This window comes from Pseudomonas sp. 9.1(2019) (genome assembly GCF_009910445.1).
Classification (GTDB): domain Bacteria; phylum Pseudomonadota; class Gammaproteobacteria; order Pseudomonadales; family Pseudomonadaceae; genus Aquipseudomonas; species Aquipseudomonas paraversuta.
The window spans coordinates 510,627-567,127 of the sequence record NZ_VBWF01000005.1; the positions used below are offsets into that span (position 1 = coordinate 510,627).

54 protein-coding genes (2 of these 54 cut by a window edge) are annotated in these 56,501 nt (G+C 58.1%); 23 read left to right on the plus strand and 31 right to left on the minus strand.

The genetic code is table 11. From position 1 onward, the window contains the following. Positions 1 to 3: the 5' portion of a cold-shock protein gene (locus FEZ21_RS08380; protein ID WP_002554837.1), read on the minus strand. Its footprint begins 207 nt before the window's first position; 3 of the gene's 210 nt are visible here — the first part of the coding sequence; its start codon is at positions 1 to 3; its stop codon lies beyond the left edge, outside the window. Positions 4 to 356: 353 nt separating this feature from the next. Here FEZ21_RS08380 and dcd point away from each other — a divergent pair, with 353 nt between their 5' ends. Then, a complete protein-coding gene (dcd, locus tag FEZ21_RS08385) occupies positions 357 to 923 on the plus strand; it encodes a dCTP deaminase (RefSeq protein WP_003443164.1) in 567 nt (188 codons plus the stop codon). Between the two features lie 94 nt (positions 924 to 1,017). After that, a complete protein-coding gene (locus FEZ21_RS08390; protein ID WP_003443163.1) occupies positions 1,018 to 1,218 on the plus strand; it encodes a hypothetical protein in 201 nt (66 codons plus the stop codon). Between the two features lie 99 nt (positions 1,219 to 1,317). On the opposite strand, the gene FEZ21_RS08395 is transcribed toward FEZ21_RS08390, so the two are convergent. The 10 genes from FEZ21_RS08395 to FEZ21_RS08440 all read right to left on the minus strand — a co-directional run bounded on the left by FEZ21_RS08395 (position 1,318) and on the right by FEZ21_RS08440 (position 10,196). Then, a complete protein-coding gene (locus FEZ21_RS08395) occupies positions 1,318 to 2,082 on the minus strand; it encodes an ABC transporter ATP-binding protein (RefSeq protein ID WP_003443162.1) in 765 nt (254 codons plus the stop codon). A 7-nt stretch (positions 2,083 to 2,089) separates the two neighbouring features. Continuing rightward, a complete protein-coding gene (locus FEZ21_RS08400; protein ID WP_127196126.1) occupies positions 2,090 to 3,211 on the minus strand; it encodes a succinylglutamate desuccinylase/aspartoacylase family protein in 1,122 nt (373 codons plus the stop codon). A 9-nt stretch (positions 3,212 to 3,220) separates the two neighbouring features. After that, the gene (locus FEZ21_RS08405) at positions 3,221 to 3,931 is read right to left on the minus strand and encodes an ABC transporter permease (RefSeq protein ID WP_003443160.1); all 711 of its coding nucleotides are present in this window, start codon (positions 3,929 to 3,931) and stop codon (positions 3,221 to 3,223) included. After that, positions 3,928 to 4,656 (minus strand): ABC transporter permease, encoded by a 729-nt coding sequence (locus FEZ21_RS08410; RefSeq protein ID WP_003443159.1) that lies wholly within the window; start codon positions 4,654 to 4,656, stop codon positions 3,928 to 3,930. The genes FEZ21_RS08405 and FEZ21_RS08410 overlap by 4 nt, the downstream gene beginning before the upstream one ends. Positions 4,657 to 4,713: 57 nt before the next feature. Beyond that, positions 4,714 to 5,496, minus strand: coding sequence for a transporter substrate-binding domain-containing protein (locus FEZ21_RS08415; RefSeq protein ID WP_003443157.1), 783 nt, complete (start codon positions 5,494 to 5,496; stop codon positions 4,714 to 4,716). 299 nt (positions 5,497 to 5,795) lie between these two features. Next, positions 5,796 to 8,258 (minus strand): penicillin acylase family protein, encoded by a 2,463-nt coding sequence (locus FEZ21_RS08420; protein ID WP_160626857.1) that lies wholly within the window; start codon positions 8,256 to 8,258, stop codon positions 5,796 to 5,798. Positions 8,259 to 8,488: 230 nt separating this feature from the next. Beyond that, on the minus strand, positions 8,489 to 8,704 hold the full coding sequence (locus FEZ21_RS08425) for an SEC-C metal-binding domain-containing protein (RefSeq protein WP_003443155.1): 216 nt from the start codon (positions 8,702 to 8,704) through the stop codon (positions 8,489 to 8,491). A 7-nt stretch (positions 8,705 to 8,711) separates the two neighbouring features. Beyond that, entirely contained in the window at positions 8,712 to 9,197 is a 486-nt protein-coding gene (locus tag FEZ21_RS08430) for an LEA type 2 family protein (protein ID WP_029612260.1), read from the minus strand. 20 nt (positions 9,198 to 9,217) lie between these two features. After that, positions 9,218 to 9,694: a YchJ family protein gene (locus FEZ21_RS08435; RefSeq protein ID WP_003443153.1), complete on the minus strand. Its 477-nt coding sequence runs from the start codon at positions 9,692 to 9,694 to the stop codon at positions 9,218 to 9,220. 4 nt (positions 9,695 to 9,698) lie between these two features. After that, positions 9,699 to 10,196: a DUF6231 family protein gene (locus FEZ21_RS08440; protein ID WP_003443152.1), complete on the minus strand. Its 498-nt coding sequence runs from the start codon at positions 10,194 to 10,196 to the stop codon at positions 9,699 to 9,701. A gap of 154 nt (positions 10,197 to 10,350) precedes the next feature. Here FEZ21_RS08440 and FEZ21_RS08445 point away from each other — a divergent pair, with 154 nt between their 5' ends. From FEZ21_RS08445 to FEZ21_RS08455, 3 genes are all read left to right on the plus strand, one after another. Next, on the plus strand, positions 10,351 to 11,043 hold the full coding sequence (locus FEZ21_RS08445; RefSeq protein WP_010655670.1) for an OmpA family protein: 693 nt from the start codon (positions 10,351 to 10,353) through the stop codon (positions 11,041 to 11,043). 177 nt (positions 11,044 to 11,220) lie between these two features. Continuing rightward, positions 11,221 to 11,499 carry a DUF1145 domain-containing protein gene (locus FEZ21_RS08450; protein ID WP_029612262.1) on the plus strand — a complete coding sequence of 93 codons (279 nt, stop codon included), beginning with the start codon at positions 11,221 to 11,223 and terminating at the stop codon, positions 11,497 to 11,499. Next, positions 11,492 to 12,250, plus strand: a complete 759-nt coding sequence (locus tag FEZ21_RS08455; RefSeq protein ID WP_003443149.1) for a hypothetical protein — start codon at positions 11,492 to 11,494, stop codon at positions 12,248 to 12,250. The genes FEZ21_RS08450 and FEZ21_RS08455 overlap by 8 nt, the downstream gene beginning before the upstream one ends. A gap of 69 nt (positions 12,251 to 12,319) precedes the next feature. Here FEZ21_RS08455 and FEZ21_RS08460 read toward each other — a convergent pair whose 3' ends face one another. Next, positions 12,320 to 12,784 carry a CopD family protein gene (locus FEZ21_RS08460; RefSeq protein ID WP_003443148.1) on the minus strand — a complete coding sequence of 155 codons (465 nt, stop codon included), beginning with the start codon at positions 12,782 to 12,784 and terminating at the stop codon, positions 12,320 to 12,322. A 98-nt stretch (positions 12,785 to 12,882) separates the two neighbouring features. Here FEZ21_RS08460 and dinG point away from each other — a divergent pair, with 98 nt between their 5' ends. The 6 genes from dinG to FEZ21_RS08490 all read left to right on the plus strand — a co-directional run bounded on the left by dinG (position 12,883) and on the right by FEZ21_RS08490 (position 21,521). Continuing rightward, a complete protein-coding gene (gene dinG, locus FEZ21_RS08465) occupies positions 12,883 to 15,027 on the plus strand; it encodes an ATP-dependent DNA helicase DinG (RefSeq protein WP_003443147.1) in 2,145 nt (714 codons plus the stop codon). Between the two features lie 93 nt (positions 15,028 to 15,120). Beyond that, positions 15,121 to 17,472, plus strand: a complete 2,352-nt coding sequence (locus FEZ21_RS08470; RefSeq protein ID WP_160626859.1) for a beta-galactosidase — start codon at positions 15,121 to 15,123, stop codon at positions 17,470 to 17,472. Between the two features lie 352 nt (positions 17,473 to 17,824). After that, a complete protein-coding gene (locus tag FEZ21_RS08475; RefSeq protein ID WP_003443145.1) occupies positions 17,825 to 18,970 on the plus strand; it encodes an EstA family serine hydrolase in 1,146 nt (381 codons plus the stop codon). Between the two features lie 109 nt (positions 18,971 to 19,079). Continuing rightward, on the plus strand, positions 19,080 to 20,198 hold the full coding sequence (locus FEZ21_RS08480; protein ID WP_160626860.1) for an OmpA family protein: 1,119 nt from the start codon (positions 19,080 to 19,082) through the stop codon (positions 20,196 to 20,198). Positions 20,199 to 20,221: 23 nt separating this feature from the next. Beyond that, positions 20,222 to 20,869, plus strand: a complete 648-nt coding sequence (gene pdxH, locus FEZ21_RS08485) for a pyridoxamine 5'-phosphate oxidase (protein ID WP_003443143.1) — start codon at positions 20,222 to 20,224, stop codon at positions 20,867 to 20,869. A gap of 187 nt (positions 20,870 to 21,056) precedes the next feature. Next, entirely contained in the window at positions 21,057 to 21,521 is a 465-nt protein-coding gene (locus FEZ21_RS08490) for a glycine zipper 2TM domain-containing protein (RefSeq protein WP_003443142.1), read from the plus strand. A 100-nt stretch (positions 21,522 to 21,621) separates the two neighbouring features. Here the strand turns inward: FEZ21_RS08490 and nhaA are convergent, their stop codons facing one another. From nhaA to FEZ21_RS08510, 4 genes are all read right to left on the minus strand, one after another. Then, positions 21,622 to 22,803, minus strand: a complete 1,182-nt coding sequence (gene nhaA / locus FEZ21_RS08495) for a Na+/H+ antiporter NhaA (RefSeq protein ID WP_160626862.1) — start codon at positions 22,801 to 22,803, stop codon at positions 21,622 to 21,624. A gap of 263 nt (positions 22,804 to 23,066) precedes the next feature. After that, positions 23,067 to 24,677, minus strand: coding sequence for an NAD(P)/FAD-dependent oxidoreductase (locus tag FEZ21_RS08500; RefSeq protein WP_003443140.1), 1,611 nt, complete (start codon positions 24,675 to 24,677; stop codon positions 23,067 to 23,069). Positions 24,678 to 24,777: 100 nt separating this feature from the next. Continuing rightward, positions 24,778 to 25,449 (minus strand): COG3650 family protein, encoded by a 672-nt coding sequence (locus FEZ21_RS08505; RefSeq protein WP_003443139.1) that lies wholly within the window; start codon positions 25,447 to 25,449, stop codon positions 24,778 to 24,780. 152 nt (positions 25,450 to 25,601) lie between these two features. Continuing rightward, positions 25,602 to 26,201: a short chain dehydrogenase gene (locus tag FEZ21_RS08510; RefSeq protein WP_160626864.1), complete on the minus strand. Its 600-nt coding sequence runs from the start codon at positions 26,199 to 26,201 to the stop codon at positions 25,602 to 25,604. Between the two features lie 105 nt (positions 26,202 to 26,306). Between FEZ21_RS08510 and FEZ21_RS08515 the strand changes: the two genes are divergently transcribed. After that, positions 26,307 to 27,221, plus strand: coding sequence for a LysR family transcriptional regulator (locus tag FEZ21_RS08515; RefSeq protein ID WP_010655675.1), 915 nt, complete (start codon positions 26,307 to 26,309; stop codon positions 27,219 to 27,221). On the opposite strand, the gene FEZ21_RS08520 is transcribed toward FEZ21_RS08515, so the two are convergent. The 9 genes from FEZ21_RS08520 to FEZ21_RS08560 all read right to left on the minus strand — a co-directional run bounded on the left by FEZ21_RS08520 (position 27,212) and on the right by FEZ21_RS08560 (position 34,901). After that, positions 27,212 to 27,715, minus strand: a complete 504-nt coding sequence (locus FEZ21_RS08520; RefSeq protein ID WP_127196131.1) for a DoxX family protein — start codon at positions 27,713 to 27,715, stop codon at positions 27,212 to 27,214. The genes FEZ21_RS08515 and FEZ21_RS08520 overlap by 10 nt on opposite strands. Next, positions 27,712 to 28,485, minus strand: a complete 774-nt coding sequence (locus FEZ21_RS08525; protein WP_160626866.1) for a DNA-binding domain-containing protein — start codon at positions 28,483 to 28,485, stop codon at positions 27,712 to 27,714. The genes FEZ21_RS08520 and FEZ21_RS08525 overlap by 4 nt, the downstream gene beginning before the upstream one ends. Then, positions 28,482 to 29,360 carry a DUF692 domain-containing protein gene (locus tag FEZ21_RS08530; protein ID WP_003443134.1) on the minus strand — a complete coding sequence of 293 codons (879 nt, stop codon included), beginning with the start codon at positions 29,358 to 29,360 and terminating at the stop codon, positions 28,482 to 28,484. Before FEZ21_RS08530 ends, FEZ21_RS08525 begins: the two co-directional genes overlap by 4 nt. 22 nt (positions 29,361 to 29,382) lie before the next feature. Then, positions 29,383 to 29,685 carry a DUF2282 domain-containing protein gene (locus FEZ21_RS08535; RefSeq protein WP_003443123.1) on the minus strand — a complete coding sequence of 101 codons (303 nt, stop codon included), beginning with the start codon at positions 29,683 to 29,685 and terminating at the stop codon, positions 29,383 to 29,385. Positions 29,686 to 29,869: 184 nt separating this feature from the next. Next, positions 29,870 to 30,571, minus strand: coding sequence for an ABC transporter ATP-binding protein (locus FEZ21_RS08540; RefSeq protein WP_003443115.1), 702 nt, complete (start codon positions 30,569 to 30,571; stop codon positions 29,870 to 29,872). Continuing rightward, on the minus strand, positions 30,572 to 31,339 hold the full coding sequence (gene livG / locus FEZ21_RS08545) for a high-affinity branched-chain amino acid ABC transporter ATP-binding protein LivG (RefSeq protein WP_003443113.1): 768 nt from the start codon (positions 31,337 to 31,339) through the stop codon (positions 30,572 to 30,574). Further along, positions 31,336 to 32,592, minus strand: a complete 1,257-nt coding sequence (locus FEZ21_RS08550) for a high-affinity branched-chain amino acid ABC transporter permease LivM (RefSeq protein ID WP_003443111.1) — start codon at positions 32,590 to 32,592, stop codon at positions 31,336 to 31,338. Before FEZ21_RS08550 ends, livG begins: the two co-directional genes overlap by 4 nt. After that, positions 32,589 to 33,512, minus strand: a complete 924-nt coding sequence (gene livH / locus FEZ21_RS08555; protein ID WP_003443109.1) for a high-affinity branched-chain amino acid ABC transporter permease LivH — start codon at positions 33,510 to 33,512, stop codon at positions 32,589 to 32,591. Before livH ends, FEZ21_RS08550 begins: the two co-directional genes overlap by 4 nt. 249 nt (positions 33,513 to 33,761) lie before the next feature. Next, the gene (locus FEZ21_RS08560) at positions 33,762 to 34,901 is read right to left on the minus strand and encodes a branched-chain amino acid ABC transporter substrate-binding protein (protein ID WP_269465423.1); all 1,140 of its coding nucleotides are present in this window, start codon (positions 34,899 to 34,901) and stop codon (positions 33,762 to 33,764) included. Positions 34,902 to 35,256: 355 nt separating this feature from the next. Between FEZ21_RS08560 and FEZ21_RS08565 the strand changes: the two genes are divergently transcribed. Continuing rightward, the gene (locus FEZ21_RS08565; RefSeq protein ID WP_003443105.1) at positions 35,257 to 35,562 is read left to right on the plus strand and encodes a DUF2288 domain-containing protein; all 306 of its coding nucleotides are present in this window, start codon (positions 35,257 to 35,259) and stop codon (positions 35,560 to 35,562) included. Between the two features lie 155 nt (positions 35,563 to 35,717). Here FEZ21_RS08565 and FEZ21_RS08570 read toward each other — a convergent pair whose 3' ends face one another. Then, positions 35,718 to 37,922, minus strand: a complete 2,205-nt coding sequence (locus tag FEZ21_RS08570) for a bifunctional diguanylate cyclase/phosphodiesterase (protein WP_127196135.1) — start codon at positions 37,920 to 37,922, stop codon at positions 35,718 to 35,720. A 275-nt stretch (positions 37,923 to 38,197) separates the two neighbouring features. After that, positions 38,198 to 41,044: an RNA polymerase-associated protein RapA gene (gene rapA, locus FEZ21_RS08575; protein WP_003443101.1), complete on the minus strand. Its 2,847-nt coding sequence runs from the start codon at positions 41,042 to 41,044 to the stop codon at positions 38,198 to 38,200. A gap of 161 nt (positions 41,045 to 41,205) precedes the next feature. Here rapA and FEZ21_RS08580 point away from each other — a divergent pair, with 161 nt between their 5' ends. The 3 genes from FEZ21_RS08580 to ccoM all read left to right on the plus strand — a co-directional run bounded on the left by FEZ21_RS08580 (position 41,206) and on the right by ccoM (position 42,050). Next, positions 41,206 to 41,523, plus strand: coding sequence for an aspartate-semialdehyde dehydrogenase (locus FEZ21_RS08580; protein WP_160626868.1), 318 nt, complete (start codon positions 41,206 to 41,208; stop codon positions 41,521 to 41,523). A gap of 112 nt (positions 41,524 to 41,635) precedes the next feature. Further along, positions 41,636 to 41,797: a hypothetical protein gene (locus FEZ21_RS22460; RefSeq protein ID WP_003443098.1), complete on the plus strand. Its 162-nt coding sequence runs from the start codon at positions 41,636 to 41,638 to the stop codon at positions 41,795 to 41,797. A 142-nt stretch (positions 41,798 to 41,939) separates the two neighbouring features. Further along, positions 41,940 to 42,050: a cytochrome c oxidase subunit CcoM gene (gene ccoM / locus FEZ21_RS22795; protein ID WP_003443097.1), complete on the plus strand. Its 111-nt coding sequence runs from the start codon at positions 41,940 to 41,942 to the stop codon at positions 42,048 to 42,050. 144 nt (positions 42,051 to 42,194) lie between these two features. Here ccoM and FEZ21_RS08585 read toward each other — a convergent pair whose 3' ends face one another. Beyond that, entirely contained in the window at positions 42,195 to 43,667 is a 1,473-nt protein-coding gene (locus FEZ21_RS08585) for an inorganic phosphate transporter (RefSeq protein ID WP_003443096.1), read from the minus strand. A 352-nt stretch (positions 43,668 to 44,019) separates the two neighbouring features. Beyond that, on the minus strand, positions 44,020 to 44,220 hold the full coding sequence (locus FEZ21_RS08590; protein WP_160626870.1) for a hypothetical protein: 201 nt from the start codon (positions 44,218 to 44,220) through the stop codon (positions 44,020 to 44,022). Positions 44,221 to 44,992: 772 nt separating this feature from the next. On the opposite strand from FEZ21_RS08590, the gene pcaR reads away from it, so the two are divergent. From pcaR to pcaC, 7 genes are all read left to right on the plus strand, one after another. After that, positions 44,993 to 45,835 (plus strand): pca regulon transcriptional regulator PcaR, encoded by an 843-nt coding sequence (gene pcaR / locus FEZ21_RS08595; RefSeq protein WP_003443092.1) that lies wholly within the window; start codon positions 44,993 to 44,995, stop codon positions 45,833 to 45,835. Between the two features lie 299 nt (positions 45,836 to 46,134). Further along, entirely contained in the window at positions 46,135 to 47,481 is a 1,347-nt protein-coding gene (locus FEZ21_RS08600) for an MFS transporter (RefSeq protein ID WP_003443090.1), read from the plus strand. 227 nt (positions 47,482 to 47,708) lie between these two features. Continuing rightward, positions 47,709 to 48,914 (plus strand): 3-oxoadipyl-CoA thiolase, encoded by a 1,206-nt coding sequence (gene pcaF, locus FEZ21_RS08605; RefSeq protein ID WP_177412971.1) that lies wholly within the window; start codon positions 47,709 to 47,711, stop codon positions 48,912 to 48,914. Between the two features lie 118 nt (positions 48,915 to 49,032). Further along, on the plus strand, positions 49,033 to 50,325 hold the full coding sequence (locus FEZ21_RS08610) for an MFS family transporter (protein ID WP_003443087.1): 1,293 nt from the start codon (positions 49,033 to 49,035) through the stop codon (positions 50,323 to 50,325). 47 nt (positions 50,326 to 50,372) lie between these two features. Then, a complete protein-coding gene (locus FEZ21_RS08615) occupies positions 50,373 to 51,737 on the plus strand; it encodes a 3-carboxy-cis,cis-muconate cycloisomerase (protein ID WP_010655681.1) in 1,365 nt (454 codons plus the stop codon). Between the two features lie 12 nt (positions 51,738 to 51,749). After that, a complete protein-coding gene (pcaD, locus tag FEZ21_RS08620) occupies positions 51,750 to 52,535 on the plus strand; it encodes a 3-oxoadipate enol-lactonase (RefSeq protein WP_003443079.1) in 786 nt (261 codons plus the stop codon). An 11-nt stretch (positions 52,536 to 52,546) separates the two neighbouring features. After that, the gene (gene pcaC / locus FEZ21_RS08625; RefSeq protein WP_003443064.1) at positions 52,547 to 52,939 is read left to right on the plus strand and encodes a 4-carboxymuconolactone decarboxylase; all 393 of its coding nucleotides are present in this window, start codon (positions 52,547 to 52,549) and stop codon (positions 52,937 to 52,939) included. Between the two features lie 130 nt (positions 52,940 to 53,069). Here pcaC and adeC read toward each other — a convergent pair whose 3' ends face one another. Both adeC and FEZ21_RS08635 read right to left on the minus strand, forming a co-directional pair. Next, positions 53,070 to 54,521 (minus strand): AdeC/AdeK/OprM family multidrug efflux complex outer membrane factor, encoded by a 1,452-nt coding sequence (gene adeC / locus FEZ21_RS08630; RefSeq protein WP_003443061.1) that lies wholly within the window; start codon positions 54,519 to 54,521, stop codon positions 53,070 to 53,072. Next, positions 54,518 to 56,501 carry the 3' portion of an efflux RND transporter permease subunit gene (locus FEZ21_RS08635; RefSeq protein WP_003443058.1) on the minus strand. The gene runs 1,172 nt beyond the window's last position, so only the last 1,984 of its 3,156 coding nucleotides appear in the window; its start codon lies beyond the right edge, outside the window — the gene reads right to left on this strand; the stop codon is at positions 54,518 to 54,520. Before FEZ21_RS08635 ends, adeC begins: the two co-directional genes overlap by 4 nt.

Sequence of the window (56,501 nt, forward strand, 5' to 3'; positions counted from 1 at the left end):
CATGGTGTAACTCCTTGAACAAAGAAAACTGCGACGCAGGAAAAGCCCTGGCCGAGACTGAGTGCAAAGAGCAGGAAAAATTCTTGGAGATGGTTGGATCGAAATTCAACATATCGTGTAGAGATTCTCAGTGACACAAGCAGCACAGTGGCGCCACCTTAACCCTTTTTGCCGAACGTGCAAAGGGTCTTTGCAAAGGTTTCTCTAAAAACGTGACTGGCGGTTGTCCGTGCAGCCTGTATTCAGGGGTTGTGCAGCTATTTTCGATATTTTTGTCCCAGACTTTTGAACCGGGCCTTAGGGGGCGGTAAGATGCCCGACAGAATTTTTCTACCTCGCTATTCAGGACTCCCGCCATGAGCATCAAACCAGACAAGTGGATTCGCCGCATGGCGCAAGAACACGGCATGATCGAACCTTTCGTCGAGCGTCAGGTGCGTGGCGAAGGCGAAAACCGCCTGATTTCCTACGGTGTGTCGAGCTACGGCTACGACGTTCGTTGCGCAAACGAATTCAAGGTGTTCACCAACATCAATTCGGCCACCGTTGATCCAAAGAACTTCGATGAAGGCAGCTTTGTCGATGTCACCAGCGATGTGTGCATCATTCCGCCGAACTCCTTTGCCCTTGCCCGTACGGTTGAATACTTCCGTATCCCGCGCAACGTGCTGACCATCTGCCTGGGTAAAAGCACCTACGCCCGTTGCGGGATCATCGTTAACGTGACGCCGCTTGAGCCGGAGTGGGAAGGCCACGTCACGCTGGAGTTCTCCAACACCACCACGCTGCCCGCCAAAATCTACGCCAACGAAGGCGTGGCGCAGATGCTGTTCTTCGAGTCGGATGAAGAGTGTGAAGTGTCGTACAAGGACCGTGGCGGCAAATATCAGGGTCAGCGCGGCGTAACCTTGCCCCGCACCTGACGAGCTGAGGGAATTCCTGGGCGAATTGATACTCTATTGAGTGTATTTCCGGTCACGCACCCAGCGGGCCGGTTTATCGCTCAGGAGTTGCCCTATGAAGATCGATCCGAGTATCCGCGCCCAGCTGGCCAGTCTTGAGCCTAACCAGGTGGGCTTGCTGGCCTGGTCGCTGCTTGCTCAGCCCCAGGTGCAGGCAGGTGGCATTCCCGGTCAGCCAGACCCTGATACCCCGCTACCGACCGAGCCGGGCGTACCTACCATTCCGGATGAGCCTCCACCCGCGCCAGTAGCCTGATCGCGCGCAGGTTACCTTGCGCCCCCGCTAGCCCTTTGCCGTGCAATGGCCAGGCGCAGAGCCTGGCTGGCAGGGCATGAATGCCAATCAAGGGATGGCCTATTTCAGATTTCCGCTGAGGAACTGACGCAAGCGCTCGCTTTTGGGATTATCCAGCACCTCCTGTGGTGTGCCCTGTTCTTCCACCAGGCCTTGATGCAAGAACATCACCTGGCTCGCCACTTTGCGTGCGAAGTTCATCTCGTGGGTCACCATGATCATGGTGCGGCCTTCCTCGGCCAGGCCCTGAATCACCCGCAAGACTTCCCCAACCAGCTCAGGATCCAGCGCCGAAGTGGGTTCGTCGAACAGCATGACTTCCGGTTCCATCGCCAGTGCCCGGGCAATAGCCACGCGCTGTTGCTGGCCGCCGGACAGAAATGCAGGGTATTGATCGGCAACACGGGCAGGCAGGCCGACCTTGTCCAGATAGCGGTGAGCCCGCTCTTCAGCGTCTTTTTTGCTGACCCCCAGCACCCGGCGCGGCGCGAGGGTGATGTTTTCCAGCACCGTCATGTGGCTCCACAGGTTGAAGTGCTGAAACACCATGGCCAGGCGGGTGCGCAAGCGTTGCAACTGGTCATCATCGGCCACTCGCATACCTTGTTTGTCGCTGACCATACGAATCAACTGACCATCAAGGGTCATGGTTCCGTCATTGGGGGTTTCAAGAAAGTTGATGCAGCGTAAAAAGGTGCTTTTGCCGGAGCCGCTGGCCCCGATCAGGCAGATGACATCCCCGGTTTTGGCCTTGAGTGACACGCCCTTGAGCACTTCGTTGGTGCCATATTTTTTATGCAGGCCTTCGACGGTAAGTTTGAACATGCTGACCTCAAGGGGAAAGAAGATAGCCGCTGCGATAGGCTTGCTGCCCGGCAACATGGGCGATGACCATCCCGGCGGTGGCCATGCGCCGCAATGAGCGGGCATAGAGCAGGCCTGCAGTGGTGCAATAAACCGGGGTCAGCCGGTCGCTGACAGGGTCAATGACCTCGGCAATCAATTGGCCCGCCTGCAGGTAATCTCCGGGGCTGGCACAAAACACCAGAATTCCCCCGGCCGGCGTCATGACGGGTTCGACACCTGCCAGCGGGGTCGCGGGGTAGAGCAGCGGGGGAAGCACTCCGGTGGTTCCCTCGATGGCGCCAAACCCGATCAGATAATCGAGCAGCGCCTGGCAGTCCTGCTCGGCCAGGGCATGGCTGACATCGCCCTGGCCGCGCAATTCGACGGTGACGGAAACACTGCCCTGTGGCATGGCGAAGTCATGTCCAAAGCGTTGTTGTAACTGCCACCACAGCAGCGTGAAACACTCATCGAATGACAAACCGCCGGAATCGGTCGCCAGCAGGCTGGCCTGGGCGCCGAGATAGCGTGCCAGCGGCTCGACCTGTGGCCAGGCCTCGGGCGTGGTGTACAGGTGCGCCACGGCCTCGAAATCACAGTGCAGGTCCAGCACCAGATCGGCGTCGCAGGCCAGTGTCTGGAGGGTCAGCCGTTGCGACTGCAGTTGCGTTGTCGCGGTTTGTGCCCCCAGCGCTTCACGCAGGTGCCGACGGATCAGTTGCCGGTTGTACAAGGGGTCCTGGTTTAACAAACCCTCAAGTTCATCACCGATCTGTGTACTTAGATCCAGAAAGTTGCGATTGAAATTTTGCCCGCTTTCCAGTTCATACCGGCCCAGCGGGATGTCCATCAAGACTTGCTCCAGTCCCGCCGGATTGGCCACTGGCACCAGCACGATTTCGCTGCGCAACCGGCCAGCACTTTCCAGGGCCGCCAGATGTTGCTTCAGGTGCCAGGCCACCAGCATGCCGGGCAACTCGTCGGCATGCAGCGAGGCCTGAATGTAGACCTTGCCCTGTGGCTTCGAGGGGCCGTAGTGGAAGCTGTGAATATGCCGTTCGGTGCCCGGGACGGGGGCCAGCAAGGGATGGGTTTGATGTCGCTGCATGGAAAAATCCTAGTGTGCAGGGCCGAGAAAGGCTAACCAGCGGCGCTCCGCCAGGCGGAATAAACCGACCAACAAAAAGGTAACGCACAAGTAGATGATGGCCGCGATCCCGAAGGACTGGAACGTCAGAAAGGTCGCCGAGTTTGCGTCCCGCGCAACTTTCAGTACATCGGGGATAGTTGCGGTAAAGGCCACGGTGGTCGAGTGCAACATCAGAATCACCTCATTGCTGTAATACGGCAATGAGCGGCGCAAGGCCGAAGGCAGAATGATGTAGGCATAGAGTTTCCAGCCGTCAAGTCCATAGGCCTTGGCCGCTTCCACTTCGCCATGGGCCATGCTGCGAATGGAACCGGCAAAGATTTCCGTGGTGTAGGCACAGGTATTGAGGGCAAACGCCAGAATCGTGCAGTTCATGGCGTCCCGAAAGAATGCATTGAGTTCGGGCTGAGCACGGACTGCCTCGATGCTGTAGATCCCGGTGTAACAAATAAGCAACTGGATATACAGCGGGGTGCCACGAAACAGCCAGGTGTAGAACTGCACCGGCCAGCGCACCCAGCGTCTGGATGAAACCCGTGCCACGGACAGCGGAATAGACAGTACAAAGCCAATCACCAGGGATGCGCTCAGTAGCCACAATGTCATCGCCAGGCCGGTGATGTGGTAGCCGTCGCTGTAGAGGAACGGTCGCCAGTACTCTTGTAGTAACTCAATCATCGCACTGCCTCTCGGGCGCCCGCGCCATAGTGGCGTTCAAGGCGGCGTAAAACAAAGTTCGAGGCGCTGGTGATCGCCAGATAAATAAGTGCGGCGATGACCAGAAACAGAAACAACTGGTAGGTACTTTTGCCCGCATCCTGAGCCGCCTTGACTAGGTCGGCCAGGCCGATGATCGACACCAGCGCAGTGGCCTTGAGCATCACCATCCAATTGTTGCCAATGCCCGGAAGGGCGAAGCGCATCATCTGCGGGAAGACCACAAATCGGAACCGCTGGCCGCGTTTGAGGCCATAGGCGGTAGCTGCTTCGATCTGGCCGCGGGGGACTGAGAGGATCGCGCCGCGAAAGGTTTCTGTGAAATAAGCGCCGTAGATAAAACCCAGGGTTATGACACCAGCACTGAACGGATTGATTTCGATGTATTCCCAGTCCATAGCATCCGTAAAGTTGGTGAGCCAGGTTTGCAGGCTGTAAAAAATCAGCAGCATCAGTACCAGGTCAGGTACCCCGCGAATCAGGGTGGTGTAGAGCTGGGCAGGCACACGCAGCAGCCTGTGGCTGGAGAGTTTGGCGCTGGCGCCGAGCAGTCCGAGCAGTACGCTCACTGCCAGTGACAGCACTGCCAGTTTGAGAGTCATCCACGTGCCTTGCAGCAGCAGCGGACCGAAACCCTGCAGGCTGAAATTCGCAAGCCCAAGGTTCTGTAAAAGGTTTTCAAACATCTGAATTGAACCTATGGCAGTCAAAAAAGCGCCCACCCAAGTGTGGGCGCCAGGGCGTTATTTGCCGCTGTACAGATTCAAATCGCCAAAGTGTTTTTTCTGGATCGTGGCGTAGCTGCCATCGTCGTGTAACGCTTTGATACCTTTGTTCAAAAGGTCTTGTAGATCTTTGTTACCTTTTTTCAGGCCGATCGCAGTTTTGGCCGGTAGCAACTCGCTGTCCACGGGCTTGCTGACTTCGTAATCAGCGCCTTGCGGGGTTTTCAAAAAGCCCAGTTCGGCTTGCAGCATGTCCTGGATCGATGCATCCAGACGGCCTGAAGTCAGGTCGGCATACACTTGATCCTGGTTGGCATAGGCCTGAGTGGTAACCCCGGCCTTGTCCAGCACTGCCTTGGCATAGGCCTCCTGGATGGTGCCTTGCTCATAACCGACCTTTTTGCCCTTCAGCGATTCAGGTGTGGCGTCCAGCCCCGCGCCCTTTTTGAACACCAGCGCGGTTGGGCCGGAGAACAGTTCGTTAGAGAAATCGATGACCTTTTCCCGGGCCGGGGTCACAGTCATGGACGAGATCACACCATCGAATTTGTTGGCTTTAAGCCCGGGAATGGTGCCGTCGAAATCGGTTTCGACCCATTTGCATTTCACTTTCAGCTCGGCGCAGATGGCATTCCCCAGATCGATATCGAAGCCCACCAGGCTGCCATCGGCGGCCTTGGATTCAAACGGTGCATAAGACGGATCGACCCCGAAACGCAGCTCTTTATAGTCTTTGGCCAATGCGGTGCCTGCTGCCATGGATAAAGTCAGTGCAGAGAGGACCAGAAATGCTTTTTTCATTATTCAATCCCTAAAACCAATGGGCGCTTGTGGCGCGTGATGACTGCTACTGGAGTGCTACGTCAGGTCAGAAGTAGCAAGTTCCGAACCACAGTGGGACAGGGGGTGGATTTAAGGGTGAGGCAGGCCAGTCAAGCGACGGCCAGTGCCCGAAAAAAGCGCGTGATAAAACGTGCGCACACAAACAGTGCGCGGCCAGTTTTATCTGTGGGAGTTGGCAGGTTTGCTCCCACAGACCGGATTGTGCGGTGGCACTCAGTCTGTGGGAGCCGGCAATGGCATTAACCGCTTACAGCGTTTTATTTGCCGGGAACCAGGGTCAAGCGGGTCTTGCCGTACACCTTGTCGAAGTTCTGCGGTTGCATCGGGAAGCTGATGTACTGGCCCTTGAGCCAGGGATCGATGCCATCGGTGTAATGTGGACTGGCGGGGTTGCTGGACTGTCCGGTGCTGTTTTGGCCCATCATCGGTTCAATCTGACCGAAGTCGACGATCATGCGCATGGCCGGGATCAGCGTGGTCTCGAAGCCGCTACCGCCAACGTTGTAAGCCGCGATATTCAGCGTGCTCTGGTCGCCGCCAGCCGCAACGGGGCCACGCACAGTCTGGCCATCGGCATTGCGCCACAGGTAGTAATGCAATTTTCCCCACTGCCAGGCCTTGTGATCAGCGCCCATCAAGCTGTCGCCGGCGTTGATGGCGGCTGCCAGGCTGCGGGCCAGAATGGTTGGTTTATCTTCTTTTTGCGGGGTGCGAATGTCGTCCCAGAACGGGCTGTCCTCGCGCCCCAGCAAGTGATCGGCCTGTGCCGAGTACGACAGCCCGCCGTTGGCGATAAAGGCCTTCCAGCTGGCACTGGTTTCTGGCCCGAGCTCATCCAGGAAGATCTGCTTGGTGCTTTCTTGCAAGAACAGTTCGTACAGCGCGGCATCCGCCGAGGCCGGGCCGAGTTTGCCGTCAAACGCCATTAACCGGCCAAGGGCCTCGCGGGCCTTGCCCTGATCAGCCGCAGGCAAGGCGGCGATCGCCTGCTTCAGCGGCTGCGCCATGCCGGGAGCAGTAAACAGGGTTTTTAATTTGGCAGCGAACAGGGTGGTCTGGTCGTACTGCATCGCGATCATGCTGCGAGCGTCCTGTTTGCCACTGCCGGCCAACTGCGCAAGGCGCTCGCTGCGTTCCGGGGATAACCACGAGTTGGACAGCTGCATGCCGTAGCCATAGGCAGCGGTGCGCTGGTTGGCCGTCCCCAGCCAGCCTTGTGCCGGGTCCTGGTCATAGGGATGCAGCATCGGATCGGCGTAGCCGTCCCAGTCGTAGCGGCCGTCCCAGCCCGGCGAGGGGAACAGGCCAAGGCCTTCGCGGCGGTTGGGATACAGCCCGGTCACTTGCCAGCCAATGTGGTTCGCGTCTGCGTACAACAAATTCAGCGCCACAGCGCGGATCTCGCGGCTGGCATCAGAGGCTTTCTCACTGTCCTGGGCGCGGGACAGGTCGAAAAAGGCATCAAGGGTTTTGTCGCCCTTCAAGTCGGGGGTTTGTAACGCCAGGCCCAGGCTGGCGTTTAAATCGGCCGCAGTGCTCCAGGAACTGTTGAGCAACGGTCCGTGGCGCGTTTCGTAAATGGTTTGACGAATAGGGCGCTGACCTTTGACGAAAAAGGTCTCGTTACGCACGGTTGCGGGCAGCCATTTGCCGTCAGCCAGGTAATACAGGCTGTTGCCCTGACGCTTGAGTTTTTCCAGGAATACATCCTGGTTATCACCCATGGCCATGCTCATGCCCCAGGCTACCTTGCCGTTGAACCCGGAAAACAGGGTTGGCAAGCCGGCGATGGAAGCACCTGCGGCCTGATATTTAGGTGCGCGTATTTGCACATAGCTCCAGGCCGAAGGCACACCGATGGGCTGGTGGATGTCGTTGGCCAGCAGGCTTTTGCCGCTGCGGCTGCGCTGCGGGCCAATCGCCCAGTCGCTCGACGCCGTGACTCCGGGCAGACTCAAGCGAGTGACTTGTTCAAGGGCCTGGGTCACAGCGCTTAATCCAGGCAGCTGGCTGCCCGGGATCAATCCTTTGAGTTTGTCTGCTTCGCCTGTGGCCAGGGCTTCATTGGGGTAGGTCGGCGTCAGCCAGGGCAGCTTGGCGTTACCGGCTTTTTGCGCCAGGACCAACGAATTGAGCTCTTCCTGCAAATTGACCGACATGGAGAAGTTCAACAGGCTGAAAATCAGCGCTGAATCTTCAGGCTTCCAGTACTCGATTTTATAGCCGGCTTGCGCCAGATCGGCCGGGAGCTTGTCGCGATAACGGAACAGGTAGGCGTTGACCCCGCGGGCGTACACCTCAAAGAATTTCTTTAGCCGTGGCGAAGCGCTTTTATAGAGCTCGCCAGCGTTCTTTTTCAGGTTAACGCTGCGCATCAACCGGTCGCTGTCCAGTGCATCGACGCCGTTCAACTCAGCCAGCCGGCCCTGGGCCAGCAAGCGTAAACGGACCATCTGGCTGATGCGGTCGCTGGCGTGCACGTAACCAAGGGTGAACAGGGCGTCATGAAAGCTGCTGCTTTCGATCAGCGGCATGCCCTGACTGTTACGGCGTACAGACACATTCTGCGCCAGGCCTTTAAGCGGCTGTACACCGGAGGTCGGGACCAGGCTTTCTGATGAGTGGTTGTTTATCTGGCAACCAGTCAGGCCCAGCAGGCCGACCACTGCCGCGGCAACGCCGAACCGGGGTAAGAAATGTGTAAGGGCTGGCGAGGCCATGGCAAAGCTCCTGCGGGGGGAATGTCATCGAAAGGCGCTACGTTAGTGAGGCCGATGACGCCGCGCAAGCGCTATCTCAAAGGGTTCCAGAGGGGCTGTGTTCAGTGCGCCCGGCCAGTTTTACCTGCGGATGAAAGTTTTGCCGGGACAGGGCAACTTTGCAGGGCCACAAACAAACACGCCGCACGTGCCCAAGGCAGGTGCGGCGTGTACAAGCAGCCTGGAAACTATCAGGCGCCGTGGCACTTCTTGAATTTTTTGCTGCTGCCGCATGGGCACGGATCGTTGCGGCCAACGTCTTTCAGTTCGTTGCGCACGGGCTCTTGGGGCGCGTGGCCGCAATGAGGGCCATGCACGTGACCGTGGTCGTGGTGGTCATGGGCGTGATCATGCTGCTCATGATCGTGGTTGCAGTCCGGGCCATGAACGTGGGGTTGTTGGGTCATTACTCAATCACTCTGGAATAAAATCGGCAGGGATTATCTCGCCTTTGCGGGTCAGGTGCACGTCGTTACCGTAGAAAAGGCCGGTCTCCAATGTGCCATCCAGCCGATAGGGGATGGGTTGGTCAGGAGATTCAAGCAATTTGATCAGCGGGCGCACCTGCGGCCACAGGTTGGTGCGCACCGGCACCACGAGCACGGCGTGGCTTTTTGCCTCGACGCTGAACCACTGGCTGTACTCCCCCTCGGCCAGTTTTATGGCGTCCAGCTGAATCCTGTAGGTCAGGCCGCGTACGGTCAGCGTCGAGTCGTTGGGGTTGTCGATCCGAAAGTACAGTTTGAAGCGCTGCTCCAGCATTTTGGCCTTGACCAGCTCTACGCGCATCAGATGTACGTCCGGGTCTTTTTCACCCGAGTCAAACCAGGAGGCGCAACCCGACAGCGCCAGAATCATCATCAGGGCAATTGTTCTTGTTATTCGAGCCCGAGAATCCATTCCTTAATTCCTCTTTTGTCTCAGTTGCCCAGATAGCTGGCGCAGCACTTTTTGAACTTGAATCCGCTGGCGCAAGGGCAGGCATCATTTCGCCCGACCTTAAGCGGCACTGTGGGATCAATGAAGTACCAGCGTCCAGCACTTTGTACAAATGATGACTGCTCGCGATGACTATGTTCGCCATTGGCATCGTGCCAGCGTGCAGTAAAGGTCACAAAGGCATGTTCGGGTTGACCGCCGAAAACTTCGCTGCTTTCAACTTCCAGTCCCAGCCAGGTGCTTTGCGCGCTCCAGTCGCCAATGGACTGACAATCGAGGCCGGCCTGCTGTATTGGCAGCGTGGTACTGACCAGATAATCAATCAGGCCCAGGACATAGGCGCTGTAACGCGAACGCATCAGCGTTTCTGCGCTTGGGGCCGGGTGTCCGGCGTGATAGTGCCCGCAGCAGGCGTCGAGCAAGTTGCCGCTGCCACAAGGGCAAATGGATGTACTCATCGGCTTACCACCAATATTTGCCAAAATTTTCCGGATTGGCCCAGAATCTGGCATTCAGCCAGTCGGGTACTTGTTTGTACTCGCGCAAATCGTAAGTGAACAGGGTCAGTACCTGTTCATCGCGCTGAAAACGCTCACTGCTTTGCAGGGCAAGCGAAAAGAAATCGGTATCCTTCCAGTTACAGGCACTCAGATCCGCCAGCACTGCAATGCGGCTGGCGTTCAGGTTGCGAATTCCGCCCAGTAGTTCCAGCCCTTCGCGCTTGGGCAGATGTTCCAGACAGTCGATCACCAGGGCCAGGTCAAAGCGCTGTGCGGCCAGTTCTGCTGGTAAAGCCCCGGGGGCCGCGTGGGCGACAACAACTTCGGGGTGAGTCTGTGCAAAAGCTGCCAGCGCCGGAAACTGGCTGGCGCCGACCACGAGCAGGCGTTGAGGCGCAGAACGCTCAAGCAGCGCCGCCAGTGCTTGCTGGGGTGTACGGGTAGAAATACCAGACGTCATCGAAAGTCCTCAATCAGAGCCCCAAGACTAGCGTGCTGAAGCCCCGGGGCCTAGTGGGCACTTGTCCGTGCATTGCCTTCGCTGGCGCATAACCCCGGCGCGGTCTTTACTTTCGGGGCATCGGCCCAATGCCGACCCCCAGGAGAGACCCCATATGAGCATCATCAGGACAGCCGTACCTTTGATTGTTCTCACCAGTGTATTAACGGGTTGCGCCGGTTTGCAAAAAACCGACTGGCCTACCTGTGCAGCTGTAGGTGGCGTTGGCGGAGCGGCGCTGGGGGCGATAAACAGTACCGCCTGGGCGGGCGGCGGTGCGGTATTCGGTGCCGGCATGGCCGCGGCTTACTGCTGGGTGCACGGCGATGGCGACGCGGATGGCGACGGAGTTCCGGACAGCCGTGACCAATGTCCGAACACTCCGAAAGGGGTGAAGGTCGATGCCGCAGGCTGCCCGATAGTGGCGGTTGTGGTGGTTGAAGAGGTGGTGATAGTTAAAGAAGAAACCATTGTGGTACGTGATGTTCACTTCGAGTTCAATTCGGCCAGGCTGACGGCCGCCGACAAGGAAAAACTCAATGTGATTGCGACGCGGCTGAAAAAAGACGCGGCCAATGCTCAGCTTAAAGTCACAGGCTATACCGATAGCGTGGGCAAGGAAGCTTACAACCTCAAACTGTCCCAAGAGCGCGCGCACTCTGTGGTCGAGTACCTGATCAGCAGCGGTATACCACGCAGCCAGTTCGTATCCGTGGCCGGCGCCGGTGAGTCGAATCCGGTGGCCAGTAATCAAACCCCGGAGGGCCGTGCCCTGAACCGTCGTACCGAGATAAAAATCATTCGTTAAACCTGCCTCGGCGCTCTGGCGAAAGCCTCAGGCCAGAACGATATCTTCAAGGTCCGCAGGGCGCCCGGGTTTGATCAGACCAATCAACCCCGGGCTGTTTTTTTGCAAGGTTCACTGGCGCCGGCCTCCTGCAAGCCGTTAATGTGCGCTCAAAGAAAAACATAAAAGGGCAGGGGTATGCAGGTACTTAGGGGGCTGGGGAAAGTGTTGATGCTGTTGTTCTGGGGGATTGCGCTGAGCAACATTTACAAGCCGCTGATCAACCCGCTCGATTTACTGATTAATCTGGCTGGCAGTCTGTTACTGCTGACCCATGTACTTGAATTGCTGTTGTTCAACAGCAGTCTGCGGGACCGTCCGCACCCTTGGCGTGATCGCCTTTACATCCTTCTGGTTGGAATCCTTCACGTGCAAACCCTTGGTACTTCTTCAAAGCGAGACGACAGCCATGCGTAAACTTTGTCTGTTGGCCGCCTTGTGCAGCCCTTTTGCCCATGCCGACGTGGTCATGGTGCAAGCCAACTCTCTGATGCGCCTGCCGGGTAACGCCAGTGTGTTGCAGCTGGAAAAACTCGAAGTGGCGGACTACGGCACGCTGCTGATTCCCGCTGGCGTCACCCGGGTCGACATCGACCAGTTGCACCTGGGGCGCGAGGCGCGCATCACCCTGGTGCCTGCCGAGCCTGGCATCGAGCTGCGGGTTGGCCGGGCCGAGTTTGACGAAGGCAGTCAAATCAATGCCCGAGGGGCTCCGGGCACCTTTGAAAAGCCTGCCCGAGCGGCACGGGATCTGAGTGTGCGGATTGAATCGCTGCAAGCACCGCAATTGCTCATTGATGCCCGTGGCGGCACGGGTGCGCCGGGTTTTTCCGGGCTTGATGGTGGTAATGGCCAGGCGCCGGGTTGTACCTGGGGTGCGGCGGGTGCCGGGGCCAATGGCGACGACGGAGGTAATGGTCAGGCGGGTGCGGCGGGTGCACGGGTACGGGTTGAACTGCCGCGCGACTACCCGGCGGAGCTGATCAGCGTGCGGGTGGATGGCGGGGCAGGGGGCAAGCCGGGCGAAGCCGGGCGTGCGGGCGCTGGTGGCAAATCCAAGGGTTGCATTGTGTACCGTACCGACGGCGGAAAATCCGGTCGCCCGGGGCTGGCCGGACAACCGGGCGATGCCGGAGCCGCCGGCATGGTGACCATTGAGCGTTTGTAACGGTAATACGCCACCTTTGATCTAGAGCCCTGCCGGGAAGCCCGGCCTCCCGGCAGGGCGGGGCAGCCCTTAAAACATGGGGCGGGCCGCCGCAATGGCTACCAGCACCAGCCCTACGATCAAGTTACATCCCACCAGGCGTCTGATCCGGCCCATGACCGCCGCACCTGCGGCCCACTGCTGGTCCTGCACGGCTTTGCGCAACTCCGGCAGTTGCAGAGACTGAATCCGGATAAACAGCGCCACCATCACAATGTACAAGCCCATCATTATCTGGACATAACGCGGGGCGGTTTCGAAACCGCTGAAGCGCATCTGCAGCAGCCCTACACCGCTTATCGGCAAAATCACCACCGCCAGCCATACCCAGACAAAAAACCGTTGAAACACTTCTACCCACAGTTTTAACCGCACAGGGCCTTCAAGGGCCGTCACAGCTGCCGGGCGCAGGATCATCCAGGCAAAAAACATCCCTCCCACCCAGATCAGGGCGGCCAGTAAATGCAGGCTGTAGGCGAGGCTAAAGGCGGTCATTGGGGTACTCCGTGCGGCGCAGGATGAATTAGCGGGGTATGATAGCGGCCATTCGAACCACTGAAAATTTATCCAGCGTTTCTCGCGCCCGAAGAACCATGATTAGTAACGAACTAAAATCCCAGATCCAGGGCGCTTACTCGCGTTTTCTCGAAGCCAAGAGCCTCAAACCACGCTACGGCCAGCGTTTGATGATCGCCGAAGTGGCCAAAGTGCTGGGCGATATCGATACCGATGAAGAAGGCCACCGCAGTGGCGAACCGGCTGTGGTCGCCGTCGAGGCCGGCACCGGTACCGGCAAGACTGTCGCCTATAGCCTGGCCGCCATCCCTACGGCCAAGGCCGCCGGCAAGCGTCTGGTTATCGCCACGGCGACCGTGGCCCTGCAAGAGCAGATCGTCTATAAAGACCTCCCCGACCTTATGCGTAACAGCGGGCTGAATTTCAGCTTTGCGCTGGCCAAAGGCCGCGGGCGTTATATGTGTCTGTCCAAACTCGACATGCTGCTGCAAGAAGGCCACGCGCAAACCGCGACGGCGCAGCTGTTCGAGGAAGAAGGCTTCAAGATCGAAGTGGATGAGGCCAGTCAGAAGCTGTTCACCAGCATGATCGAGAAGCTTGCCGGCAATAAATGGGACGGTGACCGCGACAGCTGGCCCCAAGCCCTGGAAGACCAGGACTGGGCGCGCCTGACCACCGACCACAGCCAGTGCACCAACCGGCATTGCCCCAACTTCGGCCAGTGCGCCTTTTACAAGGCTCGCGAAGGCATGAGCAAGGTGGACGTGATTGTCACCAACCACGACATGGTTCTGGCGGACCTGGCGCTGGGCGGCGGTGCAGTGCTGCCTGACCCCCGCGACACGCTGTACGTGTTCGACGAAGGTCACCATTTACCGGACAAGGCCATCGGCCATTTCGCCCACTACACCCGTTTGCGCTCAACGGCCGACTGGCTTGAGCAAACAGCCAAAAATCTCACCAAGCTGCTTGCCCAGCATCCGCTGCCGGGTGACCTGGGGCGTTTGCTGGAGCAGGTGCCGGAGCTGGCGAAAGAGATCAAGGCCCAGCAGCAGTTCATGTTCACTGCCTGTGAGCAGGTGGCCGACTTCAAAGTGGGCGAAGAGCCTGAAGGTCGTGAGCGCCCGCGTCATCGCTTTATCGGCGGCGTGATCCCCGATCACATGCGTGAAATGGGGATCGAGCTGAAAAAAGGCTTTTCGCGTCTGACCGACCTGTTCACCCGTCTGACAGAAATTCTCAAGGACGGCATGGACGGCGAGGTCAATATTGGCATCACCAGCAACCAGGCCGAAGAATGGTATCCGCTGTTTGGCAGCCTGCTGTCCCGCGCCCAGGGCAACTGGGAGTTATGGACCGCTTTTACCACCGAAGACCCCGAGGACAACCCGCCCATGGCGCGCTGGATGACCCTGGCTGAAAGTGGTTCGCTGTTTGATATCGAGGTCAATGCCAGCCCCATCCTTGCCGCGGAAATGCTCCGTCGCAACTTGTGGAACGTGGCCTACGGAGCCCTGGTCACATCGGCCACCCTGACCGCGCTGGGCACCTTTGACCGTTTCCGCATGCGTGCCGGGCTGCCCAAAGCCGCCGTCACGGCAGTGGTGCCGAGTCCGTTTCATCATGCCGACGCCGGTGTCCTGCGGGTGCCGGACCTCAAGGCTGACCCGCGGGATGCCGTGGCCCATACCGCGGCGATCATTCGCGACTTGCCCGCTCTGGTAGAAGGCTCGCGGGGTACGCTGGTGCTGTTTTCCTCGCGCAAGCAAATGCAGGACGTGTTTGACGGTCTGGAGCGCGACTGGCGCAAGCAGGTGTTTATCCAGGGCAACCTGTCGAAACAGGAAACCCTCAACAAGCACAAGGCACGGGTGGATGGCGGGGACTCGAGCGTGCTGTTCGGCCTGGCCAGTTTTGCCGAAGGGGTCGATTTGCCCGGCGCCTATTGCGAGCACGTGGTAATCGCCAAAATTCCGTTTTCGGTGCCTGATGATCCTGTGGAAGCGGCGCTGGCCGAGTGGATCGAAGCGCGGGGCGGTAATCCGTTCATGGAGATTTCGGTGCCGGATGCTTCGCTCAAACTGGTTCAGGCCTGCGGTCGTCTGCTGCGTACCGAACAGGACCGCGGCACCATTACATTGCTCGACCGGCGGCTGGTCACCCAGCGCTATGGCAAGGCCATCCTCAACGCCTTGCCGCCTTTCCGTCGCGAAATTTCTTAAGCCCGGGCCGGCGTCTTTGCCGGCTTTGCTGTCTATGCTGTTTCTTCAACACCTCACAGGCTGTTTTCGGCCGTTTGGGAGAACCTGATCCATATGATTCGCCGTTCGCTGTCTGCTGTTTTTGCGTTGCTGGTCACGACCCCGCTATTGGCGGCACCTGCCGGTCAACAAACCTTGTTCAACTTCGTTCGCCCTGCCGATGTGGTGCAAGTGGCGACCGTGGATGCGAGCTTGCCGCAATACAACGCGGAGCAAACGGCGGAAGGTGAAGTGCTGCGTCGCGTGACCTTTAACCCGGCTGCTGCGCCAAGCCTGCGTCTCACGCCGCAAACCGGCGCATGGGACTGGTCGCAGTCGGGGATGATGACCCTGCGTATCCAGAATGCGATGAACTGGGCGCTCACCCTCGATGTGACCGTGCAAAGCAATAACGGCAAGACCCTCACCAGCCGGGTCGACTTACCTGCGGGACCGGCGCAAACCCTGTTACTGCCGTTGCAGGCGAATTCGCCGTACAGCCAGGGTATGCGCGCGGGACCGCCGATGCCGATGACTGTCGACGGGCAACGTATCTTGCTGGCCAGCACCCAAGGTGCGATTGATCTCAGCCAGGTGGTATCGGTCACCTTGTCCATCCCGCAACCCAATGCCGCGCAAAGCATTTTGCTCGAACGCTTTGGCGTGCAGGATGATGCCGGTGTGATCAAGGCCGTATACGGCTCGATCGTGGATGGCTACGGCCAGTCGACCCGGGCCAAGTGGCCGGAGCGAGTGGCCAATGATGAACAGCTCAAAGCCGCCGCTGCCAAAGAACAGCAGTTGCTCAAGGGCTGGCTGGCCAAACGGGGGGATCAGGACAAGTTTGGCGGTTCGCTCAAAGGTCCGGGGTTCAAGGCTACCGGCTTTTTTTACACCGAAAAACGCAATGGACGCTGGAATCTGGTGACCCCGCAAGGCCATCCGTTTTATTCCTTGGGCCTGAATGCCGTGACGGCCAACGATAGCCAGACCTACGTTGCCGGGCGTGAGTGGATGTTCACCGATCTGCCCGAGCAGGGTGCGCCTCTGGCCGGTTATTACGGTTCATCGAACAGCAACAACGGTAACGGTTCCGCGCAGGGGCGAGGTTACAACGTAGGCCGCTGGTACAACTTCTATGGCGCCAACCTGCAACGGATTTACGCGCAGCCTTGCGACGCCGGCAAAACAGTCCCCGGGGCTGAGCCTGTTATTCCATGTGCGCCACAAGTTATTGATGCCAAGCGCTGGCAGGAACACGCCCTGGATCGCCTGCAAGCCTGGGGCTTTAACACCATCGGCAACTGGAGCGATCCGGAACTGGGGCTCAATGATCGGGTGCCTTACACCTTGCCGCTGTCGATAGTCGGTGACTACGCCAGCATCAGCACGGGTGCCGACTGGTGGGGCGGCATGCCCGATCCGTTTGACCCGCGCTTTGCCATGGCCACCGAGCGCGCAGTGGCGATTGCTGCCCGCGACCATCGGGATGACCCATGGCTGATCGGTTATTTCGCGGACAACGAACTGGCCTGGGCCGGCCCCGGTAATGATCCGGCATCGCGCTATGCACTGGCCCTGGGCACCTTGCGGCTGACCACGGACGTACCGGCCAAACGTGCATTTCTGAAGCAGTTGCGCGACAAGTACCGTAACCAGCAAGGCCTGTCCAAAGCCTGGGGTGTCGATATCCCGGCGTGGGAGCTAATGGAAGACCCGGGTTTCGAGGCGCCGCTGCCCAACGCCGAGCACCCGGAAATTGAAGCGGATTATCAGTATTTCCAAAAGGTCTTCGCCGATACCTATTTCAAGACCATTTCCGACTCGCTGAAGTGGCATGCTCCGAATCACTTGCTGCTGGGCGGCCGCTTTGCCGTGAGCACACCAGAAGCCGTGGCCTCGTGCGCCAAGTATTGCGACGTACTGAGTTTCAACTTCTATACCCTGCAGCCGCAGGACGGTTATGACTTCGCCAAACTGCGCGAACTGGACAAGCCGGTGATGATCACTGAATTCAACTTTGGCTCCCGCGACCGAGGCCCGTTCTGGGGCGGCATGACCGAAGTGGCCAGCGAAGAAGCCCGTGGTCCGGCCTATGCCAGGTTTCTCAAGCAGGCAGTGGCTGAGCCGTCGATTGTCGGCGTGCACTGGTTCCAGTACCTGGATCAGCCGGTTACCGGCCGTTTACTCGATGGCGAGAATGGTCACTTCGGCATGATCGGTATCACCGACCTGCCGTTTACCGGCTTTGTCGACAGCGTCCGTAAAACCAACCTGCTGGTCCTCGATCAACTCGGCCAAGAGGCCGCCAAGGCCCAGGTCGCTGCAGACCAGGCCGCCAAAGCCCCGGTGCATACACCTCAGGATGGCAGCGCTGGAAGCTCTGGCCCGGGCCATGCCGGCGGTCATTCAGGTAAAGGTCACTGATCTGCGAAACCGGGCGGCGAGTCACTGCGTCGCTCCAGGGGGCCTGCGCCCTTCTAGATAGCATTTGAAAACCTGGCGCTTCCATTCAACTGAATGGAGGTTTCGAAATGGATGCGAAAGGGAGGTGCGCAAGTGGGGTCGAAGCCGTTCAGCGTGCACGCATGCGATTCGGGCCCGCTACGACTGCTCTGCGGGGATTTCACAAAAAATCCACTCTCACGCTGATACCTTCTGCGCCGACTGCGTAATGCACAAAAATTGTGCGTTGGTAGCGGTTTGCTCTGTTTCAAAATCTCACAGGGACTGGAACAATGCATGCCTTGTAGAGCCATGCTTGATTCAGGAGGTGCGGGTGCAGATTCAGGGTTTTCACGACCTTAAGTTCGAAGCAGTACGTGAGGCGTTTGCCGATCTGTTCAATGATCCGCAAGAACGCGGCGCGGCACTGTGCATCCGGATCGGCGGCGAAACGGTGCTCGATTTGTGGGCCGGCACCTCTGACAAGGACGCAGAGCAACCTTGGCACACCGACACCATTGCCAATCTGTTTTCCTGTACCAAGACCTTTACCGCAGTCACTGCGTTGCAGTTGGTAGAAGAGGGCAAGCTGGAGCTCGATGTGCCTGTTGCCCGGTATTGGCCTGAGTTCGCTGCTGCGGGCAAAGAGTCGATCACGTTGCGCCAGTTGCTCAGCCATCGCGCCGGCTTGCCGGCAATACGTGAATCAATGCCGGCGGCTGCCTTGTATGAATGGCAGACCATGGTAGATGCGCTGGCCGCGCAAGCGCCCTGGTGGACCCCCGGTGAAGGGCATGGTTACGCCGCAATCACTTATGGCTGGTTGGTAGGCGAGTTGATTCGTCGGGCCGACGGGCGCAGTGCGGGCCAATCGATAATGGCGCGTACCGCCAGGCCTTTGGGGCTGGATTTCCATATCGGGCTGGCGGATGAAGAGTTTTACCGGGTGGCCCATATTGCTCGCAGCAAAGGCACGATGGGCGATGCGGCAGCGCAACGCCTGTTGAAAGCGATGATGAATGAGCCGGCTTCGATCAGCACTCGGGCATTCACCAACCCGCCGTCTATCATGACCAGCACCAATAAGCCGGAATGGCGGCGGATGGAGCAGCCGGCGGCCAACGGCCACGGCAATGCCCGAAGCCTGGCCGGTTTCTACAGCGGTTTGCTGGATGGCAGTTTGCTTGAAGCCGAAATGCTCGGGCAATTGACCCGTGAGCACAGCATCGGTCCGGATAAAACCTTGCTGACGCAGACTCGCTTCGGGCTGGGCTGCATGCTGGATCAACCGGATGTAGCCAACGCTACCTTCGGCCTGGGCCCCAAGGCGTTTGGTCATCCCGGGGCAGGAGGGTCGATAGGCTTTGCCGATCCGGAGCGGGATGTGGCTTTTGGCTTTGTTACTAATACACTTGGGCCTTATGTATTGATGGACCCACGGGCGCAAAAGCTGGTTAAAGTCTTGGCGAGGTGTCTATAACCGGGTATTTGTAGGCCGTAGGTCGGAACCCTGTAGCTTTTATGCGTTTAATACGTTTTTTTATGTAGGCATAGCGCCTTTTATTCTTAATTCATTGTGTGGATATTCAATGTCATCTAATAAGACCCTCGCTCTGGCTCTTTGCCTGGCAATTACCGGTTGTGCACAAACTCCACAGAATGACGCCGCAGGTGGCCACAAATGGTGGCAGCTGGGCTCTTCCGACCAAGCGTCGACGCCTTCCGATAAAAGCGCCAGCGCACCTTCCAAGCCTGCAGACACTAAAGTAACTGCGCCGGTCGCCAAAACTGCCGCAGCGCCTGCGACTCCTGCTGTAGCCGAAGCCAAAGAAAGCGCTTTCAGCTGGTGGCCATTTGGTTCCGACTCGGCCAAAAAAGATGCCCCGGCGGAGAAAGAAAAGGTAGTGGTTGGCGCCGCAGCTCCTGCAACAACATCGACCAAGAATTGGTGGTGGCCGTTTGATAGCGCTGCCAAAGACAGCAAGCCCGCAACGGTTGGCGTGATTCCAATGCCAGATCCGAAAATCACTCAGGCCTGGCTGGACGAGTACGAGCCTCGCCTGCGTGCAGCAATCAAAGACACCAACCTGCAACTGGAGCGTCGCGAAAGCTTGCTGGTGATCGTGGCCTCGGCTGATAGCTCGTTCAAGGCTACACGCCCGGATTTGTTGATGCCGTCCATGCTTGGCCCGTTCACACGTGTGGCCAAAGTGGTTGAAGGCGATCCCAAAACTGCAGTACTGGTGCTTGGCCATGCGGACGCCACAGGCGCCATGGCAGCCAACACCCGACTGAGCCTGGATCGTGCCAAATCAGTGGCGGCTATCTTCCGCATGAGCGGTCTGCAGAGCAATCGTCTGACCCTGCGTGGCATGGGCTCGGTAATGCCTCGTGCAGCCAACGACAGTAATGAAGGTCGTGCACTGAACCGCCGGGTTGAAATCCTCATGACTCCGCAAGCGACCATGGTCGCGCTGGTCAGCAAATACAGCCAGCCTGCCTTGTCGCCATCTGATCTGGTTGCAGTGCAGCCGGCTGTTGCGCCGTCGATTGCGAAAAAAGCGGCTGCTCCTGCCAAGAAAGCAGTGGTTGCCAAAAAAGGCGCCCCGGCTAAAAAGGCAGTGAAAGCTGCTCCAGCCAAAAAGCCGGTAGTGGCTAAAGCCGACACCAGTAAAAAGGTTGCTGCTAACGATCAGGCCAAGAACTGATTGATTCAGGAAAGGATTGGCTCATGACTCAATCGCTGGCAGATATGCGCCGTGATTACACCCGTGACGGGCTGACCGAGGCTCAGGCTCCGGATGAGCCTTTCGCGCTGTTTCATCAGTGGTTCAGTGACGCGGTCAAAACCGAGCAGCCACCGGTCGAAGCCAACGCCATGACCCTGGCCACGGTCGATGCACAGGGTCGCCCGCATTGTCGGGTGCTCCTGCTTAAAGGTCTGGATGATCAGGGTTTTACCTTTTTCACCAACTACACCAGCGCCAAGGGCCAGCAATTGGCCGCATGTCCCTTTGCGGCGATGACCTTTTTCTGGCCTACCCTGGAGCGCCAGGTGCGTATCGAAGGTCAGGTGATCAAGGTGTCGGCGAAAGAGTCCGATGCCTACTATCAGGTTCGCCCGTTGGGTAGCCGGATCGGGGCCTGGGCTTCGCCACAAAGCCAGGTGATTGCGGGTCGCGAAGAGTTGATCGGGCTGCTTGAAGCCACAGAGGCGCGTTTCAGCGAGACCCAGCCGCACTGTCCTGAACACTGGGGCGGTTATCGGTTATTGCCTGAACGCATCGAGTTCTGGCAGGGGCGTCCAAGCCGTCTGCATGACCGGCTGAACTATCGTTTTGACGGAGCTCGCTGGACTCTTGAGCGGCTGGCGCCCTGAAGTCGCTACCGGGAGGCTGCGTAATGCAAAACGGTAATTACGCGCTACCCTTACACGAGTTTTTAGAGAGTTGTCAGGCCTGACGAGACTGTACAGGCGCTGAATAAAGGCTGTTTATCTGCGCCGCGCGGTGACATGCACCCGGCTGCAGAGTTTAATGTATCCCTGATCTTTTGGAGTTGATCCTATGCGTAAGTCCGTACTGTTAGTTGCTGCTTTTTCGACCATGACAGTTTTGTTGGGCGGCTGCACCTCGAGCTTGACCGGCGACACCTACTCGCGCGATGAAGCGCGCCGCGTGCAAACTGTTCGCATGGGCACTATCGTTGCCCTGCGTCCGGTACAGATTGAAGGCACCAAAACCCCGATCGGCGCTGCAACAGGTGCTGTTATCGGCGGCGTTGGTGGCAGTGCTATCGGTGGTGGCCGTGGCAGCATCGTGACCGCCGTTATCGGTGCAGTAGCTGGTGGCCTGCTGGGCTCGGCAGCCGAGTCGGGCCTGACCAAGACCCAGGGTGTAGAAATCACCGTACGTGAAGACGACGGCAGCACCCGTGCCTACGTGCAGCAGGTTGAGCCGAACCAGGTGTTCCGTACCGGTGAGCGTGTACGCATCATGACTGTTGACGGTACCAGCCGCGTTACCCAGTAACGCCCAAGCGACACCGCTAAAAACAAAACCCCGGCCAGTGCGAACTGGCCGGGGTTTTTGTTTGTCTATGACCCTTATCCGGGAGCGGGCTCGCGCAAGGTCAGGCGACCTGTTGTTTACGGCTAAAGAACGCCGTAACCCCGTAGCCAATCAGCGCCGCCAGAATTGAGCCGGTCAGGATGCCCATGCGGTCCATTCCCACGTAATCACTGCTTCCCGCCACAAACGCCAGGGAGCCTACAAACAGGCTCATGGTGAATCCGATACCGCACAGAATCGCTACGCCAAACACCTGACCCCAGTTAGCACCGGCCGGCAGCGCTGCACAGCCGGTTTTAATCACGATCCAGGTCAAGCCAAACACGCCCAGGGTTTTACCGAGCAGCAAGCCTGTGGCGATCCCCATCGGCACGTGGTGGGTAAAGCTGTGCAGGTTGACGCCTGTCAGCGAGACGCCGGCATTGGCGAAAGCAAACAATGGCAAAATCCCGTAAGCCACCCAGGGGTGCAGCGCATGTTCGATGCCCATCAGTGGTGACGGTTCGGAGTTCCTGGTCCGCAGCGGGATGCAGAATGCCAGGGTCACACCCGCCAGCGTGGCATGCACGCCGCTTTTAAGCACGCATACCCAGAGGATCAGTCCGATGATCATGTAAGGGGCGATCTTGACCACGCCCATGCGGTTCATCGCGATCAAAATCACCAGGCACGCCGCAGCCAGCATCAGGGATACCCCTGACAGCTCGGTGGTGTAGAACACCGCAATCACAATGATTGCGCCCAGATCATCAATGATCGCCAGGGTCATCAAGAACAGTTTGAGTGACGCCGGGACACGTTTGCCGAGCAGGGCCAGCACCCCAAGGGCGAATGCAATATCAGTGGCCATCGGGATTGCCCAGCCGCCATGGGCGTCCGGGAAATCTTTGTTGATGTACCAGTAAATCAGTGCCGGCACTACCATGCCGCCAACTGCGGCTGCACCGGGCAGTACTACCTGGGATGGTCTGGACAGCTGTCCGTCGAGCAGTTCGCGTTTGACCTCCAGGCCAATCAGCAGAAAGAACAAAGCCATCAGGCCATCGTTGATCCACAGCAGCGAGGGCTTGGCGATTTGCAAGGCACCGATCTGCACGGCCACCGGTACGTCAAGAAAGGCTGTGTAGTAGTGGGAAAACGGCGAATTGTTGATGATCAAAGCCAGAGCCGCAGCTGCAATCAACAACAGACCGCTGGCAGCTTCCAACTGAAAGAAACGAGTGAAAGTGCTACGCAGAGGCAAGGTGGCTCTCCATCGGATAGTTATGGGGTGCGATACCCGGACTTGTGAACCCGCTGGTTAAAACAAAAACCGGGTTGGCTTTTGTTTTAAACAACGCGTTGATCTCACTTCGACAAAGAGCCTAGCAGTTGAGTGCCCAATGGAGCCGCGTTGAGTTTGAGCAGACTGCAGGAACTGTCCTGTGGATCAAACTGTACCGCTGCCTGGAGCTGAAAAGGGCTGCGTAACAGCCCTTGTCGAAGCTTGGCAGCAGCAGTACAGGGTCAGGCTTCGATACCGAGAATATCCCGGGCAACGGCTTCGGCAATCCGGATGCCATCCACGCCCGCCGACAGAATTCCGCCGGCGTATCCTGCGCCTTCGCCAGCCGGGAACAGGCCTTTGACATTGAGACTCTGCATCGACCCGTCGCGGGTCATGCGCAATGGCGATGAGGTGCGAGTTTCGATCCCGGTCAGGATCGCGTCATGCATCGAGAAACCTTTGATCTGCTTCTCGAATGCCGGCAAGGCTTCGCGGATGGCTTCAATGGCGTAGGCCGGCAAAGCCAGTGCCAAATCACCCAGGGATACGCCCGGCTTGTAGGACGGTTCAACACTGCCCAGTGCGGTGGACGGCTTGCCCGCAATAAAGTCGCCAACCAATTGCGCCGGCGCTTCGTAGTTGCTGCCGCCCAACACATAGGCGTGGGCCTCCAGACGCTCTTGCAACTCGATACCGGCCAGAGGTCCACCCGGGTAGTCTTCGGGGGTAATGCCGACCACGATGCCTGAGTTGGCATTGCGTTCATTACGCGAGTATTGGCTCATGCCGTTGGTCACGACGCGGCCGGGTTCGCTGGTGGCTGCAACCACTGTACCGCCGGGGCACATGCAGAAGCTGTAGACCGAGCGGCCGTTTTTGGCGTGGTGAACCAGCTTGTAATCAGCGGCGCCCAGCTTCGGGTGACCGGCGTACTTGCCAAGGCGCGCGCTGTCGATCAACGACTGCGGGTGCTCGATACGGAAACCCACCGAGAACGGCTTGGCCTCCATATACACACCGCGCTCATGGAGCATGCGGAAGGTGTCTCGGGCGCTGTGGCCCAGGGCCATGATCACGTGCCGCGAGTTCAGTTGCTCGCCATCGGCCAGGACCACACCGGTCAAGTGTCCGTCATCGATCAATACGTCGGTAACGCGTTGCTGGAAGCGTACCTCGCCGCCCAGCGCCTCGATTTGCTGGCGCATGTTTTCGACTACGCCGGTCAGACGGAACGTACCGATGTGCGGTTTGCTGACATAGAGGATTTCGTCCGGCGCACCGGCTTTGACAAACTCGTGCAGCACTTTGCGACCGTGGTGTTTCGGGTCTTTGATCTGGCTGTAGAGCTTGCCGTCCGAGAAGGTCCCGGCGCCGCCTTCGCCAAACTGCACGTTCGATTCGGGGTTCAGGACGTTTTTGCGCCACAGGCCCCAAGTGTCTTTGGTGCGCTGGCGCACTTCAGTGCCGCGCTCAAGAATGATCGGCTTGAAGCCCATTTGTGCCAGCAGCAAGCCAGCGAAAATACCGCATGGGCCAAAACCCACCACAATCGGGCGTTCGCGTAAATCCTGGGGCGCGTGGCCGACAACTTTGTAGCTGACGTCCGGAGCAGGATTGACGTTGCGGTCATCCGCGAACCGCAGCAACAGCGGGGCTTCATCGCGCACGCTCAGGTCGATGGTGTAGATGAAGCACAATTCGGAGGTTTTTTTGCGCGCATCGTAGCTGCGCTTGAACAAGGTGAAATCGAGCAGGTCATCGCTGGCGATGCCCAGGCGCTGCACGATGGCAGGGCGCAGGTCTTCTTCGGGATGGTCGATCGGCAACTTGAGTTCGGTAATTCGTAACATGACAGTGTCCAATAGAGGGGCCAGGCAAACCCCGGCAGCCTTAACGCGAACCGGCGATTATAAGCTGCCTGGAGGTCAGACCGTCAGCAACATTTGTCGTTTAGTCGTTACGTGCGCCACCGAAGTAGCCACAACCACGCTGTACCTGACCGTTGACCCGCAGTTCAGCGCCCAGATGCTGAATGCTGCCGTTGACACTGTCCGTGCAGCGTTGCGGGGCGACCCAGAGTTCGATGTGTTGGTTGTTGGCTTCTGTGGACAGGGAGAAGCGACCGTCGCCGACCTGTTCCTCAACAAAAGGCAGTGCCAGTTGTGGCTGGCCTTCGCGTTTTAGCACCATGCCCTTGGCGCCTGCCTGGACTTCCCACGCCGGGCCATTGCCGTTGGCATGCACGGTGATTTGTTTGAAGTTGGGGTCTTTGCAGGCGGAACTGTTGCGCTCCAGGCGATACAGTTGTTGCAGCTGAACTTCGCCGTCAGTGCCGGGGACTTTACCGGTGACAAAGCTGCCGCGAATGTCGGCGAACAACTTGCCGGGCTTGTCAGGCATGTCCGTGGCGTCTTGCACCAGGGTGGTACTGGCACTGTCACGCACTACATAGCGCTGTTGCCCGACGCATGGCTGAAAAATTAACTGGCCATTGGCCGAAACCAGCTCACCTTGCAGACGGGTCATGCCGGCATTGCTGTCAGCGGGTTTACTGTTGAACATTTGGCAGCCCGCAAAAAGGGGCAACAGGGCGAACAAAACCAAGGAACGAGCAGCACGCATCATTGAGACTCCTGACTAGTGCTGCCACGTTACTTAGGCGCGAAGTGCTGCACAAGGGGCGATCTTTTTTTCCGCCGGGCAGGCCCTGCGCGAGCGTGCCCGTTCGAGATTTTTTGATCCGCAAAGCCCGCCCCTGCAAAGGGACTGGTCGATTAGCCGACCTGATGGGTTTGCCCGGTGTGCAGGCCTTCTACGCTTTTGGCGTAGGCCAACGCCACGTCAGCTGCTGCGACCGACTTGAATCCGCGGAAGTATGCGGCATATTTGCCCATGGCTTCGGTCAGCACGGTAGGGCTCACCGAGTTCACCCGCAGGCCGCGGGGCAGTTCGATCGCCGCGGCTTTTACGAAGCCATCCAGTGCGGCGTTTACCAGGGCTGCGCTGCTGCCGGTACGAATCGGCTCACGGTTGATTACACCGCTGGTGAACGTAAACGAGGCGCCGTCGTTAGCAAATTCACGACCGATCAGCAGCAGATTGACCTGCCCCATCAGTTTGTCCTGCAAGCCCAGGGTGAAGTCTTTTTCGCTCATCTCGGCCAATGGCACGAAATTGACGTTGCCTGCAGCGCACACCAGGGCGTCGAAGCGACCGGTTTTTTCAAACAGTTGCCGAATCGAAGCGCTGTTGCTGATATCAACCTGGAAATCGCCACTGCTGCGACCAATGCGCACGATTTCATGGCGGGGCGACAACTCGCGGTCAATGGCTGAACCTATGGTGCCCGTAGCGCCGATCAACAGAATCTTCATTGCCATGTTCCTTCAGTGATGGGGTGTGGGTTGAGTCTAATGCTGGTGTTTTAAGGTGATAAGCGCACTAATGGGCAACCTTTGGTTTTCATATGGAAACAATCAATGAGCGAAGTGGATGACCTGGCGGCGTTCGCTGTGTTGATCGATGCCGGCAGTTTTACCCTGGCGTCCCAGCAGCTGGGGTGCAGCAAAGGGCAGTTGTCCAAGCGCATCAGCCACCTTGAAGCGCAGTTCTCGGTGGTGTTGCTGCACCGCACTACCAGACGCCTGAGCCTGACTGCAGCCGGCGCTGCATTGCTGCCCCAGGCTCAGGCGCTGGTAGTACAAGTGGAGCGTGCGCGTCAGGCATTGGCACGGCTCAAGGACGACATGGCAGGTCCGGTGCGTATGACTGTGCCCGTGTCACTGGGTGAAACCTTCTTTGATGCACTGCTGCTGGAGTTCTCCCGGGATTACCCGCAGGTGCAGATTGAGCTGGAGCTCAACAACAGTTATCGCGATTTGGCGCGGGACGGTTTTGATCTGGCGATCCGCTCGCAAGTGAGCAGTCACGAGCGGTTAGTGGCCAGGCCCGTGCTGACCTGGCATGAAGTCACTTGCGCCAGCCCGGCCTATCTTGAGCAACACGGCGAGCCGGATACTCCGCAACAACTGGTGGAGCATCAGTGCTTGCTGAACAGTCACTACAGTGGACGTGAGGAGTGGCAGTACCACCAGCAGCATGATTTGCATCGGGTTCGGGTATCGGGGGTGTTCGCCAGTAATCACTACAGTTTGCTGAAAAAAGCCGCCCTGATCGGTTCGGGAATCGCCCGTTTGCCGTCTTACATGCTCCAGGCTGAGCTGGCGGACGGGCGTTTGCGCGGCTTGTTGCGTGATTATCAGACCCGCAGCAATCCCATGTATCTGGTGCATCCCTATCAGGGGGGCTTGCCCAGGCGCACCCAGGTGCTGGCGGACTACCTGACGGGCTGGTTTAAGCGTAGCGGTGAGGCATTAGACCGGCTTCAGCCATAGCGGCGCGCAATCAGCCGGTCAATTGAACAGGCACCCGGACCTCTTGCCATCAGGTACAACAGAATTGCGATCCAGGTGCCGTGGGTCGGGTAAGCATCGGGGTAGACGAACAACTGAATGGTCAGGGTCATGCCCAGCAGGGCCAGCGCCGAAAAGCGGGTAGCGAAACCCAGCAGGATCAACACCGGGAACAGATGCTCACTGAGGGTCGCCGCGTATGCAGCTACATCAGGGGGCAGCAGTGGCAGCTGGTAATCGGTGCTGAACAGGTAGGTGGTGGACGCGGCCAGGTGCGGTACGCCGAGCTGGAACGTACCGTTAACCAGGTCGATGGCAAAACCTTCGACTTTGGTCTGGCCTGACTTCCAGAACACGGCGGCAATGGAAAAGCGTGCGATCAAAGCGATCAAACTGTGGGGGATGCGCTGCATGAGTGCAATTGCGTACTCGATCCAACGGCGTAACAGGCAGGAGGTTGCGACAGGCGTGTTCATGGCGAAATCTCGGGAGCAGGGGACAAATCAGTGATGGCGTCATGGGTAATCAGCAGCGCCAGGGCCTGGCTCAAGTCAAAGTAAGGATCAACCTGCAGGGCATGTTCCGCGGCGGGCCCCAAGGCATGGCAGCTCTGCAGATGCCTGATAAAGGCCGTGTAACCGGGGCTGACGGCGAATACCTCGACAGATAATCCATAACGCAGCACCACGGTGCTTTGTGGCAGGCTCAGGTCAAGTCCCAGGCTTAGCTCCTCGTTTTGATGTGCGGCCCATAAATCGGCTACGGCGTAAGGCGAGTCCAGGGTTGCAACGCCGGGGTGCAGCTGCAGGTGCAACTGACCGAGACTTTCTGGCACCTTGAGCATCCGGGCCAGTACCTGCGGATCCACCGCGCAGGCGTCTGCTGCGTGATAGGCCGCTACACACAAGCGCTCAAGACGTGCGGTATCGGCCAGGTAGGGCAGGCTCCTGGCGGGCTCGAAATCGCCAATGAAGTCAGCAAAACGGACGCCATAGGTGCTCATTATCGGGCTGTCAGGCGGGCTTTTTTTAATGAATAGCCGTGCCATTTCCTGAAAAAAATACTCGCCCACCAACCTGGCCACTACGGGATAACTGAATGCCAGCGCATTGATCAACCCTCTCTGGACATTGTTGCGATACACCGCGAAACGGCTCTCGATGTGCCCGTTGCGCGATACCAAACCTCGCGGGCATGGCTGTTGGGAGTCAAGCACGGCTGCGCTGAACGCTTCTTGTAGTCTCATGTTCGCTCCCGGGTCGTTAGCAGGTAACAGTCAGCGAGTTCGGCCTGGGCGAGCAGTTCGCTGAAAACAGGCAATTGGTTGTCGCGCTCGATCAGCGTGGCCACCGGGCCAACGCATTCCAGTACCTGCTGGTACAACGCCCAGACAGCCTGGTCGACGGGGGCGCCATGGCTATCGATCAGCAAGCGCTGCCCTGACTGGTCGATATCTTCTGCAAAGCCTGCCAGATGAAGTTCGCCCACCGCGTGCAAGGGCAGTGCGTTGATATAGGCCAGGGGATCGCGGTCATGGTTGACGCAGGACACGTACACATTGTTCACGTCCAGTAACAGGCCGCAGCCGCTACGGGTGATGACTTCATGAATGAAGCTCGCTTCGTCGAAATGTGTCTGGTCGAACTCCACATAGGTCGCGGGATTTTCCAGCAGTATCTGGCGCTGCAAGGTGTTTTGAACCTGATCTATATGTGCGCAGACCCGCTGCAGGGTGCTCAGGTCATAGCGCAAAGGCAGCAAGTCGTTGAGAAAATGCGGCCCGTGGCTGGACCAGGCCAGATGTTCTGAAAACACCCGAGGCCGGTAGCGGGCAAGCAAAGTTTGTAAACGTTGCAGATGCTCGATATTGAGTGGGGTGTCGCTGCCAATCGACAGGCCGACCCCATGAATCGACAACGGGTAGCGTTCTCTGATCAAACCCAGGTAATGATGGAAGGGGCCGCCTGCCACCATGTAGTTTTCTGCATGTACTTCAAAGAACCCGACATCAGGCAGGGATTCCAGTACATCCTTGAAGTGTTCGGCCTTGAGCCCCAGGCCCGCACGCGGCGGGAGCTGGGAGATACGAGGCGCGATGAGCGAAGCAGTTGAACTGTGCATCATCAGGACCCATGGCTGGACATCAGGATTTGGCAGTGAAAGCGGCAAGTTGGCCAAAGCCGGTGGATGAGGTGTGGCTGGCCGTTTTATCGCAGGTACCTTTAGGCACGAGTTTCCAGGCATCGCCCTGGTAGTCGGTTTTGGAGGTGCCTGCGCAGGTGGTGCCCGCGCCTGCGGCGCAATCGTTTTGGCCTTTCAAGGCAACCCCGAAGCACTTCTCCATATCGCCGGCCGCCTGGGCGGGCAAAGCGGCAACGGTCAAAGCAGAGCCCAGGGCAAGAGCCAGGGCTGCAGCGGAAAAAGTGCGGGTGGTTTTGTTGTTCATGGTGAGTCTCCAGGGGTGATATTTACTACGCCGGCCACTGAATGCTGCCGGCTTACCCCTCTAGAGAGAGCAGCCCGGGATTTGTTACAGGCGACTGAAAAGAAGTTAGGGTTCCGGTCGGCGCAGCCTTTTCCGGCGCCCATGAAAAACGGCCCCGAAGGGCCGTTTTGTGTCGCAGGCAGCGTCAGCCGCCCAGATAGGCATCACGCACTTTTGGATCGTTGAGCAATTGCTCTCCGGTGCCTTGCATCACCACCCGGCCGTTTTCCAGCACGTAGGCGCGGTCAGCAATTTTTAGCGCCTGGTTGGCGTTCTGCTCCACCAGAAACACCGTCACGCCCTCATCCCGCAGTTGTTCAATAATGTCGAAAATCTGCTGAATGATGATCGGAGCCAGCCCAAGTGATGGTTCGTCGAGCAACAGCAACTTGGGTTTACTCATCAGCGCCCGGCCGATCGCAAGCATTTGCTGCTCGCCACCGGACATGGTGCCGCCCCGTTGATTGAAACGCTCTTTCAGGCGCGGGAACAGGTGCAGAACCTTGTCCATTTGCTCCTGGTATTCGTGCTTCTCAGTAAAGAACCCGCCCATGGCAAGGTTCTCTTCCACGGTCAGGCGGGCAAATACCCGCCGGCCTTCCGGTACCACGGCAATGCTCTTGCGCATGATCTGCGCCGAAGTCAGCCCCACCAGTTCTTCGCCCAGATAGCGAATGCTGCCGCTTTGGGCCTGGGGCGAGCCGCACAGGGTCATCATCAAGGTCGACTTGCCAGCGCCGTTAGCGCCGATCAGGGTCACGATCTCGCCCTGACGTACCTCGACATTCACCCCATGCAGTGCCTGGATCTTGCCGTAAAAGGTAGAGACGTTTTCAAATTGCAGCATTTACGCTTCCCCCAGATAGGCTTTGATCACTTCAGGGTTATCGCGGATCTGCTCCGGAGTCCCGTCGGCCAAAGGTGTGCCCTGATTGATCACTACGATATGGTCGGAAATGCTCATGACCAGTTTCATGTCATGTTCAATCAATAGCACCGTAGCGTTGTGCTCGTTGCGTAAAACGCTGATCAGCGCCTTGAGGTCTTCGGTTTCCTTGGGGTTGAGACCGGCTGCCGGTTCGTCGAGCATGAGGATGCGCGGGCGCGTCATCATGCAGCGAGCGATTTCCAGGCGCCGTTGCTGGCCGTAGGCCAGGGTGCCCGCCGGGCGGTTGGCGAACTCGGTCAGGTTGACCTTGTCCAGCCAGTACGCGGCGTAGTCCATGGCATCGCGCTCGCTTTTACGGAACGCCGGGGTTTTGAACAGCCCCGCGAGGAAGTTGGTGTTGAGATGGCGATGTTGAGCAATCAACAGGTTCTCAACGGCTGTCATGTCCTTGAACAGGCGCACGTTCTGGAAGGTACGCACCACGCCCTTGCGGGCAATTTCATGGCCTGCCAGGCCTTCAATGGGTTCGCCATCCAGCAGGATGCTGCCCGACGATGGCTTGTAGAAGCCGGTCAGGCAGTTGAACACCGTGGTTTTGCCGGCGCCGTTAGGGCCGATCATTGACACTACCTGTTTTTCCTTGACGGTCAGCGCGACGCCATTCACCGCCAGCAAGCCGCCAAAGCGCATGCACAGGCCACTGACTTTCAGTATCTCGCGGCTCATTTTCGCAGCTCCAGATGAGGACGTTGCATTGGCAGCAGACCTTGCGGACGCCAGATCATCATCAGCACCATCAGGGCGCCGAACAGCAGCATCCGGTACTCACTGAAATCACGCATCATTTCCGGCAGCAGGATCATCACCACGGCTGCCAGAATCACGCCCAGTTGCGAGCCCATGCCACCCAGTACCACGATGGCCAGAATGATCGCCGACTCGAGGAAGGTGAACGACTCCGGGGTCACCAGGCCCTGGCGGGCGGCAAAGAAGCTGCCTGCAAAGCCTGCAAAGGTGGCACCCAGGGTGAAGGCCGACAGCTTGATGATGGTCGGATTCAAGCCCAGTGCACGGCAGGCAATTTCGTCTTCACGCAGGGCTTCCCACGCGCGACCGATCGGCATGCGCAGCAGGCGGTTGATCACGAACAGTACGATAAGCACCAGCACCAGCGCGATCAGGTACAGGAAAATCACCTTGTTGATCGAGTTGTACGCGATGCCAAAGTATTCGTGGAACGTCTGCATGCCCTCGGCTGCGGTTCTGTCGAAGCTCAGGCCGAAAAGGGTCGGTTTCGGGATGTTGCTGATGCCGTTCGGCCCGCCGGTGATGTCCGTCAGGTTACGCAGGAACAGACGGATGATTTCACCAAAGCCCAGGGTCACGATGGCCAGATAGTCACCGCGTAAACGCAAGACCGGGAAACCCAGCAGGAAACCAAAGGTGGCTGCCATCAAACCGGCCAGCGGCAAGCAGATCCAGAAGCTCAGGCCGAAGTAGTGCGCCAGCAATGCATAGGTGTAGGCACCCACTGCATAGAAGCCCACGTAACCCAGGTCGAGCAGCCCGGCCAGGCCGACCACGATGTTCAGGCCAAGGCCCAGCATCACGTAGATCAGGATCAGGGTGGCGATGTCCACGGCACCGCGGGAACCATAGAACGGCCAGATCAGGGCCACGATCACCAGACCCAGAATGATCCAGCGCTGGGTGCTGGGCAGGGTCAGGAAGTCAGTGGCTTTGGACGGCACTTTTGGCATGTTGGGCGAAGCCTTCCAGGCCGCGCTCAGTTGCTGGTTGAACAGCACGCGCACAAACATCAGCAGCGAGCAGATCGCAATCACGCTCAGGGTAAAGGTGCTGGTGTTGTGAACTTCGATGTTGATTCCGACGATAGTCAGTTTCAGACCGAGTACCGGGTAGGCGACGGCCCATACCAGCAGGGCGCTGAAGAACGCCGATTTAAGATTCCTAGTCATACTTTTTCAATCTCCGGACGTCCCAGAATGCCGGTCGGACGGAACAGCAGTACCAATACGAGCAGGCCGAAAGCCACTACGTCTTTGTACTGGTCGCCAAAGATATCGGCACCAAAGGCTTCAGCCACACCAAGCACCAGACCACCAAGCATTGCGCCGGGGATACTGCCGATCCCGCCCAATACTGCAGCAGTGAAGGCTTTAAGCCCCACGAGGAAACCGGAGCCGGGGTTGATCACGCCGTATTGAACGCTGATCAGAACGGCGGCAACGGCTGCCAGAGCGGCGCCGATCACAAACGTCAGGGCAATCACGTTGTTGGTGTTGATGCCCAGCAGGTTGGCCATCTTCATGTCTTCGGCGCAGGCGCGGCAGGCGCGGCCAAGGCGTGAACGGGAGATGAACAGGGTCAGGCCGAGCATGGCCAGGAGGGTGACCACGAAGACTACGATTTGCATGTAGGAGACAACGACTTCGCTAGCCCCGCCCGGACCGAAGGTGAAGCCGCCGGGGATCAGGTTAGGGATCGATTTGTCTTTCGAGTCCTGGGACAACAGCACCATGTTTTGCAGGAAAATCGACATGCCGATGGCAGAAATCAAGGGGATCAGGCGGTTACTGCCACGCAGAGGACGGTAAGCCACCCGTTCAATGCTGTAGCCATAAGCACTGGTGACCACGATGCTGGCGATAAACGCCCCGGTCAGCAGTAATGGCACGCTGTCCAGACCCATCATGGTCAGGCCGGCGATGGCGATAAACGCAATGTAGGAACCAATCATGTACACCTCGCCGTGGGCGAAGTTGATCATTCCAATAATGCCGTAAACCATCGTATAGCCGATGGCGATCAGGGCATAGGTGCTGCCAACGTTGAGGCCGTTAACCAGCATTTGGAAGAAGTGATAGATGTCAGGCATTACAAAGCTCCTAAAAACCTGAGACGCATTTCACTGGTGGAGTCATTTTCCGGCCTGGGTCATGGGGGTTTTCACCCACTTTGAGCGCAGGTCTTCTGCCAGCGAACCGCTGGTGACGGTTTTAAAGATTTTCAGGTGGGCAGACTTCCGGATCACGAAAGCGCGGCCCCTTTTCTGTGAATCCAGGGTTCGTAAAACAAAACCCACTGCTCGCGCAGTGGGCTTCGTTGTCAGATCAGGAACCGGGACTTACTGAGGGCTAACCTCTGTTTTGGGTTTGCCGAAGTGCCATTCGTAGACCACGAACTTGAAGTTCTTCAGGTCGCCTTTGTCATCAAAGCTCAGGTCGCCCATCGGGGTCTTGAATGTCCCGTCATGGATGGCTTTGGCCACTTTTGCAGTGTCTTCGCTTTTGGCTTGTTCAATACCCTGGGCAATGACTTCAACTGCGGTGTAGGCAGGGAATACAAACGGACCGGTAGGGTCTTTTTTGTCTGCGACGAACTTCGCTACCAGTGCCTTGTTTTCAGGCTGTTGGTCGAATGCTTGTGGCAGGGTCACCAGCAAACCTTCGGAAGCGCCCTGGGCGATTTGCGAGATGGAGTCGTTACCCACGCCTTCCGGGCCCATGAACTTGGCGTTCAGGCCTTTTTCCTTGGCCTGGCGCAGGATCAGGCCCAGCTCAGGGTGGTAACCGCCGTAGTAAACGAAGTCGACATTGGCTTGCTTGAGCTTGGCAATGACCGCCGCGAAGTCTTTATCGCCAGCATTGACGCCTTCAAAGACTGCGACTTTGACGCCTTTGTTTTCCAGAGTCTGTTTGACCGCGGTGGCGATACCTTCACCGTACTGCTGCTTGTCGTGCAGCACTGCGACGACTTTCGGTTTGACGTGATCGGCGATGTAGTTACCGGCCGCAGGGCCTTGAGCGCTGTCCAGACCGATGGTGCGGAAGATGTTCTTGTAACCACGGGCGGTGATTTCCGGCGCGGTGGCGGCGGGGGTAATCATGATGATGCCTTCGTCTTCGTAGATGTCCGAAGGAGGCTGGGTGGAGCTGGAGCACAGGTGACCGACTACAAACTTGACGCCGTCGTTGACGATTTTGTTGGCTACTGCAACGGCTTGTTTTGGATCGCAGGCGTCGTCGTATTCCTTGGCTTCAAGCAGGAGCTTTTTGCCGTCGACGTCAACTCCGCCTTTGGCGTTGATGTCTGCAATAGCCTGTTTGGCGCCAGTGAACTGCATGTCGCCATACTGAGTAACAGGGCCTGTTTTAGGACCCGCAATACCGATCTTGATGGTGTCTGCTGCAAACGAATGGCTGGCAACCCCGGCCAAAACCATCGCGGCAAACAATTTGGTAATTTGCTTAGTAGCCATCTCTATTGGTGCTCCACTCTTCTGTTGTAATTTTTATAGTCCTGGAAGCCAAGGCAGCCGGACCGGGTCTTTTCTAGCGAAATTCCCGGCCAATCCCCCCTGCAACTGTACCGGTACAGTGTAGAGCGCCGGTTTAGCGCTTGAATAGCGTGTATCCGAGGGAAAAAGCAGGAAATGTCGCTTAAACGAAAGAAAGAGACAGAATGGCGGCGGAATATGCTGATGTTTTTTATCTGAATGTTGCCAGATCAGCCTTGCCGTCCTTAGCCCTTTCTCTTTCTTGGCGTCTCCACCTTTATTCGGGTTTTTCTACCCGGTGAGCGGCGCTATCATTACGCCGATTTTTTACCAGGTGAAACCCATGAACCAAGAACCTAGCACCCTCTATGCCAAGCTGCTTGGCGAGACCTCAACTATTGAATGGGATGCCTTGCAGCCGTTCTTCGCCAAAGGCGATCTGTTGTGGGTTGATCCTGCACTGGACCTGATCGAAGCGGCGCAGGCCGTGACTCAGGATGATGCAGAGAAAGTGGCCGCCTGGATGGCGTCCGGAGTGCTTGGAAAGATGACCGAAGCGCAGGCGCTAGACGTTCTTGAGCGTAACCCGCAGTTGTGGGCAGTGGTGGTTTCCCCCTGGGTTATGGTCCAGGAAAGGGCAGAGAAATAATATAAAGCACCAAGTTAGAGCGTTTTTTGCCGTAGGCATTTCAGGTCGTGAGTGTGTAGGGCAGTAACTGGTTTCGCCGTAGTGGCCAGTTGCCGTAGAGAAACGCCACAGTCCCGACTGTGGCGTTTTTTTGTGCCTGCCAGATGGCTTCGGGCTTACTGGCTCGAGAGTTGAAAGGCTGTGTGACCGGACTCGGGCAGGGAGCGTTTATTCAGTTCATCGAGCAACTCATGCAGAGCCTCAAAAGGTACCGGGCGGCTTAGCAGAAAGCCCTGGACATAGTCGCAGCCGTATTGCCTGAGGAACTCGAATTGCTGATTGGTTTCAACGCCTTCGGTGACCACCTGCAAGTGCAGGGTGTGGGCCATGACGATAATGGCCTGGACGATTTCCATGTCCTGGCTGGAGGCCGGGATTTCCTGAATGAATGAACGGTCAATTTTTAACGTGTTCAGAGGCAGGCGCTTTAAATAGGCGAGGGAGGAATACCCGGTGCCGAAGTCATCAATCGACAGTGACACGCCGAGGGCGCGAATCTGCCGAAGCAGTTGCGAGGTGCTGTTGATATTTCCCATCAAGGCGTTTTCTGTGACTTCCAGCTCCAGTCGATGGGGGGCGATGCCGGATGTTCGCAGGGCATTTTCAATCTCGTCGGCCAGCTCTACCCGTACCAGATTCAGTGCCGAGCAATTAACCGCGACCCCCAGTTGCTGCCAGCCCATGCGTGACAGGGCAGCCAGGTCCTGACAGGCCTTGCGCAACACCCAGTGGTCCAGTTCGGCGATCAGACCGTTGGCTTCGGCAATGCTGATGAAACGGTCCGGGGCGAGCAAGCCATGCTCAGGGTGCTGCCAGCGCACCAGGGCTTCGAGTTTGGCGACACGGCCTGTCTTAAGGTCAAAGATGGGTTGGTAATGCACCAGTAATCCGCTGCCATCGATCAGTGCATTGCGCAGTTCTTCTTCTATCTGCAGTTCCAGCGACGCGCGGGCTTTCAGGTTCGAGCTGAAGAAGGTCAGGCTATTGCGACCATTGCCTTTGGACTGGTAGAGCGCCAGATCTGCGTGTTTGAGCAACTCGGTACTGGTGGTGCCGTCGTCCGGAAACACACTGATGCCGATGCTGGTGGTCATCACCATGCGTCTGCCGGCCAACTCGATGGGCTCTTTGAGTTTAAGCATGATGCGCTGGGCCATGCTTTGAGCTTCATCGCGGTGGTTGAGGCTGACTAAAATGCAGAATTCATCGCCGCCAAAACGCGCGACCACATCATCATGGCTGCGGGTGGCACTTTTGATTTGGGTGGCGATGGTCTTGAGCAACTGGTCCCCGGCATCATGGCCCAGGCTGTCGTTGATGCGCTTGAAGTGATCAATGTCGAGAAACATCACCGCCAGCTTGCCGTTGTGTGCCGTGCGCTCGATCAGCTTTTCGGCAAAAATCTGGTTGAACCCGCGCCGGTTGATCAGATTGGTCAGCGGGTCGTAAAGCGCCACCTGCTGCAAGGACACGCGGGCCAGGTCAAGTTGGCTGAGCAGGGCGTTGACCCGTTTCAGGTCATGCTCTTTGTGCTGCAGTTTCTTGTCGACCAAGGCTGCGCTGATGCTGCAGCCAATCAGCAACAAGCTGATCAGGGCCACCATCAAGGCCAGTTGCCAGTGGTTGTTTTCAATGAGTGCCTGACCGGTGTCGCCAGCAGGCGAGTAGGTGTGCATCGCCCACATGCCGATGAAGTGCACGCTGAGCAGGGCTGCACCGGCAGCGAGGCTGATGGCGTATTTGAAAAGCTGATGGGGCAAACCGCTGGTGGAGAGCAGGCAAGAGGTCATCAGCAGCGCGCCATAGCTTGCTGCGACGGCCGTGAACAAGGAGAGAGCGATCAGCTGCGGTTGATAATGGCTCAGGTTGTTGGAGTGCATGGCTGACATGCCGACATAGTGCATGCAGCAAACAGCCACCCCAAAAACCAGCGCCGCCAGCTGTAGCCGGGCACGACTGGGGGCAGGGGTATTGAGGATTTGCATGGCGATGAGGGTACCAATCCATGCAATGAACAGCGAGACGCTGGTGATGCCAAGGTCGTAGTGGGTTTCGGACCGGGATTCAAATGCCAGCATGCTGATGAAATGCATGGCCCAAATACCGCCTGCCAGGCAGCTGGCGCCAAGCCATCGCCACACGGTTTTTGCCATGGTTTTTTCGCTGTTGGCAGTACGTTCCACCATGTGCAGCACAGCTAAAGCAGCCGCGCAGGCCACCAGATAGGCGAGAAATACCAGATAAGGGTTATGGCTGCTGTAAAGCAGTTGTCGCCCGTTATCCATGTGCGGACCAAAAAACTGCAAGTCCAGCCATTCCATAGCGCGCCTCGGCACTGATTGCAGATTTGCTAGTCGTCAGGCGCTAGCTCGGTCTCAAGTATAGAGGCTGGAATTTTGGCTGCAGCAATGATGGCAAGATGATGTCTATCATTATGTTATGAGAATTAGGATCGCTATTCCTCTTAGCGCTAAGGCGGCAAGGGGCAAGCCTCGCGCTGTTGATCACGAGGCTTGAAGCCTGCTGCGTGAGCAGGTTGGGCTCCTGCTCAGGGGGAATCAATAAACCCGCTTGCCTTGCGCAAGCGGGTTTTCAATCAGCCTGCGACCAATACGCGAATGGCTTCAAGGCGCAGGGCGGCTTTCTCAAGCATGGCCAGGCTTTGTTCCCGTTGCTTGCGCAAGGCAACCAGTTCGCTGTCACGCACGCTCGGGTTAACCGCTTGCAATGCTGTCAGGCGTGCCAACTCTTCTTCAGTATCGGCGGCCAGGCGACGCTGTGCCTCGGCAACACGTTCTGCGTGGCGTGGCGCGATCTTGGCTTCACCGGCGTTGATCTTCGGCGTGAGGTTGTCACGCTGGGCCTGAATGAACTTGTTGGCGCTGGCACGGGGCACGCTTTCCAGTTGTTCGTTCAAGGTTTCGAAGGCCACGCGTGATGACAGGTCATTGCCGTTGGCGTCCAGCAGGCAGCGCAGAGCGGCAGGTGGCAGGTAACGGCCCAGCTGCAGCGAGCGCGGGGCAACCACTTCGCTGACGTAAATCAGTTCAAGCAGTACGGTTCCGGGCTTGAGTGCCTTGTTTTTGATCAGTGCGACAGCGGTGTTGCCCATCGAACCGGACAATACGAGGTCCATGCCGCCCTGCACCATCGGGTGTTCCCAGGTGATGAACTGCATGTCTTCGCGCGACAGGGCCTGGTTGCGGTCGTAGGTGATGGTCACGCCTTCGTCGTCGCCAAGGGGGAAGCTGGCGTCGAGCATTTTTTCGCTTGGCTTGAGGATCAGGGCGTTTTCCGAGTGGTCTTCACTGTCGATGCCAAAGGCGTTGAACAGGGTTTCCATGTAGATCGGCAGGGTGAATTGATCGTCTTGTTCAAGGATCGCTTCAACCAGCGCTTCGCCTTCGCCCGAGCCGCCGGAGTTCAACTCCAGCAGGCGGTCGCGACCGGTGTGCAGTTCTTGCTCCAGACGCTCGCGTTCGGCGCGGGCTTCGTCGATCAATGCCTGCCACTCTTCATCGTCAGCAGCTTCAAGCAACGGCAGCAGGCGCGGGCCAAACGTGTGTTGCAGTGCGTTGCCGGTAGGGCAGGTATTGAGGAAGGCGTTCAGCGCTTCGTGGTACCACTGGAACAGGCGCTGTTGCGGGCTGGTCTCAAGGTACGGCACGTGGACTTCGATAATGTGTTTCTGGCCGATCCGGTCCAGACGACCAATTCGTTGTTCCAGCAGGTCCGGGTGGGACGGCAGATCGAACAGCACCAAATGATGAGCAAACTGGAAGTTACGACCTTCACTGCCGATTTCCGAGCAGATCAGTACCTGGGCGCCGAACTCCTCGTCTGCGAAGTAGGCCGCTGCGCGGTCGCGCTCAAGAATGTTCATGCCTTCGTGGAAGACCGTTGCAGGGATGCCGGAGCGCACGCGCAGGGCGTCTTCCAGGTCCATTGCGGTCTCGGCGTGGGCACAAATCACCAGCACTTTTGTGCGTTTGAGCATCTTCAGCGTGTCGGTGAGCCACTCGACCCGAGGGTCAAAGCGCCACCAGCGTTCTTCTTCACTGGCGTCCGGCTGGGACTGGAAGCTGACTTCGGGGTAGAGCTCGGCATGTTCGCCCAGCGGCAGTTCCAGGTATTCGTCCGGGCATGGCAGCGGATAAGCATGCAGCTTGCGCTCCGGGAAGCCCTGAATGGCTGCGCGGGTGTTACGGAACAGGACGCGGCCGGTGCCGTGACGGTCGAGCAGTTCGCGTACCAGACGTGCGCTGGCTTCGGCATCGCCATCGTTAACGGCGGCCAGCAAGGTATCACCCTCGGCACCGAGGAAGCCGTGAATGGTTTTGTGGGCTTCAGGCGACAGGCGGCCTTTGTCCAGCAGTTCCTGCACGGCCTGGGCGACCGGGCGATAGTTCTCGCTCTCGGCACGGAAGGCGGCCAGATCGTGGAAGCGGTTGGGGTCGAGCAGGCGCAAGCGGGCGAAGTGGCTGTCCTGGCCCAGTTGTTCCGGGGTAGCGGTCAGCAGCAATACGCCTGGGATCACTTCTGCCAGTTGTTCAATCAAGGCGTATTCCGGGCTGACCTGGTCTTCGTGCCACACCAGGTGATGGGCCTCGTCGACCACCAGCAAATCCCAGTCCGCTGCAAACAAAGCGTCTTGAGCCTTGGGGTCGTCGACCAGCCATTCCAGTGCAACCAGCGCCAGCTGGGTATCTTCAAACGGGTTGCTGGCATCGCTTTCGATGAAGCGCTCTTCGTCAAACAGCGCGACTTCAAGGTTGAAGCGCCGGCGCATCTCCACCAGCCATTGGTGCTGCAGGTTTTCCGGCACCACGATCAGCACGCGGCTGGCGCGGCCACTGAGCAGCTGGCGGTGGATGACCAGACCGGCTTCGATGGTTTTACCCAGGCCTACTTCGTCAGCCAGCAGGACCCGTGGTGCAATCCGGTCGGCAACTTCGCGGGCGATGTGCAACTGGTGGGCAATAGGTTGTGCACGCACACCGCCCAGGCCCCACAGTGGCGACTGCAACTGGCGGCTGGTGTGTTCAAGGGTGTGGTAACGCAGGGAGAACCAGGACAGCGGATCGATCTGGCCGGCGAACAAACGGTCGCTGGCCAGGCGGAACTGGATGAAGTTCGACAGTTGGGTTTCTGGCAGGGTGACAGGCTCGTTTTGCTCGTTGAGCCCGTGATAGACCATCAGCCCGTCGACATCGTCGACTTCGCGCACGGTCATCTTCCAGCCTTCGAAGTGGATGATGGTGTCACCCGGCGAGAACCGTACGCGCGTGAGCGGTGCGTTGCGCAGCGAATATTGGCGGGTTTCGCCAGTGGCCGGATAGAGCACGGTCAACAAGCGACCGTCCTGTGCCAGAACGGTGCCTAAACCTAGCTCTGCTTCGCTGTCACTAATCCAGCGTTGCCCCGGTTGATACTGCTGCGCCATGCTGCCTGACTCCCGCTTCGAAAAAGCCGAGTATATTAACGGATCAGGGGCCTCAGTCCAAAGGACTCTCATAAAAAGCTGTTCGGCTTTACTTGGGCCGGTAGCGGTTTTCGATGAGTGGCTCACGTTGATCGAGCATCAGGAATAGGAGAACAATCGCCATGTTGCCGCCCATCCTGCCTCTGAGTGTAGTCCCCGTGACGTCTCAACAAGATCCGGTGCGCCCACGGCCGGACATTCCACCGGTGGTGCCCGCCCAGGCAGCTGCGGGTGAGAGCGCGATCAACCTGAGCGATCATGACAGCGAGCAGGCCACGCTGTTGCTGCGCGAGGAGCAGCAGCGTCAACAGCAAAAGCGTCGCAGTGAAGCAGAGGAGCAGGAGGCTCAAAGCCCCCCTGATGCTGAAGATGCAGGGCCGCAATTGCCAGCGGTCGATGGCACACAGCGCCTGGGTTTGTGGGTTGATATAAAGGTCTGAGGCGATTTTTTCTGGTCAGGGGTGGCGCGGCGTCGCATTATTGGCCCATTGCCTGAGACCTTTGCGGTCTGCGGTGCACCGACTCAAACACTGACAGTGACCTGATTGCGCTATGAGCCAAGACAACAAGCTGGTCGACCTGGGTGCCGAACGCGCCAAACGGGTGCACGACCTTAAAGAAAAGAAGCTGAATGAAGTACGGCAAGCCTTCGAGCAAGCAATGCCGTTGGCAAAACCCGCAAAAAAGCCGAAGAAAAAACCTAAAAAACGCTGAACAGCGGCGTTTTAGATGATCTGTGTCAAATATCCCGTCCAAGTCCCTGTCGCCGTGGATCACTATTGATCCTGGTCAAGTTCTGCGCCTGCGCGTCTGGTTAATCTAGCTGCAACACACAACAGACCCGCAGGAGGCCGTCATGTTTCTCGATAATGTGGTTATCGCTGGAGTATTTACCGTCGGCCTCATGGTCTTGTTTTTCGCGGGACTGGGCATTTTTATCTGGAAAGACTCCCGCAAGCGCAAATAGCGCAGGTCTTTTCGGGGTATGAGCACGCAAGGCATTTTGGGCGACTTCGGTCGCCTATTTTTTTGCGTGGGTTTTTTGCCCGTACCCCAGGCATAAAAAAAGGTACGACCCGTGAGGGGCGTACCTTTTTTGTTCGACGCTAAATCAGGCGAGCATTTTCGATGCCAGCCAGAACAGCCCCGCAGACAGTGCGATGGTGGCCGGTAAGGTCAGCACCCACGCCATCAGGATGGTTTTGATCGTACTGCTTTGCAGGCCGCTCTTGTTGGCGACCATGGTGCCGGCAACACCCGATGACAGGATGTGTGTCGTCGATACCGGCAGGGCGAAGACATTGGCCAGGCCAATGGCAAAGGCCGTGGTGATCTGGGCCGCCATGCCTTGTGCATAGGTCATGCCTTGCTTGCCGATCTTCTCGCCGATGGTTTTCACCACGCGCTTCCAGCCAACCATGGTGCCCAGCCCGAGAGCCAGAGCAACTGCCAGAATCACCCAGAATGGCGCGTATTCAGTGGTGGCGGTCAGATCTTTGCGCAGTTTTTCGAGGTCCGCTTTTTCACGGGCTTCAAGTGCTGGCAATTTGCTGACTTTCTTCGCGGTGTCGTCCAGGCAAAGCAGGTAGCGACGGATCTCGATACGCTTTTCAGACGGGAGCGAGTGGTAGTCTGCTACGCCTTTAAGCGAGCTCAGTAGCGCGGCGATGGTCGGCTCGGTTTGCTGCGGGTTGCAGCTGAACTGATCCGGCAAGTCGTCTTTTACGCTTTTGCCCAGTGCCAGGAACTCGCTCAGGGAGGCGTTGTTACGCTGATAGAACTGGCTCAGGTGCAGGGTTGCATCGCGAGTCCGCTCGATCTGATAGGTGGTGCTGTTGAGGTCCAGAACGAACGCACTTGGCACGATGCCGATCAGAACCAGCATGATCAGGCCGATGCCTTTCTGGCCATCGTTGGAGCCGTGAACGAAACTCACCGCCATGGCCGAGATCACCAGAACCAGACGGTTCCAGAACGGCGGATGCTTTTTGTCGTCCAGTTTGCGGCGTTGCTCCGGGGTCTTGTGCATCTTGGAGTTAGGACGCCACCACTTGAGACCAACCAGCAACAGTCCCGCAATCACGAATCCGGCCATTGGCGAGAACACCAGCGAGGCGCCAATGTCGATGGCCTTCTGCCAGTTAACACCTTCACTCACCGGAATTCCGTTGATCAGGGCATTGGCCAGGCCGACACCGAGGATAGAGCCGATCAGGGTGTGTGAACTCGACGCGGGAATCCCGAAATACCAGGTTCCCAGGTTCCAGGTGATGGCAGCGGCAAGCAGCGAGAACACCATGGCCAGGCCATGTCCGGTGTTTACATTGACCAGGAGCTCTACCGGAAGCAGGTGGACGATGGCATACGCCACACCGACCCCGCCCAGCAGAACGCCGAGAAAATTGAACACACCGGAAAAGAACACCGCCAGATGAGGCGGCATGGCTTTGGTGTAGATGACTGTTGCTACCGCATTCGCGGTGTCATGAAAGCCGTTTATGAACTCAAATGCGAGAACAAAGGCTAGGGCGAAGAAGAGGCTGATAAGAACCCAGGCGTCCAATCCGCTTAATAGATCGATCATGAAGGTTTTCTGACACGGTCATAAAGGGGTGCGGATTATGCCAGAAAACCCCGCTAATCGATGCACTAGCTGTCCGTTGGTAACATCTATAAATGAAAAAACCAGTGATGGCTATTCCCGGCAGAGAACCTGAACTCCTCTCCAAGCCGCTGATATCAAAGGCTGTACGCGTTCTTGCGGGGCTGATACCTGCCCTTGTGAAGGCTACGACTGAAGGATGAAATTTCTTCAATCCGGCCCGTGAGAAGGGGTAGTTTCAGCCTCGGCGTCACAAACCACAGCAATGCGCGCGCGAATGGCCAGTCGTCAGGGACCTCCAGCCGCGCTCAATAGCTGCATTCAGGCCAAAGGTTCAGGGTTCCCCTGGCTTGAGCTCTTGTTCAATTTTTTGAATTTCCTGGGAGAATGCCTGATCCAGCAGGCTGGCCCGTTTGCGCCAGGGTTTGCGCTCCGGTTCTGGCTGGGCAGCGTAGATAGTCACTTCGCCACCGTAAACATCCTTGTAACGTTGCTCCTGACGCTCAAGTTCTGCGCGCAGTTCGTCTTTCGTCACAGTATTACCTAATTGAGTTGAGATTAAATCCGGTGAACCATCGTGTACGAGAGGGCGTTCGATTTAACGTGTGTGCTCGCCTTGTGCACGGCCTGTAAGCAATGACAAGGTTAAACAAGCCGTTCTTTGCACGCCGCATGTCATCAACTAAAAATGCAGATCGCCACGGTAAGTGTTCACCCTCGAGGGGGACAACATGCAGTGCACTTGAATGTTAAGCCGCGGGGCTTGTTGAATTCACTCAGCGACTTGGATCCAATAACGGAGGGTGCTTGATTCTGTGCACTCACTTACTTAGGAAGCATGCTGGCCCAAGTAATGTTGCTACTATCGCCCAATAACTTCGGGCGCGTCAACTTTCGGGTGATCGGCGAGTCACGGCACTAAAGGCTTAACTAGATATGATACGAACCTTATCTATTAGTTGAGGGGGCGGGGAGTTGGCTGCACAAGTTTCAAGTCGGCGCCCGGGTTTAATCTGTGCGCTTTATACAGACGGTTTCTATCTGTGTCGGGCGCTTGACACATGAAATGTGAAAGGGCTGGTTTTTTAATAAAGACCGCAGGCGTTGATTAAGTGCGCTGATTGAAGATCATCGATCGTCATGTAAATGATCCCTCCATTACCCGCGCGGGCAATGGCAGGGCAATGCCGAGTCGATTGCGATTATCGCCCGACAGTTCGATAATCGCCCTCTGTGGTGTGGGTCAAACGCGTTCTGCGGGTTGGACAGGTGGTTAATAACAATAAATTCAAGCAGGGGGATTGAAGATGAATGATGTATTGCGCAATGCCGCTACCTGTATCGCGCCTCCGATTGTGGCGTCGCCCGCCAAGCGTATCCAGGCGTTCACCGGCGATCCCGATTTTATGGCGTCATTGGCCCGGGGGCTGGCGGTGGTGCAGGCCTTTCAGGAGCGCAAGCGCCATCTGACCATTGCCCAGATCAGCCATCGCACCGAGATTCCACGGGCCGCAGTGCGCCGCTGCCTGTACACCCTGATCAAGCTCGGTTATGCCACTACTGATGGCCGTACTTATTCGTTACTGCCCAAAGTACTGACTCTCGGTCATGCCTACCTGTCATCGACACCTTTGGCGGTGTCGGCCCAGCCGTATCTGGACCGCATGAGCGAGCAGCTGCATGAGGCCTGCAACATGGCGACCCTCGAGGGTGACGACATTCTGTACATTGCCCGTTCGGCTACCACTCAGCGCCTGATTTCGGTAGATCTTTCCGTGGGCGGGCGGTTGCCGGCGTATTGCACCTCCATGGGCCGCATCCTCCTGGCGGCACTGGATGATGTGACATTGCACGAGTACCTGGCCCATGCTGAGTTTCAGGCCAAGACCAGCCGTACTCTGCATACGCCCGAAGCGTTGCTTGAGTGTTTGCAGCAGGTGCGGGAACAAGGCTGGTGTGTGGTTGATCAAGAACTGGAGCAGGGGCTGCGTTCCATTGCAGTTCCGGTATATGACGCTTCCGGGCAAGTGCTCGCAGCCTTGAACGTCAGTACCCATGCCGCAAGAGTGAGCCGTACCGAACTGGAGCAGCGCTTTCTGCCGATCATGCTGAGCTCCAGTCGCGACCTGAGTGCCCAGCTGTTCAGCTGAGGTGGGCGCACTAAGCGTTCGATAAACGCACAGTTAAGCGTTTATCGAATTGCATGCCGGCGGCGGGCTGATTATTGTCCGGGAGCGCCCTGGAATGCAGTCTGCCCAAGCATTCACCAGGATTCGCCCACTATAATAAAGAAGAGGCCGAACGCCATGAACACCCCCCACTTCCTGATCTGGAAGCAGTCTTCGACGGTCCTCCCAAGACCGGTTTGACATCCTCTTTTAGGTTTCTTGTGTGAGCAGCCGCTCCTTGGCAGGCTTTCGTTCACCTGCGTTTTCCCGGAATAAAAATAATGAATTCGTCTCAGTCTGCAGCAGGAAACTGCCTTGATGTGCAGTCATTTATCAATACTCAGCCGCTCTCGCGTTACCAGTGGCGAGTAGTCATTCTGTGTTTTCTGATTGTCTTTCTGGATGGTCTGGACACCGCAGCCATGGGCTTCATCGCTCCGGCCCTGTCGCAGGACTGGGGGATAGACCGCGCCAGCCTTGGCCCGGTCATGAGCGCGGCGCTGATAGGCATGGTATTCGGAGCCTTGGGATCGGGGCCGCTGGCTGACCGTTTCGGGCGAAAAGTGGTGCTGGTGGGGGCCGTGCTGGTGTTTGGCGGGTTTAGCCTGGCCTCGGCCTACAGCACTAATGTCGATCAACTTCTGGTCTTGCGCTTTTTAACCGGCCTGGGCCTTGGCGCCGGGATGCCGAACGCCACCACCTTGCTGTCTGAGTACACACCGGAGCGCCACAAGTCGCTGTTGGTGACCAGCATGTTCTGCGGTTTCAATCTGGGCATGGCAGGCGGAGGTTTCATCTCGGCCAAATTGATCCCGATGTACGGCTGGCACAGCCTGTTGCTGATCGGCGGGATCTTGCCGTTGCTGCTGACATTGGTTCTGGTGGTGTGGCTGCCGGAATCTGCGCGTTTTCTGGTGGTACGCAATCGAAGTATTGAGCTGATTCGTAAAACCCTGGCACCCATTGCTCCGGCCATTGTTGCCGGCGCCACCCGCTTCAGCGTGCCCGAGCAGCAGACCGTCAAGGCGCGCAATGTATTTGCCGTGATCTTCTCCGGGACCTATAGCGCCGGCACCTTGTTGCTGTGGCTCACCTACTTCATGGGGCTGGTGATTGTGTATCTGCTCACCAGCTGGCTGCCGACCCTGATGCGTGACAGCGGGGCCAGCATGGAGCAGGCCGCGTTTATTGGTGCGCTTTTCCAGTTCGGCGGAGTCTTGAGTGCCGTGGGTGTGGGATGGGCGATGGATCGATTCAATCCGCACAAGGTAATAGGTGTGTTCTACCTGCTGGCTGGAGTGTTTGCCTACGCAGTAGGGCAGAGCCTGGGCAATATCACGATCCTGGCCACTCTGGTTCTGGTGGCCGGTATGTGTGTAAACGGCGCGCAATCTGCGATGCCGTCCCTGGCGGCGCGTTTTTACCCGACCCAAGGGCGGGCCACGGGCGTTTCGTGGATGCTCGGGATTGGTCGCTTCGGCGCCATTCTGGGGGCCTGGATGGGCGCAACCCTGCTGGGCTTGGGCTGGAACTTCGAGCAAGTGCTGACGGCGCTGGTGATTCCGGCAGCTCTGGCGACCACCGCGGTACTGATCAAAGGCATGGTCAGTCACGCCGATGCAACCTGATTGCGGGTTGATTAGTCAGCAAGCTAACTATGTGTTCGATTAGCGCACACATAGTCGATTATCGGATTGTTCAGGTTGAGTCGGCGGCTTAACCTGCCAGACATCATTTCGTTGCACCACGCCGTCAAGCATGTAAATGCCGCTCACCGCGGGCCGCTCGATGTTGAACTCAGCGGCTTGCGTGACCGCGCCTACAGCGCTGGCCCGTGGCCAACACCAGGAGAAGCCTGATGCGTGAAGTTTTTATCTGTGATGCGATTCGCACCCCCATTGGCCGTTTTGGCGCAGGTCTGGCCGCAGTGCGTGCCGATGACCTGGCGGCAGTGCCGATCAAGGCGCTGATCGAGCGTAATCCCGGGGTTAACTGGAACGAAGTTGATGAAGTATTTTTCGGTTGTGCCAACCAGGCCGGCGAAGACAATCGCAACGTGGCACGCATGGCTGCTCTGCTGGCCGGGCTGCCGGAAACCATTCCGGGCGTGACCCTTAACCGGCTGTGTGCCTCGGGTATGGATGCCATTGGTACAGCCTTCCGGGCGATTGCCAGCGGCGAGATGGAGCTGGCCATTGCTGGCGGCGTCGAGTCGATGTCACGTGCGCCCTTTGTGATGGGCAAGGCGGACGCTGCCTTCTCGCGCAACATGAAGCTCGAAGACACCACCATCGGCTGGCGTTTTATCAACCCGCTGATGAAAGCTCAGTACGGTGTCGACCCGATGCCGCAAACCGCCGATAACGTTGCCGATGACTATCACATCTCCCGCGCCGATCAGGACGCCTTCGCCCTGCGCAGCCAGCAACGCACAGCCGCAGCCCAGGCTGCCGGCTACTTTGCTGAAGAGATAGTGCCGGTGCGTGTTGCGCACAAAAAGGGTGAAACCGTCGTTGAACACGATGAGCATCCGCGCGCCGATACCACCCTTGAAACCTTGAGCAAGCTCAAGCCGGTCAATGGTCCGGACAAAACCGTGACTGCCGGCAATGCTTCAGGGGTGAACGATGGCGCCGCGGCACTGATTCTGGCCTCGGCTGATGCCGTCAAACGTCACGGCCTGACCGCCCGTGCCCGGGTACTGGGCATGGCCAGCGCCGCAGTGGCACCGCGGGTAATGGGTATCGGTCCGGTGCCTGCAGTGCGCAAGCTGGTTGAACGCCTGGGCCTGGCCGTCAGCGATTTTGACGTGATTGAACTCAATGAAGCCTTCGCCAGCCAGGGCCTGGCGGTTCTGCGCGAGCTGGGGCTGGCGGACGATGCGCCACAGGTCAATCCCAATGGCGGAGCAATTGCCCTGGGCCATCCGTTGGGCATGAGCGGTGCGCGAATTGTACTGACCGCATTGCATCATCTTGAAAAAACCGGTGGCAAAAAAGGGCTTGCCACCATGTGTGTCGGTGTCGGGCAAGGTCTGGCACTGGCCATCGAGCGGGTTTGACAGTCAGGCATTGAACACAGGGCCGAACCACTGTCTCAGTCGTTCGGCTTACTTGTGGTTGCGGTGATAGTTGTTGCAAGGTATGTCTAACTGCAACTAAACCTGATGAGTAAAAAACATGACAACAGAAGCTCACTACACGGGAGAGGAACGTAGAAAAAGGATTTTTGCGATTGTCGGTGCCTCCTCCGGCAACCTGGTCGAATGGTTCGACTTCTACGTTTATGCCTTTTGCGCAATCTACTTCGCCCCGGCTTTTTTCCCCTCCGATGACCCGACCGTGCAGTTGCTCAACACTGCCGGCGTGTTTGCGGCAGGCTTTTTGATGCGTCCCATCGGTGGTTGGCTGTTTGGCCGGGTTGCCGACAAGCACGGGCGCAAGAACTCGATGATGATTGCGGTACTGATGATGTGCGCCGGCTCGCTGGTGATCACCTTCATGCCGACCTATGACACGATCGGTGCTTGGGCTCCGGCTTTGTTGCTGGTGGCCCGACTCTTTCAGGGCTTGTCAGTGGGCGGGGAGTACGGCACCACCGCCACTTACATGAGTGAAGTGGCGCCCAAGGGCGAGCGCGGTTTTTTCGCCTCCTTCCAGTACGTGACCCTGATCGGCGGGCAACTGCTGGCAGTGTTGGTAGTGGTCGTGCTTCAGCAACTGCTGTCAGAGGACGAACTGCGGGCCTGGGGCTGGCGCATTCCGTTCTTCATTGGCGCCGTGGCGGCGCTGATTTCGCTATTGCTGCGTCGTACCCTTAAAGAAACCACGAGCGAGGAGTCGCGCAAGAACAAGGACGCCGGGAGCGTTGGCGCTTTGTTTCGTGATCACAAAGCGGCATTTATTACCGTGCTGGGCTACACCGCCGGTGGCTCGCTGATTTTCTACACCTTCACCACTTATATGCAGAAATTCCTGGTGAACACAGCCGGCATGCAAGTCAAAACTGCCAGCTACATCATGACCGGCGCGCTGTTCTTTTATATGTGCATGCAGCCGTTGTTTGGCATGCTGGCCGACAGAATCGGTCGGCGTAACTCGATGTTGTGGTTCGGTGCGCTGGGTACCTTGTGCACTGTACCGATTTTGCTGACATTGAAAACCATCACCAGTCCATTTCTGGCCTTTGTGCTGATTACCCTGGCCCTGGCTATCGTCAGTTTTTACACATCCATCAGCGGGTTGGTGAAAGCTGAAATGTTCCCTCCGCACATCCGCGCGCTGGGTGTCGGTATGGCCTATGCCGTGGCCAACGCCCTGTTTGGCGGTACGGCCGAGGTGCTGGCTTTCGCGCTGAAAGCCAAAGGTATGGAAAACACCTTCTACTGGTATGTGACAGTCATGATGGCTATCGCCTTCCTGTTCAGCTTGCGTCTGCCGAGGCAGCCCAAGTATCTGCACCACGATCTGTGATGTACCGCGCGCGTCCATAACCGGCGCGCGCCTTCAAAGGAAGGCTTATGAGTGACCGAAGGAGCAATCAACTGTTCGATGCCTACTTCACGGCCAAGTCCATGGGTGAGGTGTTTTCAGATCATGGCCGGGTGCAGGCCATGCTCGACTTTGAAGCGGCGCTGGCCCGGGCGCAGGCGCGGGTTGGCCTGATCCCCCAGGCAGCCGTTGCGCCGATTGACCGGGCGTGTCGCGCTGAACTGTATGACTTTGCGGCGTTGGGCCAGGCGATCGCCAGCGCCGGCAACTCGGCAATTCCATTGGTCAAGGCGCTGGGCAAACAGATTGCCAGCGCCGCACCTGAGGCCGAGCGTTATGTGCATCTGGGTGCCACCAGCCAGGATGTGATGGACAGTGGCCTGGTGCTGCAATTGCGCTCAGCCCTGGGCTTGATTGAGCAGGATCTGGCGCAATTGGGAGCCGTGCTTGCGCAACAGGCTTTGCGCTATGCGACCACGCCTCTGGCGGGGCGAACCTGGTTGCAGCAGGCGACTCCGGTCACCCTCGGCATGAAAATCGCTGGCTGGCTGGGTGCGGTTACTCGCAGCCGTCAGCGCCTCAAGGAATTAAAGCCGCGCTTGCTGTGCCTGCAATTTGGCGGTGCTTCGGGAACCCTGGCCGCCTTGGGCGATCAGGCGATGCCGGTGGCGCAGGCGTTGGCCGAGGAACTGGGGCTGAGCCTGCCGGATCAGCCGTGGCACACCCAGCGTGATCGGCTGGTGGAGTTTGGCGCGGTGCTGGGGTTGATTGCCGGCAGCCTGGGTAAGGTGGGGCGTGATCTGAGCTTGCTGATGCAGACCGAAGCAGGGGAGGTGTTTGAGCCCGCGGCACCGGGCAAGGGCGGCTCTTCGACCATGCCGCACAAGCGCAACCCCGTGGGCTCGGCGGTGTTGATCAGCGCCGCCACCCGGGTTCCGGGCTTGCTGAGTACCTTGTTCAGCGCCATGCCCCAGGAGCACGAACGTAGCCTGGGCTTGTGGCACGCCGAATGGGAAACCCTGCCCGAGATTTGCTGTTTGGTCTCGGGGGCACTGGTGCAGGCGTTGAATATTGCCCAGGGACTGGAAGTGGATGCCGAACGCATGCTGCACAACCTTGATTTGACCCATGGGCTGGTGCTGGCCGAAGCGGTCAGTATCGTGCTGGCACAGAGGGTAGGGCGTGAAACCGCGCACCATCTGCTGGAGCAATGCTGCAAGCGTGCGGTGGCCGAGCAGCGTCATCTGCGCTCAGTGCTGGACGACGAGCCGCAAATAAGCGCGCAGTTGAGCGCACAAGATCTGGATCGCTTGCTTGATCCGGCCAATTACCTCGGCCAGGCGGTGACATGGGTGGAGCGTGCCCGGGCTGAACATTTTGCATTGACGCCATAAAAGGAGAAGTTCGTGGGACCTATACAAGAAGGTGAACTGAACTACCGGCTTGACGGCCCGCAAGGCGCGCCGGTGCTGGTTCTATCTAACTCGCTGGGCACCGACCTGGGGATGTGGGACGCGCAAATCCCGGCGTTTACCGAGCATTTTCAGGTGCTGCGTTATGACACCCGTGGTCATGGCCAGTCACTGGTCAGCGAGGGCCCCTACAGTATTGAACAGCTGGGGCGTGACGTACTGGCGCTGCTGGATGCGCTGCATATCGAGCGTGCGCACTTTTGCGGGCTGTCGATGGGCGGGTTGATTGGTCAGTGGCTGGGCATCCATGCCGGCGAGCGCCTGAACAAGCTGGTGGTGTGCAACACCGCGGCCAAAATAGGCGAGCCGTCGGTGTGGAACCCGCGAATCGAAATGGTACTGCGCGACGGTCCTGCGGCGATGGCCGGTCTGCGCGATGCCTCGATTGCCCGTTGGTTCACCGCCGATTACGCCCAGGCACATCCCGAGCAGGTCAAGCGCATCACCGACATGCTGGCTGCGACCTCGCCCCAAGGCTACGCCGCCAACTGTGCAGCGGTTCGCGATGCTGATTTTCGTGATCAACTGGCGGCCATCAAGGTGCCTACCCTGGTTATTGCCGGTACCGAGGACGCCGTAACGCCGCCTTCCGGCAGTCACTTTATTCAAGAACAGGTAGCGGGCGCCCAGTACGCCGAGTTCCATGCTGCGCACCTGTCCAACGTGCAGGCGGGTGATGCCTTCAGCCAAAGAGTGCTGGCCTTCCTGTCAGCCGTTTAAGGAGCTGTTTTGTGGACGAGAAACAACGTTACGACGCAGGTCTGAGCGTACGCCGTGAAGTGCTGGGTGATGCCCATGTCGATCGCAGCCTCAATGCCCTGACCGAGTTCAATAGCGAATTTCAGGAAATGATCACCCGCCACGCCTGGGGTGATATCTGGACCCGCCCCGGCCTGACGCGTCACACCCGTAGCCTGATCACTATTGCGATGCTGATCGGCATGAACCGCAGCGAAGAGCTCAAATTGCATTTGCGTGCGGCGGCCAGTAACGGCGTCACCCGTGCGGAGATCAAGGAAGTGCTGATGCAGAGCGCTATCTATTGCGGTATCCCGGCGGCCAATGCCACCTTCCATCTGGCGGAGTCAGTGTGGGACGAGCTGGGAGTCGAATCGCGGGAATAGCAGCGCCTTCCTGCATTTCTGCAGGAGCGAGCTTTTAACAGCTCGCGAGCAAGCTCGTTCCTACAGGGGCAGCACTACTCAGAAACAACAAACCCGCCAATTGGCGGGTTTGTTGTTTAACCAGAGTGCATCAGGCCTTCGGTGGCTGATCCGAAACAGGCCGGTTTTGCCCGGTTTGTTCGAACCAGCCGCCACCCAGAGCCTTGTACAGCGTGACTTCACTGGTCAGCTGTGACAGGCGGTCGGTGATCAACGATTGCTGCGCGCTGAACAATGAACGCTGGGCATCGAGGAAGGTCAGGTTGCTGTCGATGCCAATCCGGTAGCGACGCTCAGCCAACCGGTAGTAATCCTGGTTGGCGTTCACGAAGTCGGTTTGTGCCTGCAACTGCTGGTTGTAGGTCTGACGTGCTGCCAGGCCGTCAGAGACTTCCTGGAAGGCCGTCTGGATGGTTTTTTCGTACTGTGAAACGGTGATTTCTTTCTGGATTTTCGAGTAGTCCAGGCTGGCGCGCAAAGCCCCTGCGTTAAAGATCGGCAGGTTGATTTGCGGCGAGAACAACCAGGTACCCGAACCGCCTTTGAACAGGCCCGACAGATCCGGACTCAAGGTCCCGGCATTGGCCGTGAGGCTGATGCTCGGGAAGAACGCTGCACGCGCCGCGCCGATGTTGGCGTTGGCGGCCAACAGCTTGTGCTCGGCCTCGAGGATGTCCGGGCGACGTTGCAGCAGGTCGGATGGCAGGCCGGCCGGTACTTCGCTCAACAGATCAGCTGCCAGTGGCTGGCTGGCCGGCAAGTTGTCCGGGATGGTGGTGCCGAGCAGCAGCGCGAGGCTGTTCTGATCCTGAGCGACCTGGCGGGTGTAGCGCGCCAGTTGCACCCGGGCATTCTCGACCGAGGTGCGCGACTGACTGACGTCCAGTGCCGAGGCAACCCCTACTTCATTGCTGCGCAGGGTGAGCTTGTAGCTCTGATCGAACGCCTTGAGGGTGTCTTCGGTCAGCTTCAGCAGCTCTTTGTCAGCCTGCCAGGTCAGGTAGGCATTGGCGACACTGGCCACCAGACTGATCTGGGTGGTGCGTCGGGCTTCTTCGGTTGCAAAGTAGTTCTGCAACGCCTGGTCGCTCAGGCTGCGTATCCGGCCGAACAGGTCCAGCTCGTACGCGCTGACCCCGAGGGTCGCCGAATACTGGCTGGTGATACCGGCTTCGCCGGTTTGCGACAGGTTCGCCGGGGTGCGTTGACGGCTGCCGCTGCCATTGGCGCTAACCGCCGGAAACAGGTCGGCACGCTGGATACGGTACTGCGCGGCATACGCGTCGATGTTCAACGCGGCGACCCGAAGGTCGCGGTTGTTGACCAGGGCCGTTTGAATCAGCTGCTGCAGGGCCGGGTCATGGAAAAACTGACGCCAGCCTTGTTCTGCAGCGGCCTGGTTGGCCGCCTCGTTTGGCGAGTAGGCCGGCCCCTGCGGGTATTGCGCCGCTACCGGCGCCTCAGGGCGCTGGTAGTCCGGGATCAGCGAGCAGCCGCCCAGGGTAAATGCGGCGACAGCGAGGGCTAGAAGGGACTTGCTCATTGGCCAGCCTCGTTGTTTGGTGTTTTAGTCAGGTCCACTTTCTTCTCGGAATCTTTTTTGCTGCCAAAGGACGATACGGCGACAAAGAACAGCGGCACCCAGAACACGGCCAGTACTGTGGCGGTGATCATGCCACCGATTACGCCGGTACCAATAGCGTGCTGGCTGCCCGAGCCTGCGCCCGTGGAGATGGCCAGCGGGATCACACCCAGGACAAACGCCAGCGAGGTCATGATGATTGGCCGCAGACGCATGCGGCAGGCCTCAATGGCCGCCTCGGTCAGTGTTCGTCCCTGTTCATGCAGTTCCTTGGCAAACTCGACGATCAGAATGGCGTTTTTCGATGCCAGACCGATGGTCGTCAGCAGGCCTACCTGGAAGTACACGTCGTTGGACAACCCCCGCAGGCTGGTAGCCATAAGTGCACCGATAATCCCCAGCGGAACAACCAGCATTACCGCAATCGGGATCGACCAGCTTTCATACAGGGCTGCAAGGCACAGGAATACCATCAGCAAGGAAATTGCGTACAAGGCAGGTGCTTGCGAACCTGACAGACGTTCCTCGTAAGACAGACCTGTCCAGGAAATACCTACACCGGGCGGCAGCTTCTTGGCCAGGGCTTCGACTTCAGCCATGGCTTGACCGCTACTGTAGCCCGGGGCCGGAGCACCGAGTATTTCCATTGCTTCCACGCCGTTATAACGCGACAGCTTGGGCGGACCGTAGATCCATTCGCCCTTGGCGAAGGCCGAGAAAGGCACCATGGTTCCCTGGTCGTTGCGCACATACCACTTCTTCAGGTCTTCGGGGTTCATCCGCGAGTCAGCTTCGCCTTGCAGGAATACCTTCTTGACCCGACCGTGGTCGATGAAGTCGTTGACATAACTGGCACCCAGACCGATGGACAGGGTGTTGTTGATGTCCGAAAGACTCAGGCCCAGGGCGCGAGCGGCTTCATCGTCGATCAGCAGTTTGTATTGCGGCTCATCGTTCAAGCCGTTTGGACGCACACCGGCCAGAATCTTGCTTTGAGATGCCATGCCCAGGAACTGGTTGCGGGCCTCCATCAGCTTCTCGTGACCGATACCGGAACGGTCTTGCAGATAAACGTCAAAACCTGTGGCGTTACCCAGCTCCATTACAGCTGGCGGGGCAAAGGCGAAGACCATTGCATCGCGGTAGCTGGAGAACACTTTCTGCGCCCGTGCGGCCAGCGCAAACACGCTGTTGTCCGCATCACGTTCGCCCCATGGCTTGAGCATGATGAACGCCAGACCAGAGCTCTGGCCACGGCCGGCAAAGTTGAAGCCGTTCACGGTAAACACCGAAGACACAGCGCCCGATTCATCGGTCAGCAGGTATTCGCGCATCCGGTCTACCACCTGCTGAGTGCGCTCTGCAGTGGTGCCCGCGGGAGTTTGAACCTGTGCAAACAATACGCCCTGGTCTTCTTCCGGGAGGAAGGAGGTAGGGATACGGGTGAACAGGAACACCATACCAACCACAATCAGGACATAAGCCAGGAAGTACGGAGCCTTGTGACGCAGAATGCTGCCGACACCTTTCTCGTAGCGTTTCACGCCACTGTCGAAAGTACGGTTGAACCAGCCGAAGAAACCGCGCTTGTTCTCGCCGTGATCTCCCTTCTGGATCGGCTTGAGCATGGTGGCGCACAGGGCCGGGGTGAAGATCAGTGCAACCAGTACCGACAGGCCCATCGCCGAAACGATGGTGATCGAGAATTGGCGATAGATCACACCGGTGGAACCGCTGAAGAAGGCCATCGGCAGCAGTACCGCCGACAGTACCAGGGCAATACCCACCAGGGCGCCCTGGATCTGCTCCATGGATTTCTTGGTGGCTTCCTTGGGCGGTAGTCCTTCTTCGGACATTACCCGCTCAACGTTTTCAACTACCACAATCGCATCGTCCACCAGCAAGCCGATGGCCAATACCATGCCGAACATGGTCAGGGTG

Bases quoted from the DNA above. Each gene is read 5' to 3' on its own strand.
- FEZ21_RS08460 (WP_003443148.1), bottom strand. From the start codon at position 12,784: ATGACCGCCTTTAGCCTCGCCTACAGCCTGCATTTACTGGCCGCCCTG.
- FEZ21_RS08435 (WP_003443153.1), bottom strand. From the start codon at position 9,694: ATGAGTACATCCATTTGCCCTTGTGGCAGCGGCAACTTGCTCGACGCC.
- FEZ21_RS08615 (WP_010655681.1), top strand. From the start codon at position 50,373: ATGAGTGACCGAAGGAGCAATCAACTGTTCGATGCCTACTTCACGGCC.
- FEZ21_RS08505 (WP_003443139.1), bottom strand. From the start codon at position 25,449: ATGCGTGCTGCTCGTTCCTTGGTTTTGTTCGCCCTGTTGCCCCTTTTT.
- FEZ21_RS08455 (WP_003443149.1), top strand. From the start codon at position 11,492: ATGCGTAAACTTTGTCTGTTGGCCGCCTTGTGCAGCCCTTTTGCCCAT.
- FEZ21_RS08430 (WP_029612260.1), bottom strand. From the start codon at position 9,197: ATGGATTCTCGGGCTCGAATAACAAGAACAATTGCCCTGATGATGATT.
- FEZ21_RS08500 (WP_003443140.1), bottom strand. From the start codon at position 24,677: ATGTTACGAATTACCGAACTCAAGTTGCCGATCGACCATCCCGAAGAA.
- rapA (WP_003443101.1), bottom strand. From the start codon at position 41,044: ATGGCGCAGCAGTATCAACCGGGGCAACGCTGGATTAGTGACAGCGAA.
- FEZ21_RS08585 (WP_003443096.1), bottom strand. From the start codon at position 43,667: ATGATCGATCTATTAAGCGGATTGGACGCCTGGGTTCTTATCAGCCTC.
- FEZ21_RS08445 (WP_010655670.1), top strand. From the start codon at position 10,351: ATGAGCATCATCAGGACAGCCGTACCTTTGATTGTTCTCACCAGTGTA.
- livH (WP_003443109.1), bottom strand. From the start codon at position 33,512: ATGCCTGACATCTATCACTTCTTCCAAATGCTGGTTAACGGCCTCAAC.
- FEZ21_RS08490 (WP_003443142.1), top strand. From the start codon at position 21,057: ATGCGTAAGTCCGTACTGTTAGTTGCTGCTTTTTCGACCATGACAGTT.
- FEZ21_RS08600 (WP_003443090.1), top strand. From the start codon at position 46,135: ATGAATTCGTCTCAGTCTGCAGCAGGAAACTGCCTTGATGTGCAGTCA.
- FEZ21_RS08550 (WP_003443111.1), bottom strand. From the start codon at position 32,592: ATGACTAGGAATCTTAAATCGGCGTTCTTCAGCGCCCTGCTGGTATGG.
- FEZ21_RS08515 (WP_010655675.1), top strand. From the start codon at position 26,307: ATGAGCGAAGTGGATGACCTGGCGGCGTTCGCTGTGTTGATCGATGCC.
- adeC (WP_003443061.1), bottom strand. From the start codon at position 54,521: ATGAGCAAGTCCCTTCTAGCCCTCGCTGTCGCCGCATTTACCCTGGGC.
- FEZ21_RS08400 (WP_127196126.1), bottom strand. From the start codon at position 3,211: ATGCAGCGACATCAAACCCATCCCTTGCTGGCCCCCGTCCCGGGCACC.
- FEZ21_RS08480 (WP_160626860.1), top strand. From the start codon at position 19,080: ATGTCATCTAATAAGACCCTCGCTCTGGCTCTTTGCCTGGCAATTACC.
- pcaR (WP_003443092.1), top strand. From the start codon at position 44,993: ATGAATGATGTATTGCGCAATGCCGCTACCTGTATCGCGCCTCCGATT.
- FEZ21_RS08510 (WP_160626864.1), bottom strand. From the start codon at position 26,201: ATGAAGATTCTGTTGATCGGCGCTACGGGCACCATAGGTTCAGCCATT.
- FEZ21_RS08410 (WP_003443159.1), bottom strand. From the start codon at position 4,656: ATGTTTGAAAACCTTTTACAGAACCTTGGGCTTGCGAATTTCAGCCTG.
- FEZ21_RS08580 (WP_160626868.1), top strand. From the start codon at position 41,206: ATGTTGCCGCCCATCCTGCCTCTGAGTGTAGTCCCCGTGACGTCTCAA.
- FEZ21_RS08540 (WP_003443115.1), bottom strand. From the start codon at position 30,571: ATGCTGCAATTTGAAAACGTCTCTACCTTTTACGGCAAGATCCAGGCA.
- FEZ21_RS08530 (WP_003443134.1), bottom strand. From the start codon at position 29,360: ATGCACAGTTCAACTGCTTCGCTCATCGCGCCTCGTATCTCCCAGCTC.
- dcd (WP_003443164.1), top strand. From the start codon at position 357: ATGAGCATCAAACCAGACAAGTGGATTCGCCGCATGGCGCAAGAACAC.
- FEZ21_RS08525 (WP_160626866.1), bottom strand. From the start codon at position 28,485: ATGAGACTACAAGAAGCGTTCAGCGCAGCCGTGCTTGACTCCCAACAG.
- FEZ21_RS08570 (WP_127196135.1), bottom strand. From the start codon at position 37,922: ATGGAATGGCTGGACTTGCAGTTTTTTGGTCCGCACATGGATAACGGG.
- FEZ21_RS08405 (WP_003443160.1), bottom strand. From the start codon at position 3,931: ATGATTGAGTTACTACAAGAGTACTGGCGACCGTTCCTCTACAGCGAC.
- FEZ21_RS08565 (WP_003443105.1), top strand. From the start codon at position 35,257: ATGAACCAAGAACCTAGCACCCTCTATGCCAAGCTGCTTGGCGAGACC.
- FEZ21_RS08390 (WP_003443163.1), top strand. From the start codon at position 1,018: ATGAAGATCGATCCGAGTATCCGCGCCCAGCTGGCCAGTCTTGAGCCT.
- pdxH (WP_003443143.1), top strand. From the start codon at position 20,222: ATGACTCAATCGCTGGCAGATATGCGCCGTGATTACACCCGTGACGGG.
- FEZ21_RS08440 (WP_003443152.1), bottom strand. From the start codon at position 10,196: ATGACGTCTGGTATTTCTACCCGTACACCCCAGCAAGCACTGGCGGCG.
- FEZ21_RS08415 (WP_003443157.1), bottom strand. From the start codon at position 5,496: ATGAAAAAAGCATTTCTGGTCCTCTCTGCACTGACTTTATCCATGGCA.
- ccoM (WP_003443097.1), top strand. From the start codon at position 41,940: ATGTTTCTCGATAATGTGGTTATCGCTGGAGTATTTACCGTCGGCCTC.
- FEZ21_RS08425 (WP_003443155.1), bottom strand. From the start codon at position 8,704: ATGACCCAACAACCCCACGTTCATGGCCCGGACTGCAACCACGATCAT.
- FEZ21_RS08420 (WP_160626857.1), bottom strand. From the start codon at position 8,258: ATGGCCTCGCCAGCCCTTACACATTTCTTACCCCGGTTCGGCGTTGCC.
- FEZ21_RS08450 (WP_029612262.1), top strand. From the start codon at position 11,221: ATGCAGGTACTTAGGGGGCTGGGGAAAGTGTTGATGCTGTTGTTCTGG.
- FEZ21_RS08395 (WP_003443162.1), bottom strand. From the start codon at position 2,082: ATGTTCAAACTTACCGTCGAAGGCCTGCATAAAAAATATGGCACCAAC.
- FEZ21_RS22460 (WP_003443098.1), top strand. From the start codon at position 41,636: ATGAGCCAAGACAACAAGCTGGTCGACCTGGGTGCCGAACGCGCCAAA.
- FEZ21_RS08535 (WP_003443123.1), bottom strand. From the start codon at position 29,685: ATGAACAACAAAACCACCCGCACTTTTTCCGCTGCAGCCCTGGCTCTT.
- dinG (WP_003443147.1), top strand. From the start codon at position 12,883: ATGATTAGTAACGAACTAAAATCCCAGATCCAGGGCGCTTACTCGCGT.
- livG (WP_003443113.1), bottom strand. From the start codon at position 31,339: ATGAGCCGCGAGATACTGAAAGTCAGTGGCCTGTGCATGCGCTTTGGC.
- FEZ21_RS08520 (WP_127196131.1), bottom strand. From the start codon at position 27,715: ATGAACACGCCTGTCGCAACCTCCTGCCTGTTACGCCGTTGGATCGAG.
- FEZ21_RS08610 (WP_003443087.1), top strand. From the start codon at position 49,033: ATGACAACAGAAGCTCACTACACGGGAGAGGAACGTAGAAAAAGGATT.
- FEZ21_RS08470 (WP_160626859.1), top strand. From the start codon at position 15,121: ATGATTCGCCGTTCGCTGTCTGCTGTTTTTGCGTTGCTGGTCACGACC.